This window comes from Paenibacillus daejeonensis DSM 15491 (assembly GCF_000378385.1).
Taxonomy (GTDB): domain Bacteria; phylum Bacillota; class Bacilli; order Paenibacillales; family Paenibacillaceae; genus Paenibacillus_D; species Paenibacillus_D daejeonensis.
In genome coordinates this window covers 1-57,671 of sequence record NZ_KB899677.1, presented here as the reverse complement: position 1 = coordinate 57,671, position 57,671 = coordinate 1, and the positions used below count along the sequence as shown (strand labels likewise).

The 57,671-nt window shown below is 53.1% G+C and carries 45 protein-coding genes (1 of these 45 running past the window's edge); 34 read left to right on the top strand and 11 right to left on the bottom strand.

Going from position 1 to position 57,671, the window contains the following annotated elements; translation table 11 throughout:
- The 6 genes from F556_RS0129785 to F556_RS0129760 all read left to right on the top strand — a co-directional run.
- Positions 1-47, top strand: partial view of a hypothetical protein gene (locus F556_RS0129785; protein ID WP_020620664.1) — the final stretch only. It extends 550 nt beyond the left edge of the window; only the last 47 of its 597 coding nucleotides appear in the window; its start codon lies beyond the left edge, outside the window; the stop codon is at positions 45-47.
- Between the two features lie 40 nt (positions 48-87).
- Positions 88-540 (top strand): DinB family protein, encoded by a 453-nt coding sequence (locus tag F556_RS0129780; protein ID WP_020620663.1) that lies wholly within the window; start codon positions 88-90, stop codon positions 538-540.
- A 78-nt stretch (positions 541-618) separates the two neighbouring features.
- Positions 619-855, top strand: coding sequence for a MerR family transcriptional regulator (locus F556_RS0129775; RefSeq protein ID WP_020620662.1), 237 nt, complete (start codon positions 619-621; stop codon positions 853-855).
- 177 nt (positions 856-1,032) lie between these two features.
- Complete coding sequence (locus F556_RS0129770; RefSeq protein ID WP_020620661.1) at positions 1,033-1,281, top strand: hypothetical protein; 249 nt, start codon at positions 1,033-1,035, stop codon at positions 1,279-1,281.
- A gap of 170 nt (positions 1,282-1,451) precedes the next feature.
- Entirely contained in the window at positions 1,452-3,200 is a 1,749-nt protein-coding gene (locus F556_RS0129765) for a cellulase family glycosylhydrolase (protein WP_020620660.1), read from the top strand.
- Positions 3,201-3,347: 147 nt separating this feature from the next.
- Positions 3,348-4,337: a cell wall hydrolase gene (locus F556_RS0129760; protein ID WP_020620659.1), complete on the top strand. Its 990-nt coding sequence runs from the start codon at positions 3,348-3,350 to the stop codon at positions 4,335-4,337.
- 166 nt (positions 4,338-4,503) lie between these two features.
- Here F556_RS0129760 and F556_RS0129755 read toward each other — a convergent pair whose 3' ends face one another.
- Both F556_RS0129755 and F556_RS0129750 read right to left on the bottom strand, forming a co-directional pair.
- Positions 4,504-4,977, bottom strand: coding sequence for a YfbM family protein (locus tag F556_RS0129755; RefSeq protein WP_245583162.1), 474 nt, complete (start codon positions 4,975-4,977; stop codon positions 4,504-4,506).
- Between the two features lie 18 nt (positions 4,978-4,995).
- Positions 4,996-6,258 (bottom strand): copper amine oxidase N-terminal domain-containing protein, encoded by a 1,263-nt coding sequence (locus F556_RS0129750; RefSeq protein ID WP_020620657.1) that lies wholly within the window; start codon positions 6,256-6,258, stop codon positions 4,996-4,998.
- Positions 6,259-6,561: 303 nt separating this feature from the next.
- On the opposite strand from F556_RS0129750, the gene F556_RS0129745 reads away from it, so the two are divergent.
- The 17 genes from F556_RS0129745 (at position 6,562) to F556_RS0129665 (ending at position 35,065) form a co-directional block, all read left to right on the top strand.
- On the top strand, positions 6,562-7,596 hold the full coding sequence (locus tag F556_RS0129745) for an ABC transporter substrate-binding protein (RefSeq protein WP_020620655.1): 1,035 nt from the start codon (positions 6,562-6,564) through the stop codon (positions 7,594-7,596).
- 25 nt (positions 7,597-7,621) lie between these two features.
- Positions 7,622-8,731 carry an ABC transporter ATP-binding protein gene (locus F556_RS0129740; RefSeq protein WP_026297576.1) on the top strand — a complete coding sequence of 370 codons (1,110 nt, stop codon included), beginning with the start codon at positions 7,622-7,624 and terminating at the stop codon, positions 8,729-8,731.
- Positions 8,728-10,380: an ABC transporter permease gene (locus F556_RS0129735; RefSeq protein ID WP_020620653.1), complete on the top strand. Its 1,653-nt coding sequence runs from the start codon at positions 8,728-8,730 to the stop codon at positions 10,378-10,380. The genes F556_RS0129740 and F556_RS0129735 overlap by 4 nt, the downstream gene beginning before the upstream one ends.
- A gap of 104 nt (positions 10,381-10,484) precedes the next feature.
- A complete protein-coding gene (locus F556_RS0129730; protein ID WP_020620652.1) occupies positions 10,485-12,167 on the top strand; it encodes a sensor histidine kinase in 1,683 nt (560 codons plus the stop codon).
- A 113-nt stretch (positions 12,168-12,280) separates the two neighbouring features.
- Entirely contained in the window at positions 12,281-13,090 is an 810-nt protein-coding gene (locus tag F556_RS0129725; RefSeq protein WP_020620651.1) for a response regulator transcription factor, read from the top strand.
- Between the two features lie 25 nt (positions 13,091-13,115).
- Entirely contained in the window at positions 13,116-13,718 is a 603-nt protein-coding gene (locus F556_RS0129720) for a DNA-3-methyladenine glycosylase (RefSeq protein ID WP_020620650.1), read from the top strand.
- 579 nt (positions 13,719-14,297) lie between these two features.
- Positions 14,298-16,619: a helix-turn-helix domain-containing protein gene (locus F556_RS0129715; protein ID WP_020620649.1), complete on the top strand. Its 2,322-nt coding sequence runs from the start codon at positions 14,298-14,300 to the stop codon at positions 16,617-16,619.
- Positions 16,620-16,869: 250 nt separating this feature from the next.
- Complete coding sequence (locus F556_RS0129710; RefSeq protein ID WP_020620648.1) at positions 16,870-17,844, top strand: ABC transporter permease; 975 nt, start codon at positions 16,870-16,872, stop codon at positions 17,842-17,844.
- 13 nt (positions 17,845-17,857) lie between these two features.
- Positions 17,858-18,757 (top strand): carbohydrate ABC transporter permease, encoded by a 900-nt coding sequence (locus F556_RS0129705; RefSeq protein WP_020620647.1) that lies wholly within the window; start codon positions 17,858-17,860, stop codon positions 18,755-18,757.
- Between the two features lie 20 nt (positions 18,758-18,777).
- Positions 18,778-20,460, top strand: coding sequence for an ABC transporter substrate-binding protein (locus tag F556_RS0129700; RefSeq protein ID WP_020620646.1), 1,683 nt, complete (start codon positions 18,778-18,780; stop codon positions 20,458-20,460).
- A gap of 51 nt (positions 20,461-20,511) precedes the next feature.
- On the top strand, positions 20,512-21,885 hold the full coding sequence (locus F556_RS0129695; protein WP_020620645.1) for an alpha-L-fucosidase: 1,374 nt from the start codon (positions 20,512-20,514) through the stop codon (positions 21,883-21,885).
- Between the two features lie 84 nt (positions 21,886-21,969).
- A complete protein-coding gene (locus F556_RS0129690; protein WP_020620644.1) occupies positions 21,970-22,431 on the top strand; it encodes a RidA family protein in 462 nt (153 codons plus the stop codon).
- Between the two features lie 3 nt (positions 22,432-22,434).
- On the top strand, positions 22,435-23,538 hold the full coding sequence (locus F556_RS0129685) for an alanine racemase (protein WP_020620643.1): 1,104 nt from the start codon (positions 22,435-22,437) through the stop codon (positions 23,536-23,538).
- 15 nt (positions 23,539-23,553) lie between these two features.
- Positions 23,554-24,717, top strand: coding sequence for a M20 family metallopeptidase (locus tag F556_RS0129680; protein ID WP_020620642.1), 1,164 nt, complete (start codon positions 23,554-23,556; stop codon positions 24,715-24,717).
- A gap of 216 nt (positions 24,718-24,933) precedes the next feature.
- Entirely contained in the window at positions 24,934-28,470 is a 3,537-nt protein-coding gene (locus tag F556_RS0129675; RefSeq protein WP_020620641.1) for a metallophosphoesterase, read from the top strand.
- 25 nt (positions 28,471-28,495) lie between these two features.
- The gene (locus tag F556_RS0129670) at positions 28,496-30,106 is read left to right on the top strand and encodes an S-layer homology domain-containing protein (protein WP_157273012.1); all 1,611 of its coding nucleotides are present in this window, start codon (positions 28,496-28,498) and stop codon (positions 30,104-30,106) included.
- Between the two features lie 27 nt (positions 30,107-30,133).
- Positions 30,134-35,065: a GH92 family glycosyl hydrolase gene (locus tag F556_RS0129665; protein ID WP_020620639.1), complete on the top strand. Its 4,932-nt coding sequence runs from the start codon at positions 30,134-30,136 to the stop codon at positions 35,063-35,065.
- A gap of 553 nt (positions 35,066-35,618) precedes the next feature.
- Here the strand turns inward: F556_RS0129665 and F556_RS0129655 are convergent.
- The 7 genes from F556_RS0129655 to F556_RS0129625 form a co-directional block, all read right to left on the bottom strand.
- Positions 35,619-36,266, bottom strand: a complete 648-nt coding sequence (locus F556_RS0129655; RefSeq protein ID WP_020620637.1) for a hypothetical protein — start codon at positions 36,264-36,266, stop codon at positions 35,619-35,621.
- 327 nt (positions 36,267-36,593) lie between these two features.
- The gene (locus tag F556_RS0129650) at positions 36,594-37,403 is read right to left on the bottom strand and encodes an alpha/beta fold hydrolase (protein WP_020620636.1); all 810 of its coding nucleotides are present in this window, start codon (positions 37,401-37,403) and stop codon (positions 36,594-36,596) included.
- Position 37,404: 1 nt separating this feature from the next.
- A complete protein-coding gene (locus F556_RS36765; protein ID WP_020620635.1) occupies positions 37,405-37,950 on the bottom strand; it encodes a PadR family transcriptional regulator in 546 nt (181 codons plus the stop codon).
- A gap of 118 nt (positions 37,951-38,068) precedes the next feature.
- Positions 38,069-38,602 carry a hypothetical protein gene (locus F556_RS0129640; protein ID WP_020620634.1) on the bottom strand — a complete coding sequence of 178 codons (534 nt, stop codon included), beginning with the start codon at positions 38,600-38,602 and terminating at the stop codon, positions 38,069-38,071.
- Positions 38,603-38,719: 117 nt separating this feature from the next.
- The gene (locus F556_RS0129635) at positions 38,720-39,913 is read right to left on the bottom strand and encodes a stalk domain-containing protein (RefSeq protein ID WP_020620633.1); all 1,194 of its coding nucleotides are present in this window, start codon (positions 39,911-39,913) and stop codon (positions 38,720-38,722) included.
- Positions 39,914-40,036: 123 nt separating this feature from the next.
- A complete protein-coding gene (locus F556_RS0129630; RefSeq protein WP_020620632.1) occupies positions 40,037-40,999 on the bottom strand; it encodes an ABC transporter substrate-binding protein in 963 nt (320 codons plus the stop codon).
- Between the two features lie 90 nt (positions 41,000-41,089).
- Positions 41,090-42,685 carry a helix-turn-helix domain-containing protein gene (locus tag F556_RS0129625; protein ID WP_020620631.1) on the bottom strand — a complete coding sequence of 532 codons (1,596 nt, stop codon included), beginning with the start codon at positions 42,683-42,685 and terminating at the stop codon, positions 41,090-41,092.
- A gap of 143 nt (positions 42,686-42,828) precedes the next feature.
- Here F556_RS0129625 and F556_RS0129620 point away from each other — a divergent pair, with 143 nt between their 5' ends.
- Complete coding sequence (locus F556_RS0129620) at positions 42,829-43,539, top strand: TVP38/TMEM64 family protein (RefSeq protein ID WP_020620630.1); 711 nt, start codon at positions 42,829-42,831, stop codon at positions 43,537-43,539.
- A 1-nt stretch (position 43,540) separates the two neighbouring features.
- Here F556_RS0129620 and shc read toward each other — a convergent pair whose 3' ends face one another.
- Positions 43,541-45,457, bottom strand: a complete 1,917-nt coding sequence (gene shc / locus F556_RS0129615; RefSeq protein WP_020620629.1) for a squalene--hopene cyclase — start codon at positions 45,455-45,457, stop codon at positions 43,541-43,543.
- A gap of 162 nt (positions 45,458-45,619) precedes the next feature.
- Between shc and F556_RS0129610 the strand changes: the two genes are divergently transcribed.
- Genes F556_RS0129610 through F556_RS0129600 form a run of 3 tightly spaced genes read left to right on the top strand, consistent with a single transcriptional unit; the run spans position 45,620 to position 49,431 of the window.
- Positions 45,620-47,464 carry a UbiD family decarboxylase gene (locus F556_RS0129610; protein WP_020620628.1) on the top strand — a complete coding sequence of 615 codons (1,845 nt, stop codon included), beginning with the start codon at positions 45,620-45,622 and terminating at the stop codon, positions 47,462-47,464.
- A 3-nt stretch (positions 47,465-47,467) separates the two neighbouring features.
- Complete coding sequence (locus F556_RS0129605; protein WP_020620627.1) at positions 47,468-48,322, top strand: amidohydrolase family protein; 855 nt, start codon at positions 47,468-47,470, stop codon at positions 48,320-48,322.
- Between the two features lie 29 nt (positions 48,323-48,351).
- A complete protein-coding gene (locus tag F556_RS0129600) occupies positions 48,352-49,431 on the top strand; it encodes an erythritol/L-threitol dehydrogenase (protein ID WP_020620626.1) in 1,080 nt (359 codons plus the stop codon).
- A gap of 79 nt (positions 49,432-49,510) precedes the next feature.
- Here F556_RS0129600 and F556_RS0129595 read toward each other — a convergent pair whose 3' ends face one another.
- On the bottom strand, positions 49,511-50,155 hold the full coding sequence (locus F556_RS0129595) for a GntR family transcriptional regulator (protein WP_020620625.1): 645 nt from the start codon (positions 50,153-50,155) through the stop codon (positions 49,511-49,513).
- 284 nt (positions 50,156-50,439) lie between these two features.
- Between F556_RS0129595 and F556_RS0129590 the strand changes: the two genes are divergently transcribed.
- From F556_RS0129590 to pruA, 7 genes are all read left to right on the top strand, one after another.
- The gene (locus F556_RS0129590) at positions 50,440-51,315 is read left to right on the top strand and encodes a transporter substrate-binding domain-containing protein (protein ID WP_245583159.1); all 876 of its coding nucleotides are present in this window, start codon (positions 50,440-50,442) and stop codon (positions 51,313-51,315) included.
- Between the two features lie 22 nt (positions 51,316-51,337).
- Entirely contained in the window at positions 51,338-51,982 is a 645-nt protein-coding gene (locus F556_RS0129585) for an amino acid ABC transporter permease (protein WP_020620623.1), read from the top strand.
- Entirely contained in the window at positions 51,979-52,701 is a 723-nt protein-coding gene (locus tag F556_RS0129580; protein ID WP_020620622.1) for an amino acid ABC transporter ATP-binding protein, read from the top strand. The genes F556_RS0129585 and F556_RS0129580 overlap by 4 nt, the downstream gene beginning before the upstream one ends.
- 108 nt (positions 52,702-52,809) lie before the next feature.
- Positions 52,810-54,018 (top strand): ornithine--oxo-acid transaminase, encoded by a 1,209-nt coding sequence (locus F556_RS0129575; RefSeq protein WP_020620621.1) that lies wholly within the window; start codon positions 52,810-52,812, stop codon positions 54,016-54,018.
- A 42-nt stretch (positions 54,019-54,060) separates the two neighbouring features.
- Complete coding sequence (gene rocF, locus F556_RS0129570; RefSeq protein ID WP_020620620.1) at positions 54,061-54,972, top strand: arginase; 912 nt, start codon at positions 54,061-54,063, stop codon at positions 54,970-54,972.
- A gap of 22 nt (positions 54,973-54,994) precedes the next feature.
- Positions 54,995-55,924, top strand: coding sequence for a proline dehydrogenase family protein (locus tag F556_RS0129565; protein ID WP_020620619.1), 930 nt, complete (start codon positions 54,995-54,997; stop codon positions 55,922-55,924).
- Positions 55,921-57,486, top strand: a complete 1,566-nt coding sequence (gene pruA, locus F556_RS0129560) for an L-glutamate gamma-semialdehyde dehydrogenase (protein ID WP_020620618.1) — start codon at positions 55,921-55,923, stop codon at positions 57,484-57,486. Before F556_RS0129565 ends, pruA begins: the two co-directional genes overlap by 4 nt.
- Positions 57,487-57,671: the final 185 nt, after the last annotated feature.

Genomic DNA, 57,671 nt, shown 5'->3' with positions numbered 1-57,671 from the left:
AAATCATCTACGGACATCTCGTCCGCGAGGAGCCTTATCGCAACTGAACAACGATAAGAAAGCAATTGACTAGAGGAGGAAGCAGACATGAAGACGATGCTGCGCATGATGGAGCATATGCATTGGGCCAACGCTGAAATTCTTGATGTCGTGGAGAAGAATGGGGTAGATGATCCCGACATCCTGCGGCTGTTGAGGCATATGGCGATCGCCGAGCAAGTCTGGCTCATCCGGCTAAACGGCGGGAGCAGCAGACACCTGCAGTTGTGGGAGGCGGGCGATGCGACTGAGGTAGCCGCCTTAATGCGGGCCAATGACCGTGGGTACAGGGACTATATGGCGCTCCTAACCGAAGCAGATCTTGATGGAACGATTGCCTACACCAACCAGCAGGGGACGCCGTTTGAAATGCCGGTTCGGGACATCCTCATCCATGTTACGCTGCATGGCCAGTATCACCGGGGGCAGGTTAACCGAATGCTGGTCTCCGGGAAGGTGCAGCCGGTTGTCTTCGATTTTATTGCCTTTGCGAGGTTATAACACTGAATTATCAAGAGAATGCTTGACTCTTCCCCTACGTAAGATGCTAAATTACAACCAGAACAGGGGGAACTCATCATGAAAATGAAAGACGTGTGCAAGAAAACCCAGCTGACGGAGCGTACGGTCAGGTACTACGTCGAGCGGGAACTCATCTCGCCGGCTTCTGAGGTGGCAGGGGGTAGGACCTATCTTTCCTTCACCGAGCAAGACGTGGAGCAGTTGCTCGCCATCGCTGAACTGCGAAAACTCGAATTCGGCATTGAAGAAATAATTCGCATGCAACATTCGCCGCCGAGATTGGAGCGATCGTAGAGCATCGCCGAAATGCACTTCTGGAAGAGTTAACGACCAAGCAGGAGATGCTACAGGCATTAGAAGCTGTACAGCACTTGTCATTTTCAAACACCAGAGAGCTGGCAGAGCATTTAACGGCAGTTCCCGGACAGCGGAGCCTGCCGGAGAGCGACATCTACCCGAACTTCTCGCGCTTTGATCCAGAAACTGGCTTATGCCGATTTGAAGGACGGGATGCCGACTATTCAGCAATTAGGCCCCGTCTTCCAAATGAATCGGATGCAGGAACTAGTCGTCCAGGTGTTTGAACCGCTCGATGGCGATCAAAAGACGTTCAACGATTTGATAATCGCCGGACCTGCAGAAACGAGAGAAGAGGCAACGGCGATCGTTGACAGTGTCAGCAGGAACAGCGAACGCGGGCTGTTGTACGGTATAAAATAAATGAATATACGAGCCCTCGTTTAGCAGATTAACTATCGAGGGCTCTTTCATGAAAACATGCAATTTTCCTATGATTTTCCCACTAATTTCCTAAGTAGTTTTCGGAAGGAAGAGAGCGGTATACTCTTGTGGTAACGCTTACAGAAAATCGATGAATGGAGGAAATAGTGATGAAAATCTCGATTAGGCGGAAAAGGTTTGTCCGAGTAACGGCGATCCTTGTATTGATTCTGTCGCTGTCGGCAACGGGAGCCTATGCAGAGAGCAACGGGACGCAAACCGGTTCGGCGAGCAAAGCCGCTGCCAAGCAGAATATCGCAGATTATGCTGCAGCTATGCAGCCTGGATGGAACCTGGGCAATACCTTTGATGCAGTGGGACTGGGTGGGAGTGCCGATCCTTCTGCAGAAGACGAGACGGCTTGGGGAAATCCGAATGTCACGGAAGAATTAATCCAGCACATCGCAGCGGAAGGCTTCAAGAGCATCCGAATTCCGGTCACCTGGGAGCACAAGATGGGACCCGCACCAGACTATTCCATCCAGCCTGCCTACATGGAGCGGGTTGAAGAAGTGGTGGACTGGTCACTGGATGCCGGACTGTACGTGATGCTGAATCTGCATCATGATTCCTGGCGCTGGATTAATGGCATGGGCGATAACCGTGCCGATGTCGTGAACCGGTACAATGCCGCTTGGACCCAGATCGCTGAACGCTTCAAGGATCATCCGCGCGAGCTGATGCTGGAGAGCATCAACGAACCGCAATTTAGCAGTCCGGGTGCCAGCGGCGAGCAGGAAATGCTCGATGCCCTGAATGCCTCTTTCTATGACATCGTTCGGAACTCGGGCGGTAACAATGATACGCGGCCATTGGTCCTGCCGACCATGCATACGTCCTCCGATCAGGAGCATGTCGATGCCCTGTATGATTTTATTGCCGATCTCGACGATCCGAACCTGATTGCGACCGTGCATTTTTATGGTTTCTGGCCGTTCAGTGTCAACATTGCAGGGTACACGACCTTTGAAGAGGATTCCAAGAACCATCTGATTGAGCAGTTCGACCGTGTCCATGACAAATATACAGCAGAGGGGATTCCCGTGGTTATCGGCGAGTTCGGACTGCTTGGCTTCGACCAGCATACCGGCACGGTACAGCAGGGCGAGAAGCTGAAGTTTTTTGAATACATGATCCATTACGCGCAGACCAAAGACCTGATCCACATGCTGTGGGACAATGGCCAGCACTACAACCGCCGTACGATGGAGTGGAATGATCCACAGCTGGCTGCCATGATGAAGGCATCGTGGGATGGACGCTCTGTAACGGGGGAGACGGATATGATCTTTGTCCGCGAGGGCAGTGAGCCGACTCGTGTCCGTATTCCAATGAACGTCCATGGTCAAACCCTGATTGACTTATCCATTGGTGACAGGGTCCTGATTGCAGGTCCAGAGTATACGTATTACAAAAACCGCCTCACGTTCCAGCCCGGCTTGCTGCAGGAGCTGACCGCAGACGGCGACTATGGCGTAAATGCCGAGATTACCGCCCGTTTTAGCTCTGGGGCCGACTGGACCTTCCAAGTCGTGTTGTTCGATGCACCTGAGCTAAGTGCTGCATCAGGCACGACGGAAGCCTTTGCGATTCCTGCAGTTTTCAACGGTGACCAGCTAGCGACGATGGAAGCCAAGTATGAAGACGGCAGCAACGCGGGTCCACAGAATTGGACATCCTTCAAAGAATTTTCTTACACCTTTGAGCCTGATTACGAAGAGGGTGAGATTGTTCTGAAGCCGAATTTCTTCAAGGAAACGAACGATGGAACCGTCCATCTGACGTTCCACTTCTGGAGCGGTGAAACCTTGGAATACACCTTGATTAAAGCGGGAGCTCAGGTGACCGGTACGCCGTAGGATTGCTGATCTGAGATGCCTGTCTGCGGAGAACTTGGTTAATTCTGTGAAAATGTTAATCTTATGGACAACTAGCGCTGTGCTATAATCGTTTCTATGAATAATGACATAGGCATATCGACCCAGAAGAAGTGTTGGGAGGTACATATGATCATAGGAACGATTAATCAGCGGGGCATGTTGCTTGCCCTTGCATGCTTGCTGTTGCTCAGCACGGTGACATTCGCAGGGATTGCACAAGAAGCGGCCGCTTCTACGCAGACACAGATTCGTGTGGATGGCGAGACGGTAAGGCTACCTAGCTCGGTCTTTTACAGGGAAGGTAGGATGTATGTCCCGGTTGCCCCGATTGCGGAGCAATTTGGTGCAGCAGTGAGCTGGGACAGCAAGGATGAGGAACTGACCGTTCAGACAGTCGTGAAGGAAAAGATTATTTTGGGTAACGGCGTTCCCGTTGTTTATCTGAATGATGAGCGGCTGGTCATGGAGGCGGCGCCCATCCTCTCGAGTGGTCGCTTGTATGCACCACTTCGGCAGTTGACGGAGCTGTTGCATGGGCAGATGCACTATGATGCTGAAGCGGATGTAGCTCTATTGACTCGGTTGAAGGCGGTTGAACTGAGTGAGGAAGATACCTTGGATGCGATCAGTAAGGCTTACGGGTTGACTCGTCAAGAACTGTTAAAGCGCAATGGATTGTCCGGCGCAAGTAACCCGGAACAGGGTACGATGTTGAAGGTGGTTGTTCCATCGTTCTGGGATCAGCGGGCAAAGCCTTACACGGAGACTGATTACCAGCTGCTCGCCAAGATTACGATGGTTGAAGCAGGCTACGAGTCCTATGAAGGACAGCTGGCGATTGCCAACGTGATCCTCAACCGGGTGGCGCACAAGCAATTCCCTGATACGATCCGTGGCGTCATCTATGCCGGCAAGCAGTTTCCGCCAGCGCATAACGGATTGCTGGACAAGAGCAAGCCGCATGCAAGCGCACTTAGAGCGGCGAAGGACGCACTTAATGGCAAGAATAATGTGCCGGGTGCTGTCTATTTTCACAATCCTGATGTGACGCGCGGTTCATTCTGGTCTGGTCTTACAACGGTAACAACAATCGGCAATCATCGCTTTGCCAAATAAATAGTAGAGAAGCGCGTGCTCGATGGTGGGTACGCGCTTCGTCGTGTCTGCTGGAGAATAAGAGCGGGGGTGCAGGCGACGGGCTCTAAGATTCGCAAAAACCAAATGTTGAAAAAGCGGCCCGCTCGTTGGAAGCAACGAAGCGGGCCGCGCGTCTTTTTTAAGGTCAGGCGATGTAAAATAGGATACCTTGCCGGTTCTCGGCAGCCTGACGGTAATAAGCAGTCAGTTGGGTGAAATAGTCATAGATATAGGAGAGAAACTCGTCCTCATCCTCATCATCCATGACAGGGTACACTTGCTCCTTCACAGGATTATTTAGCGCAAAGCGTTCCTGGAAGTCGTCCTTGGTCACCTGTGCCAGGGCGGCAGAGGCTTCCGCTACCTGCTCGGGAAGCAAATAAAAAGCCCCGTAATCCCCATAATCCAGTAGCCGTTCTCCGTGCATCGGAACAGCATACGAGATGGGACCCTCTCCTCCGCCAAGCTTCCCCGTCAATACATAGCCCAGGGCTTGCCAGGCTTTATCGATATCCAGTTGGTTCTCCCGTTCGTATAGCTCCATGTCATCCGGCAACAGCTGTCCGTCAGCCAACTGCTGTGACTCGTCTCTGCTGATGGCGGTGTAGATACCGATCATTCCCACGCTGTATTCCTCCTATTGGATAAGGAAATTACTGTCCCCAATTTGAATATCATCGAATGAACCGTTGCTTTGAACAAAGAAAAGCTCACGCTCTATCCGCCCATCGCGATAGGCGAACACAATCGTGTTGCCCGTGATGCGGTAGGAGCCTTTGGTCGATGCACCCGCAGCGCCAGTCGTTGGTGCGCCGCCCTGCACAGAGCCAATCATGATGCTGTCACTGCTGAAGGTGCCGTTGGCCTGGAGCTTAAGAGTTGTGCTCCAAGAGGTAGAGCCTGCTGATATGCCAACAAGACCAAAAAAGCCACGATTAATGTAACTGCCAGACAGCTTCAAATCATTGCTGACGGGTTTCACGCGTTCCATTTCCACATCGTTGATGAACAGCTTGCCGTTCTTGCGTTCGATGGTGTACGATGCGCCACCAGCAATCGTTAACTTGCCGCCGCTGATGGTATAGCTGCTGCATTTGTCTTTGGCACAGTCGATGGTTTCAGGTCCGCCGTTCGCTGGCGTGCCGACGACCACACGCTTGCCGGAGAGAAACGTGTACAGATCCCAGCACATGCCGCCGCACTCAGAGCCGTCATTGTCGGGACGGAATCCATAATACATGCCTTGCAAATTGTTCAGATCCACGCTGTCGGAGGTCGCTGGCTTATAGACACCACTGCCCTTGGGAGCAGCGGGTACCGGGATCGGAGGATTCTCGGCCGCTTGTGCATCATGGATGGCTTTAAATTCGGCAATCTGGTCGGCAATGACCTTGTTCGCCTGTTCCTTCGTGAGACCTTGCGTTGCGAGATACGCATCTGTATAGATCAGAATCTCCGGCGCATAGGGGTTCCAGGCGACCAGTGCCCCGGTGGACTCACCGACAAAGCGCAGGGGCACCAGCGTGCTGCCGCCCCTTACCTGAGGGGCGAGACTGAGCTGCAGCGGCTGCCCGTTCACGGTGGCTTGCTTGCTGCCCACGGTCAGAACAATCGTCAGACCTTCCTTCTTGCCGGTTACCACCTTCCGCTCGTTGTTCCAGTCGACGGACATGCCCATCGCCTCAAACAGCGGGCGGAAGGGGACCAGCGTCGTTCCGTTATCAATGATGGGATTAGGGCTGAATTGAAGCTGTTTATCATCATACTTCACCTTAATTGGGTTGGTGGCTGCCTCAGCCGAGGCGGAAGACAGGGCGGCAACAAGCGTGAGCAGCATTGCTGCAGCAGCCACATAGAAGAGGGTGCGCAGTTTTTCTTTTCCGAAATAAACCGTATGCATGGGGTTCCTCCCTTATTTAAAAATTAGTTGATCTATAGAAATATAAACGAATTTTGGTAATTCAAACAGGGACGAGAGGAACAATTTTCTAGAATTCATACCTTAGCCCTAATTAGTTGCGTGTAGGAATGGGAATAGCTATAGCTATTGATGATAATAAGAAAATATATGAAGGCGCATACATTAAGTTAGGTTATCTTACATTTAGTTTCGGATTGTGGATGATGTTGTCCGATTTTGGGATTTTAATGGCTGTGAAGCCTGATAAAATGAGGATATACCAGTGATGAGGGGGATTTCACAATGAAAAAACGATTAACGGTGTCACTATTAATTACATGTATGGTTGCAATGTTAGCCGCATGCGGCGGAGGCTCCGGCTCCGAGGGCAGCGGGTCAGGGAGCTCGAACAAATTGGTGGTGTACACGCCAAATAGCGAGGACATGATTAATGCACTGGTTCCTGTGTTCGAGAAAGAAACCGGCATTAGTGTGGAGCTGGTTTCCGCTGGCAGTGGCGAGCTGATCAAGCGTCTGCAATCCGAAACCAATAATCCTTATGGTGATGTGATGTTCGGCGGAGCGTATGCCCTGTACATGGCCAATGCCGAACTGTTCGAGGAATATGTGTCGCCCAACGATCAATATCTGCTGGAGGGTCATCGCAATACAACTGGCATTATGACCTCTTACGTGTCGGACGGTAGCGTCTTGCTCGTCAACACCAACCTGGCTGGCGACATTCCGATCGAAGGTTACGCCGATCTGCTCAATCCGGCACTGAAAGGCAAGATCGCCACTGCGGATCCAGCCAACTCCAGCTCGGCCTTCGCTCAACTGACGAATATGCTCCAAGCCATGGGCGGGGATTATACCTCTGATGCAGGATGGGATTATGTCGGTGACTTGATCGAGAACCTCGACGGCAAGATTGCCAGTGGCTCCAGTGCAGCACACAAGAGTGTCGCTGATGGAGAATATGTAGTGGCTCTGACTTATGAAGACCCGGCTGCAAGCTATGTCAGCAATGGTGCACCGGTGCGTGTCGTCTATCCCAAAGAAGGCGCTGTATTCCTGGATGCGGTAGCCGGTATTGTCAAAGGGGCGAAGAACCTCGATAATGCCAAGCTGTTCATTGACTTCATCATCTCCAAGGAAGCACAGGATGCGCTGGGAACACAAACGACCAACCGTCCGCTGCGGATGGATGCGCAATTGGCCGACTTCATGACGCCGATCAGCGATATTCATGTTATCGAGGAAGATGATGAATATGTCCGCGACCACAAGGCCGAAATCGTCGAGCGTTATACCGACCTGTTCACCAGCCGCTCCTAGTCCTACAGAAAGCAGGTAGATGTTCATGAGTGTTGCCATTCATTTTAAAGATATTGTGAAAAAATATGAAGATACAGTGGTCATCCCCGAACTGTCGCTGGATATCCGGGAGGGTGAATTCTTCACCCTGCTCGGCCCCTCCGGCTGCGGCAAAACAACGCTGCTGCGGATGATCGCGGGCTTCAACAGTATTGAGGGCGGGAGCATCGCTTTCAATGATAAAGTTATCAATAACGTGGCGCCGAGCAAACGGAATATCGGGATGGTGTTCCAAAATTATGCGATCTTTCCGCACCTGAGCGTAGCCGGCAATGTGGCGTTTGGTCTGCAGAATCGCAAAGTGCCAAAGCCGGAAATGAAACAGCGGATCGATGACATCCTCAATGTTGTCCAAATCAGCCAGTACCGCGAACGGATGCCCAAAAATCTTTCCGGCGGCCAGCAGCAGCGTGTCGCACTGGCAAGAGCGATAGTAATCCGACCGGATGTTCTGCTCATGGATGAGCCGCTCTCCAACCTGGATGCCCAGCTGCGCATCGAGATGCGTAACGCCATCAAGGAAATCCAGCAGGAAGTGGGCATCACCACCGTCTATGTAACTCATGACCAGGAGGAGGCAATGGCGGTATCCGACCGGATTGCTGTCATGAAGTCTGGGATTATCCAGCATGTGGGTACACCGCGGGATATCTACCAACGGCCAGCCAATTTATTCGTCGCTACCTTCATTGGCCGGACAAACATTATCAATGCAGAGCTATCAGGGGAGTCCGCTGCCCCGCTGCTGCGTATCGGATCCGGTTATGCGGAGCAGCTGCCGCCGATTCCAACGGGTATTCCACGCGTGTCGCAAGAACCCCTACCGGTGAAATTATCTGTACGTCCGGAGGAATTCATTCTCTCCGAGGATGGTACGGGACTGCCCGGACGCATCGTCAGCAGCATGTTCCTCGGGCTGCACACCCATGCCCATGTGGAGCTGGAGAGTGGCCAGCGGATCGAGATGATCGAGCAGTCGACGCATGGTCAGGAGCTGGCGCAGGGCGACCAGGTTCGCCTCAAGATCGATACGCGCAAGATCAATGTTTATGACGAAACGGGCGAAGTAAATCTCACGGCAGGAGCAAGACCATGAGCGGGGTCAGAAGGTGGGATATCTGGACGCTCATTACGACACTGATCTTCATCGGATATTTTGTGTTTTTGGCGCTGCCGCTCTTCATGCTGCTCATCAACAGCTTCTTCGATGGCACGACCGGTGAGTTTTCCCTCGCCTATTTCCAGAAGTTTTTCAGTCGCGCCTATTATATGAATGCCGTGTGGAACAGTATCAAAGTGACTGTCAGCGTTACGCTATTATCCGTTCTCATCGCAGGCCCACTTGCCTATATCATGTCAACCATCCGCATCAAAGGGAGCGGGACGATCCGTATTCTGATTCTGATCTCCTCGATGTCCGCGCCGTTCATTGGCGCGTACGCCTGGATTTTGCTGCTCGGCCGCAATGGTGTCATCACCGGTTTCTTCCGCGACGTCTTCGGTCTGCAGCTGCCGGATATCTACGGCTTCAGCGGCATTCTGCTGGTCCTTACGCTGCAGTTGTCGCCGCTTATCTTCATGTATGTGTCCGGAGCGCTCAAGAATGTCGACCACTCCTTGATGGAGGCGGCCGAGAGTATGAATTGCACCGGCATTCGGAAGATGTGGAAAGTACTAGTCCCGCTAATTACCCCAACCTTGCTGGCCGGTGGGCTGCTCGTGTTCATGCGCGCTTTTGCCGACTTCGGTACACCGATGCTGATCGGGGAAGGCTACCGTACAGTGCCGGTACTCATATTCAATGAGTTTATCAGCGAAGTGGGCGGGGACGACGGTTTTGCAGCTGCGATCAGTGTCATCGTCGTGCTGTTCGCGACAGCCGTCTTCCTGATTCAGAAGTATATAGCCAATCGCAAGTCCTTCAGTATGAGCGCACTCAATCCCATTGAGCCGCAACCGCGTAAAGGATGGGTTAACGTCCTGGCGCATACCGTTGTCTATGGATTCACAGCGATCGCCATGATGCCGCAGGTCTATGTAGCGTATACATCCTTCCTCAAGACGTCAGGCCGTATTTTCGTCGACGGGTACTCCCTGGATAGCTACCGTGATGCCTTCTCCAAAATCGGGGATTCGATCTTTAATACGTTCATGCTGGCGGGAATCTCCATTGTCATTATTATTCTGGCAGCTGTGCTGATTGCCTATGCGACGGTCAAAAGAAAAGGAGCGGTCGCTGGCGTGCTCGACACGTTCACCATGCTTCCTTATATTGTCCCGGGTTCGATCCTGGGCATCGCGCTGCTCGTTACCTTCAACAAACAGCCGCTCGTCCTGAGCGGTACAGCAGCCATTCTTATCATTGCTTTCGTTATTCGCCGCTTGCCGTATACGATTCGCTCCAGTGCTGCGGTCCTGCATCAGGTCAATGACAGCATTGAGGAGGCTGCGATCAGCCTGGGCGCCTCAACGATGAAGACCTTCTTCAAGGTGACTGTGCCGATGATGATATCCGGTGTCATTGCGGGCGCCATCCTGAGCTGGATCAGTATTATTACCGAGCTCAGTACGTCGATCATTCTCTATACTGGCCGTACCCGGACGATGACGGTTGCCGTCTATACGGAGGTCATCCGGGGCAATTATGGCGTCGCTGCGGCGTTGTCGACGATGCTGACGGTCATTACGGTCATTTCTTTACTCATCTTCTTCAAGCTCTCGGGCAAGAAGGAAGTTACCATGTAATTCCAGGCCGGCCTCCCGTGGGAGTGTCGGTTTTTTTCTATAGGCCATGCTATACTGTTTTGTATACAAATAGGATAGAGATTCAGCTGACGGGGGGCGGGACGATGGACAAGCGGAACAACTTCAAGGATTCCATCCGACGCATGGTGATGCGCTACACCCTGGTGCCGATCTCGCTGTTGTTCTTGTTGTTTCTTGTATTTACGATCATTAATGCGAGATTAATCCTCGTGAATCAAACCAAGGAAGCGGGCACGAATATCCGTATCTCGCTGGAATCGGTTTATGGGGCGTATTGGGAAGAGAGTGAACGAATGGCGAAGCTGCCGGAGGTGATCCGGTTCACGGAGTCGGGTGTGGACAGCTACCTGGTCTACGAAGCCTTCTATGCCTTCAATAATGCACAGGATGTACGCAGCATGATGCATATCATGAACCGTGACGGCGAGATGGTCGCCTCCTCCGCAGGTCAATTGCAGTCAGCGGCAGAGACTGCCCTGCAAGCGATTGTAACGAGAATGTCCCGCATGACTGCAGCGGAGCTGTCTGAAACCAATGTGGTCCGTTATGCGCATGACCGGTATACAGCCTATACGGTGGCGCGGGAGATTCGGAGCGGCGATACCCGTGTCGGCTACCTGATTTATCAGCTGTATGATGAAGACTTTCAGAAGCTGATTTTTCGTCAAAATAATGAAATTGCGATTGTCACCGATCGTTATAATACAGTGATCGCGACGACCAACAATATTGTGAAGGGATTGCTCGGCAAGTTCCGCCCCAGTTATGACGAGAGTGGTTACGTGCGCATTGGCGACGGACGCTATTATATGAATGAAGCCGCCATTTCAGGAGGGCAGTGGAAAATATACACGCTCAATGCGATCCAGACGAATGCGTATCGGTATCTATCGCTGGCCGTCTTTTTCGTTATCGCAAGCCTGTTGCTCTGGTTCTTGATTCGTTATCTCGCACGTGTCATCGCTTCACGTCAGAGCAGAGCTGTGGACAAGCTGATCCATGCAGTGCATCAGCTGCAGCGGGGCAATCTGCAGTCCTTTGTCTATATCGGTACAGGAGATGAGTTCGAGACCCTGGCCAACCAGTACAATATCATGCTGAAGCGTCTCAACGAGTTGATGCACAAAAATGAGGAGCTGTCGGAGCTCCGTCAAGTCATTGAGGTGAAGCATCTCCAATCCCAATTTCACCCGCATTTTATCTTCAACGTTCTTGAGACGCTTAAATATGCCATTGTGGTGGATAACCGGCAGGCGCAGGATATTGTGCTCATCCTCTCCCGGCTGCTCCGCTATAGCATCTGTACCGACGGGGCAACCGTGCCGCTGCAGGAGGATCTGAACTACGTGGCCGATTATCTGCGACTGCAGCAAATCCGCTTCAAGGAGCGGTTGACCTATACTCTGACCGTGAACGAGAATGCTGGTGAAGCGCTCGTACCGCGACTTTTGCTGCAGGCTGTCATTGAGAATTCCATTAAATACGGGTATCGGGCCAAGGAATGTCTGCATATCGAAGTGGAGGCGACTGTCGTCAATGGAGAGCTGGAGGTCACTATTCTAGATAATGGCGGCGGCATGAGCGTGGAACGGCTGAAGGAGGTGCAATCCATCCTGGCACAGGAGGACAACCGGTCACCGCATATCGGATTGTATAATCTCCATCGGCGACTTGTCTTGCTCTATGGAGAACCGTATGGAATAGCCATTGATCATGCACCGGCCGACGGTGTCAGCGTCGTTATCCGTATCCCTTATCATGTCTGACTCGCGTTGCAAATCCGGATAGCGAATGCTTCCGAAGTGAGTTTTCCTTCGGAAAACTTGAGCGTATGCTTCCGAAGTGAGTTTTCCTTCGGAAAACTTATAGGAGGTTCACGATGTACAAAGTTCTGCTGGTGGAAGACGAAGAAATGATTCGTACCGGTCTCCGCTACACCTATGACTGGATGCAGGCGGGGTGTCTGGTTATTGGAGAGGCAGCCAATGGACAGGAAGGGCTGCGTCAGATTCGTGAGTTCGCCCCGGACATTGTCATTGCCGATATCAATATGCCCATTCTGGGCGGAATCGAGATGATCGAGCAGGCGGGTGAGGAAGCGGATTGCAGCTATATTATCATCTCAGGCTACAATGAATTTCAGTTGGCTAAACAAGCCATTCACCTGGGGGTAACTGAGTATCTGCTTAAGCCGCTCGATCCGGATCAGCTGCGAGATGCACTGGAGAGAGCCAAGCATCAGGTCGAGATGAAGCGGAATTACGATGCCATGCGGCAAAAATCCGACGATCCGGCAGATGGGCTGAACCTGACGCCGATGCAGCTGCCAACCAAGGCTTCGCGGTATGTCGCGCGCATGATTGAATATGTACAGGAGCATTATGCGGAGAAGATCGGCATGGGCGACCTCGTCGAAGAGTTGGACATCAGCTCGACCTACTTGAATCGCAAGTTCAAGAGCGAAACCACGTATACCTTCAATGATTTCCTGAACCGGTATCGTGTGCAGCAGGCAATGGAACGCTTGAAGCGGGGCGAGGGGAAGGTCTATACGATTGCGACCGAGGTGGGGTTCCGGGACTATAAATACTTCATCTCCATCTTCAAGAAGTATGCCCGCTGCACACCGGGGCAGTTCCAGGAGCGGTTCGGCCATCCGCCGCAAGCTGTTGATGAATCGCACAAATAGGCCATGGGCAAGGAGGGATAGCGGAATGATGGATACGCAGATGACAAAACCGCAGCCGCTGCCACAGGCGTGGTTTGACCAACCGACACTCATGCTGGCGCAATCGTTAATTGGCAAGCAATTGGTGAAGGAGACGGAAGAGGGCATCACTGCTGGTTGGATCGTGGAGACTGAAGCCTACATCGGACCAGGCGACCGTGCTGCCCACAGTTTCAATAACCGCCGCACGGCCCGCACGGAGGTCATGTTCGGTCCTCCTGGCTATGCCTATACGTATGTCATGCATACCCATTGCCTCGTCAATGTCGTCAGCGGTCAGGAGGAGCACCCCGAGGCGGTGCTGATTCGGGCCGTTGAGCCTTCAATTGGCCTAGATCTGATGCACGCTAGACGGCCAGTGGCTAAACCGGAACAACTGACAAGCGGTCCGGGCAAGCTGACCAAGGCGTTGGGCATTACGCCGGCTGACTATGGCAGTCCGTTGTTCCTCCCTCCGCTCTATATCGCCGAGGGCCGGGAGCTCAGCGATATCACCAGCGGACCACGCATCGGCATCGAGGGCAGTGGCGAAGCGCGGGAGTACCCTTGGCGGTTTTGGGATGCGACCAGCCGGTATAAGTCGCGGTAGTGAAAGCATAGAGAGCACCTGCAAAACTTTACGTTTTGGCGGTAAGACACCTTTGTTCCTCTATTTGCTCATATCACCGACCTCAGCTCGCTGTAGCGCACTTTTGTTCCTCTATTTGCTCATATCACCGACCTCAGCTCGATGTAGCGCACCTTTGTTCCTTTATTTGCTCATATCACCGACCTCAGCCCGCTGTAGCGCACTTTTGTTCCTTTATTTGCTCGCATTCCCAGCACGCTCGCTCAGTAGCGCACCTTTCTTCCTCTATTTGCTCGGCGACCCGCTGGTTGTCCGCTGTAAGGCACCTTGGCGTCCGTCAGAATCAGGAAATAAACCAACGAATATGAAAAATCAAGTTTAGTTACAAGCTTTCACCATTTTTAAAGGCGCAATAAATTATAAAATTGAAACAATACTCGATTTTGTTAGCGCTTTCTAGTAGGATGTATACGACATCGTTCATTTTCTTACCGCTTCATTCTTATTAGGTGTTATAATTTATAACATATAAAATAAAATTATTTCCTTATAATTAACATATAAATAACATGTCTAGTGAGTGACTTGGGAGGGGAATGTGTGACAAGGCATCCATTCAAACGTCTACTTAGTCTGCGGCAGCACCGCTGGTTTATCCGATTCATCATCCCTTACGGTTTCTTTATGCTGCTTACGTTATTATTGGGCTATTTGCTCTATGACCGGACCTATGAGGTTGTTGAGAATGAAGTGACGGGAGCCAATCTGCAGCTGCTCGATCAGGTTCGGGATACTCTGGACCGGCGGATTTCGGAGATTGACAGTATTGCTTTTCAGATTATGAATGATCCGCAGATCAGCGGCTTTCAACGAATCGACAAACCGTTTGAGGGTGCCAATACGTATCGCGTGTTAGAGACACAGCAGCGGCTCTATTCCTACAACGTATCCAACAATTTTATTGTAGACTACTTCCTATTCTTCAAAAACAGCGGTCTTGTCCTCTCCTCGAAGACTACCTACGAGATGCCAAGATTTTATAATCAGTTGCTCAGTTACGACGGTACGGACTATGAGACATGGAGAGAGGAGCTATTCGACCGTTATTATAATCGCGAATTTCAGCCCGTGAGACAGGTGACCTATCAGAATAAGCCCCGGACGATGATGACATATATGCAGTCTATGGGCTACCCTAACCGGGTGAATGGCGCGATCGCGATTCTGGTGGATAACAGCCAGCTGCTGTCTTTGCTGCAGGGGGTGGATCTCTCACAGGGCGGGTGGGCATCCATCAGAGACAGAGAGGGGCGGGTGATTTCCTCAATAGGTCAGGATATGACTGGGCCCGAGGGGATAGCTGAGCTGCCGGCCAGACGTGGGATTCTCAAGCCATCGGAAGGAACGGACGGCATGATGATTTCTTATACGACATCCCCTGATACTGGATGGTCCTATGTGGTCGCCCAACCACCCCATGTGGTGCTCGAGAAGGTATTGTATATTAAGAAAATTACTTTTGCACTGGTTGGGCTGTTTTTGTTCATCGGCCTGCTGCTCGCAGGTTGGCTCGCCTATCGCAACAGCCGGCCGCTGCTCGGCATTGTCACAACCCTGAATGAACGGGTCAGCGGTCAGGCTCAGCGACCCGGCGATGTGTATGGCTTTATCCAGCAAGCAGTATCCGGGCTGATTGATAATAACCGGCAGCTGGAATTAGAGATGGAAAAACAGGCGCCTCTTGTGTGGGATACCTTTTTTGAGCGGCTGCTCAAAGGCGAATTTGTAACGATGCAGCAGATTAATACGCTGCTGAGCCATCAGCGAGTTGACCTGCATGGGAAGGGTTATGCCATCGGCATCATTCGCTTGCGGGGCGGCTGCCAGGAAGCAGGAGAAAATCGGCTTCGTCATCTGGATTTGGAGCGGGTGCTCGTCAAGGAGGCGCTCCGAGATCTCTTGGGGAACGAAGGCTATGTCCATGATATAGCCGAGGATCGGATAACACTGCTGCTTGTAGACCGGGGCGGTAGCGTCGATGATTTTCAATCGCGTATCGCCTCGCTTATCGAGCATCTGCATCAGCAGATGGAAGGTGTGTTGTCCGAGCGAATTGTCGTCGCTCTTGGTGGTACGTATCGTTCTCTTTTGGAAATGTCCAGCTCGTATGAGGAGGCCCGTCAAGCCCTGTTCCATACAGAAATGCACAGCAGCCGCAAAATCATCTGGTTTGAGGAACTGCCCAATGAGTCAAGCGGCTACTACTTCCCTGGTGAAATTGAAGTGCGGTTAATGAACTATACCAAGGCCGGTGAAAGCGACGAGCTAGCCAGACTGCTCGAAGGGATCCGCGAAGAGAATTTCATCCGGCGGCATCTGCCGCTGTCCATGCAGCAGCTGTTCCTGTGCGAGGTTGCAGGCTGTCTCGTCAAGGTTCATGATCAGCTGCAAGCCGAACAGCCCGAAGCCGTTCGCACTTTGTTCCAACAATTGACGAGTACCACAGATCCGCATGAGCTGTATAAGGCATTGGCGGATCGATTTGCCCAGATGTGTCATACGCTTGATCAACGCAAGAAAAGCCGTAATCACGAATTGGTGGACATGATGGTTGAATCGCTCAACAAGAGGTACAAGGAGCCGGATCTCAACCTCGACAAGCTGGCCGATGAGCTGGGCATGTCCAAGGTCTATCTGTCCCAATTCTTCAAAGAACAGACCGGTACGAATTTCTCGGACTATCTGATACAGCTGCGAATGCGACGGGCCAAGGAACTGCTCGTGGGCACATCACAGCCGATTAACCGGATTGCCGAGTTAGCGGGCTATTATTCTTCCAATACCTTCTGCCGGGCGTTCAAGAGAGAGACCGGATTAAGTGCTACAGCATACCGCAGCCTGGAGACCGGCAACCAACTCTGATGGGTCCAAACCCTTGTCCCGTAAGGGGTGAGAGGACTCATTCTTAAGAATTGCACAGCATTAATCAGCGGTTAATTCCTCATTCTTAACAATTGCCAACACCTCATCCATCTTCCCATTTACGCTGCTCACTCTGCCTCGTTATGCTATGACCAGACGTTCCCGCCGCTGTCTTGCGAAGCGGGAGCGACCCTGGAGAAGAGGAGGGGCGGACAAGCAGCTTGCGAAGAAAGGGTGAGGTGATTTGAGTATGCCGGCAAACCATCAAACGGCTGTCCCTGCCGATGAGAGAAGTATTGCGCAGCCGGCCAGAAGACATCCCGTGATCCATAAACTGGTGAGGAGCTGGCAACTATATGTCTTTATGGCGCTCCCATTTCTCTACTTGGTGATTTTCAAGTACTACCCGATGTACGGCGCCCAGATTGCCTTCAAGGATTACAGTGTCGTCAAAGGCATTGCCGGAAGTGACTGGGTGGGCTGGAAGCATTTTATCCGGTTCGTGAATTCCTATGACTTTATGCGGATCCTCAAGAACACGCTGCTGCTGAGCTTTTATAATCTGGCGGCTGGCTTTCCGTTTCCAATCCTGCTTGCGCTCTCGCTGAATTACCTCCGGGAAGGACTCTACAAGAAGGGCATTCAGATGGTTACTTATGCGCCGCACTTCATTTCCATCGTCGTTATGGTCGGTATTGTGAAGGAGCTGCTGGACCCACGGACCGGCCTCATTAACAAGGTGCTGCAGGCATTTGGTTTTCAGGCGATCAACTTTCTCGGCGATGCTTCGATGTTCAAGTCCATCTATGTCTGGTCGGATGTGTGGCAGCATGTCGGGTTCAATTGCATCATCTTCATCGCTGCACTTGCCGGTATCGATCCGGCTCAGCACGAGGCTGCAGTTGTCGACGGCGCCAGCAAGCTGAGGCGGATGTGGCATATCGATCTGCCAGGCATCATGCCCATTGCCATCATCCTGCTTATTCTCAACACTGGACAAATGCTTGATGTAGGCTTCGAAAAAGTGCTATTACTTCAAAATCCGATCAATCTGACCGCTTCGGAGGTCATAGATACGTATGTGTATAAAGTCGGTTTGTCCGCATCCGTAGCCAACTATTCATATTCCACCGCGATCGGACTATTCAAGTCCATCATCAACCTGATTCTGCTCTTGATCGTGAACAAGGCTGCACAAAAAACGAATCAGGCTAGCCTGTGGTAGAGGGGGAGAGGCGATGAACACCAGCTTTCGCAACGAGTCCTGGCAGGACCGGACATTCACCATCGTCAATTATGTTCTCGTAACCCTGTTGTTTCTCAGTGTGCTATACCCGCTCGTTTATGTCGTGAGTGCTTCCTTCAGCGATTCGTCGGCTGTGATCTCTGGTGAGGTATGGCTCTGGCCGGTACGCCCTACGCTAGAGGGTTATATCGCGGTTTTCCAGTACAGTCAAGTATGGACAGGACTCAAGAACTCGTTCATTTATACGGTCCTTGGCACGCTGGTCAATATTGTACTGACGATCGCTGCGGCTTACCCGCTCTCGCGCAAAGACTTCTTTGGCCGCAATCTGTTTATGATCTTGTTTATCTTCACTACCATGTTTACTGGCGGACTGATCCCGACTTATCTTGTCGTCAAGGATCTGGGGATGCTCAATACGGTATGGTCGATGATTATTCCGAGCGCCATCACCGTGTGGAATGTCATTATCGCCAGAACGTACTTCCAGATGACCATCCCGGATGAGATGCTGGAGGCCGCACAAATTGATGGCTGCAGTGACTTCAAATTCGTCTGGCAAATCGTGATCCGGTTGTCCGGACCGATCATTGCCGTCATCACCCTGTACTATGCAGCGGCGAATTGGAACCAGTACTTCAATGCCATGATCTATCTCAAGGATCAGTCGCTCTATCCTCTTCAGCTGGTACTGAAGGATATCCTTATCAGTAATGATATGGACAACACGATGTTCGGCGGCGATCCGCAGGATGCGGCGCGTCGGGAAGCCATGCGGGTGCTGCTCAAGTATTCCTTGATCGTTGTGGCGTCGGTACCGCTGCTCATACTCTATCCGTTTGTCCAGAAGTACTTTGTCAAAGGCGTCATGATTGGTTCATTAAAAGGATAAATCCGGGGGAGGAATTCAAGATGAAGAAGAAATCTGTATGGGCCTTGATGCTCTGTCTGGCCATGTCTGCGGGGCTGCTGGCGGCTTGCAGCAACAACGGCAATAACGACAATGAAGCTGCTAGTGGTCAAGGGGAGGGTGTCCAGACGGTCAGCGCAGCTGGCGAGTTCCCGATTACCGAAGAAAAGACGACGATCCGTGTGATGACAAGTGCCAATGCAGCGGTCGAGGACTTCCGCACCAATGAATTCACCGCCTATCTGGAGGAATTAACGAATGTGCATATTGAATGGGAGGTCGTGCCCGCCAGCTCGGTAGCGGAGAAGCTCAATCTGACGCTCGCCGGCGGCGATCTGCCCGATGTCATCATGAGCATGAACGTCAGTCCGGAGCAGCAGGTGCTCTATGGTCAGCAAGGGGTCTTCCTGCCGCTCAATGATTATATCGAGCAGTACGGCATCCATACGAAAAAGATGTTCGAAGAAAGCCCGCTCGTCGAAGCGGCGATTACGACGACTGATGGCAACATCTACGCGCTGCCTGCCCCGAACGAGTGCTATCACTGCTCGATGCGTCAGAAAATGTGGATTTATGAGCCGTGGCTGGATGAGCTGGGACTGGACATGCCAACTACAACCGAAGAGTTCCGGGAAGTGCTGATGGCCTTCAAAACCCAGGATCCCAACGGGAACGGACAGGCAGATGAAATTCCATTCTCCGGAGCGCCAATGGCCGACGCCTCTTCTACGTTGACGACGAGCGTTGAGAATTTCCTGATGAATTCTTTTACCTATGCGCCGTATACCCGGGTGTATATCAATGAGGAAGGGCAAGTCGATGTCCCCTACAACAAAGACGGCTGGAAGGAAGGGCTGAAATACCTGCATGGTCTATATGCGGACGGCCTAATGGATCCGCAGGCGCTGACTCAGGATGCCAACCAGCTCGTACAGTTGGGTGAGAACCCGGGCACGCCGATTCTTGGCGCAGCCACTGGCCCGAATATGAGCGCGGTCTCGCAGCTTAACGGCAGCAGTGGTCGCTGGCTGGAATATGTCGCTGTGCCGCCCCTTGCAGGACCGGATGGTGTACAACTGACTCAGTATGATCCGTATCAGGTGGCTGGCGGCCAATTCGTTATTACGTCGGCGGCATCTAACCCGGAAGCGGCATTCCGTCTGGCCGACGCCTTGTATGAGCGTGAGATGACGTTGCGTCTTAACTTCGGCGAGCCGGGCGTGGATTGGGAGTATGCGGAGGATGGCGTGCTCGGACTGAATGGGGAGCAGGCGGTGTACAAGGACAACTCCGGCTTCGGTGTTACACAGAACAAGCATTGGTCCCAGACCGGGCCCAACTACCGTCCGAACTCGCTGCGTCTGGGCGAAGCGGCCGATCCCGACAATCCGCTGGGCACAATGCTCTACAACGAAACCAAGGATAAATACGAACCGTACCGGGTCGATGCGAGCATGGTCATGCCGCCGCTCTTCTTCACGACGGAGCAGACCGAAGAAATCGCCGACCTGCAGAAGACGATTTATGACTACGTGAGCGAGATGAATGCTCGTTTCATTACAGGCAATGCGAATATTGATGCCGAGTGGGACAACTACCTGTCTACCCTGGCCAATATGAATCTGGAGCGCTATCTGCAGGTGTATCAGGAAGCGTACGATGCCAATATGGATGCTACTTCCTAGGTCCGCTGCCCATCACGAAGTAACATCTAACTCAAGAAGGGACTGGATACGATGACTGATACGAAACAGAAGATTCCTGACTACTGGCAATGGTTCACGGACAGCCGCTATGGCCTGTTCATCCATTGGGGACCTTATGCCGTCTACGGCCGAGGGGAGCAGGTGCTGTTCCGGGAGCATCTCGATCATCAGGAATATGCCGAGATGGCTTGTAACTGGAATCCTGAGCACTTCGATGCCCGTCTGTGGGCACGGACGGCCAAGGCCGCAGGCTTCAAATATGCCTGCTTCACCACCCGCCATCATGATGGCTTCTGTATGTGGGACAGCGCCTATACGGATTATTCCAGCGCCCGCCAAGCGGCGGGACGGGATTTTGTCCGTGAGTACGTCGAGGCTTTCCGCGCAGAAGGGCTGCGGGTGGGCCTGTACTACTCTTGGATTGACTGGCGGCTGCCGGCTTACTTTGACGGGCCTCAGAAGGATCCGCAAGGCTGGGAATCGGTGCGCAATTACCTGCATAATCAGGTCAAAGAGCTGCTGACAAACTATGGCCGTATTGACCACTTCTTCTTCGATGGGGTCTGGCCCCGCAATGCCGATGAGCTCGGAAGTGTCGAATTGCTGGAAGAAATGCGGCGGTTGCAGCCCCATATTCTGGTCAACAACCGGCTCGGGTATTCGGAGCAGCATGACGGGTTCCGTGCAGATGGTGGCGTTGGTGCCGGTGATTCGGACACCTTGGGTGACTTCGGTACGCCAGAGCATGTCATCGTGCCAGATGACCGCCGCTTGTGGGAGTCGTGCCAGGTGACGACCTGGCGCCTCTGGAGCCATTCAATCGGCGAGCGGTGGCGTCCTGCGGATGTACTGCTGGATATGCTCGTCGACTGTGTGCAGAAGGGCGGCGGTCCTACAGGAGGCGGCGGCAACCTGCTACTCAATGTGGGGCCGATGGCTGACGGGCAGCTGCCGCCAGAATTCGTGGAGCGGGCGATGCAGATTGGCCGGTGGCTCGAAGTGCACGGCGAGGCGGTCTACGGGACGGACGGTGGATCGGTCACAGAATTCATCACTCGGGGCTGGCAGACGACGAGAGAAAACCACTTGTATCTGATCATCCGGTTCTGGGACGGCCGTCCGCAGCTGAGGCTGGCCGATCTGGTGACACCGGTCGAAGCCGTCACGCTGCTGACCACAGGCCAGGAGCTGTCATTCCGCCAGGATGGGGAAGTGCTATACATCGATGGACTGCCGGTGGAATCGCCGACGTCGCTGTTCCCGGTCATCCGGATTACGTGCAAAGATCGGCCGGCGGCCAATCAGTGGGGACGGGAGCGGCTGTGGGAAGGCGATCCGTCGCGGATTGCACAGTGGGCGAAAGTACGGGGAAATTCGGTTTATGCGAATGGTGAGGAGCGCTAAGCAGGTAGCTTGCTAGGGTGTGTCTACAACCTCGGCGGGTTGCAGACACGCTCTAGAACAAGGATTTAAAAAGGAGCGGTGAATATGGGAGCAGTAGAGCAAAGATTGGCGGAGCTTGGGATTGTCCTGGGGGAGGTTCCTCCGGCCGCCGCTAATTACGTACCGGCCAAGCAGGTGGGTTCGCTTGTGTATACCTCGGGCAATGATTGCCGGATTGATGGTGTCCTGATGATGACGGGCAAGGTGGGCAGTGACTTGTCGGTAGAGGAGGGCTATGCAGCAGCCAGGCAGGTGGCGATCAATCTGCTGACGGTGCTGAAGGCGCATCTGGGTGAGCTGGATCGGATCAAGCAGGTGGTTAAGATGCTCGCTTTTGTCAACAGTGCGGATGGTTTTGTGGAACAGCCGTATGTCATTAATGGCGCTTCTGACCTGCTGGTTGACGTGCTCGGGGAAAAAGGACGTCATGCGCGCTCGGCGATTTCGGCCAATGAGCTGCCTTTTGATACGCCCGTCGAAATTGAGCTGATTGTAGAAGTGGAGTAGCAGATGGCTAGGGAGGCTTATGCCGATCTGAGTACCCCAGCTGTCATCATCGATCTGGATATCATGGAAGCCAATATTGCCGCGATGGCACAGCGCTTGCGCAGCAGCGGCATTCAGCACCGGCCACATAGTAAATCGCACAAGTCGGCCGCCGTAGCCCGGCGGCAGTTGGCTGCAGGCGCAGTGGGCATCACGACAGCCAAGTTGTCGGAGGCCGAGGCGTTAGCGGCAGCTGGCATCCACAAGCTGTTGATTGCTTATCCTATAGTGGGCGAGGACAAGCTAAGACGGCTCGCAGCATTGCATCAACAAGCGGAACTCATCGTGACGGTTGACAGCCTCATTGCTGCTGAAGGGCTGGCACGTGTTGGCAGAGAGAGTGGTCGGCCGCTCCGGGTGCTGGTCGAGATTGACGGGGGCTTGCACCGAGGTGGACGCCAGCCGGGAGATGACACCGTCAGCTTCGCGCGTCTGGTGTCCGACATGCAGGGATTGGAGCTGTGCGGATTGATGGGGTATTTTGGCGCCATCTACCGCGAGTCCTCCGAGCAGGGGTTTCGCTCCGCTGTCCAGCGCGAAGCCCAATGTATGCGTGAGATGGCCGCGAGTCTCCGGGCGGCGGGATTGCCGGCGGAGATTATCAGTACCGGCTCCTCGCCATCTGGATTGTACTGCGAGGAGCTGACCGGCGTCACAGAGGTGCGCGCAGGCAACTACGTTTTCTTTGATGCATCAGGCGTTGCTATGGGGCTGGCCCGGGAAGAGGACTGTGCGCTGCGGGTGATTGCCACAGTCGTGAGCACGCCAATGCCAGGCTATGCCACCATCGATGCCGGAACGAAGACGCTGACCAGTGACAAGGCGCATCATCGGGAAGGCTTCGGCATGATCGTCGGACAGCCGGACCTCCGCATCGAATCGCTCAATGAAGAGCATGGCTTCGTCCGCTACCCGCCGAATCAGGCGGAGCTCAAGGTTGGAGACCGGATGGAGATCATTCCTAACCATGCCTGTGTGCTGCCGAATCTGTGCGATCGGGTAGCCGGCGTACGGCAAGGCAAGCTGGAAGAATGGATTGTCATAGATGCACGGGGCTGCGTCGATTAATTGGGGAGGAATATCATGCAGGAACGACGGGTCATTCAACTGCTGCAGGAGCTAGTCCGGATTCCAAGTATTAACCCGGCACTGCCGGGAGGCACGGGTGAGGCGGGCATCAGTCGGTATGTTCAGACGTTTTGTGAACGGCTCGGCTTGCCCTTCGAGGTCCAGGAAGCTGCGGCTGGACGGGATAATGTAATCGTGCGGCTCCATCAGGGAGATCATCTGCCTACACTGCTGCTGGAGGCGCATATGGATACCGTGCAGACGGAGGGCATGACCATCCCGCCCTATGCTGGCGAATGCAGAGATGGCCGATTGTATGGCCGGGGGGCTTGTGACACCAAAGGCTCGCTCGCGGCGATGCTCGCCGTTGTGGAGAAGCTGCATATAAGTGGGGAGCCACTGCCAGTCAATGTTCATGTCGCTACCGTTGTGGATGAGGAGGTTCATTATCGAGGCGTCGCCGAGCTTGCCCGGCGGATTGAGCAGGGTGAGTTGTCCTATGCCGCAGCGATTGTTGGTGAGCCCACGGAATTGCAGATTGTGACGGCGCACAAAGGCGTGATTCGTTTCTTCGTCGAGGTCGAAGGTGTGGCGGGTCATAGCTCGGAGCCGGAGCATGCCATTAATGCGATTGAACAGATGACGGCTGTCATTCGATATGTAAGAGAAGAGGCTGTTCGTCTTCGATCAGAGCTTGTCCATCCTATGGTCGGATCGCCTGTGTGCTCAGTAACTCAAATTCACGGCGGTCGTTCACCCAATGTCATCCCAGACCGCTGCCAGATTACAATCGATCGCCGGACGGTTCCGGGGGAAGAACCGATGGAAGTATGGGCGTCGATCCGAGATGATTTGCTGGCGCTCTCGGCACGTACGCCGGGGCTGCGGGTTGGGGTTAGCGAACCGTTCATCCTGGACTATGCCATGGAAACGGCCTCTGATCACCCGCTAGTGCGTCGGCTCGCTGCCAGTGCGACTTCGCATATGGGGAGCGTGCAGCTGCTAGGCGCCCCCTATTGCAGCGATGCCAGCAAGCTGGTCCGGGTAGGCGTGCCGACCGTCGTCTTCGGTCCCGGGAGTATTGCTCAGGCTCACACATCCGACGAGTGGGTGGAGCTCAGTCAGGTTGAGCAGGCAGAAGATATCCTGCTCGATCTGATTCGGAATTGGCAAGCGTAACAAATTGAATGTAAGCCGAAGAAGCCGTTCTCTTCCAAAAGGAGGAGAGCGGTTTCTTTGTGCTGGGCAGCATTAAAGTTATGTAAATTGTGCTACAGACCTTATCAATATCTTTATATTTTCATAACACAAATCGATAGATGGGTAATCTTGCTAGCTAGTATAATAACCCATGTTGTAAAAAAGATAGAATCAAAGGTATAGGAGGAAAATGCTGTGATACCGATTCAAAGCAAGACAAAAGTTCAGCGCATCTCAGGGATTTTGCTCAGTGTCATTCTGGCTGTAACCCTGGTTGTGACGGGCTTTTTGCCGCATGTAGCGGCCAATATGGGCCTGCGAGCGGCGGCAGATGGTGTGCTGGTGGAGAAGAATAGCACATGGAAGTATCTGGAGGATGGCTCTAACCAAAGGACGGCCTGGCGCCTGGATGCCTTTGATGATGCAGCCTGGAAGAGTGGACAAGCTCCGCTCGGCTATGCCAGCGCTGGCAAAGGACAAGATATCCAGACAACAATCAGCTATGGCACCAATGCCAATAACAAGCCGATGACCGTCTACTTCCGTCAAACGTTCGATGTGACGGATGTCGAGGAAATCAGGCAATTGAATGGTTCATTGATTCGCGATGACGGCGCGGTGATCTATCTGAACGGCGAGGAAGTGTTCCGCACCAATCTGCCGGCAGGCGAGATTACACACACGACCCCTGCAACGGTAGTTGGGGACGAGCGCGACCCGGTGCCTTTCACCATAGAGCCTTCCAAACTGCGTGAAGGTACGAACTTAATTACAGCCGAGGTGCATCAAAATGCTCCTACCAGCTCCGACCTCTTCTTCTCGCTTGAGTTGAAAGCACAGCGGGGCGACGAGCCCAAAGACCGCGGGCTATTAGCTGAGCACTATACCAATACAGGTGCGAGCGGCAATTTTGCTTTTGACGAGTTGAAATCCACCGCAATCTACCCCAATATCAACTTCCCTAATCTCGAACCGATCCATGCTGCCATGGCCGGACGTGCCGATGAAGCGAGCATTCGTTTTACCGGTCAGATTATGCCAGAGCAGACAGCTGATTATACCTTCCATTTGATTGGTGATAACGGCTTCCGTCTGTGGATCGAAGATATGGACACGTCGATCATCGACTTCTGGGTCAATGATTGGGACAAAGAGCAGACCAGTGAACCAATCCGTCTGGAGGCAGGTCGAAAATACAACTTCAAGATCGATTACTTCGAAAATAACGGCGGCTCCAATCTGTTCTTGCGCTGGTCCGCACCAGGACTGGACAAGCAGATTGTACCAGCCAATGTCTTCTACCAGCCGGCAGATTACAGCGGATTGGTAAGCGGCAAGCTGCTTGTTGCAGGGAATCGGGCAGAGCTGACGTTCTCCCGCGAGCTCGGACAGCTGCCGCAAGATGCGGCTCGTCACTTCAAGGTCGAAGCGGGCAACAAAACCTACACCGTACGCTCGGTTGCACGGGATGCCAACGACCCATCGCAGTTGTTGATGGAACTGGATCGCGGCATTGAAGCCGGACACACGCTGATGGTCAGCTATGACGGCGGCGGTGGCCTTAATATGGGGGGAAATGCGACTGAAGGCTTCCGCTTCGGGCTCACCAATCAATCCCAATATGTGAGCTACGAGCCCATTGCGATCGCGATGTCGCTGCATGGCAGCGCCAAGACTAATCGCGGTTTTGCCTGGTACACCAACTACACGAATCCGGCAGGGGCTCCTGCCAATGTCATGGATAGCATCGTTGAAGTTGTTGAAGTTGGTCAATCTTTTGACTCTGCAGATGTCCAACGCTTCTCAGGCGAATCGAAGATTCTGCCAGCGAAGCTGGACAACTCGCGCAATGCCACGTTTATCAGCCATAAAGCGTTGGTAGAAGGCCTCACCCCAGGCACGAATTATCAATACCGTCTTGGTAGCGCAGGTAACTGGAGTGAGACAGGCTACTTCACGACGGAAGCCGAGAATGTTACGGATTATGAGTTTTTGTACATGACGGACTCGCAGGGCGGCAACACCAATGATTACATCGTGTGGGCCAATACCCTACGGGAAGGGATGGCAAAATTCCCGAACTCCCAATTCCTGATGATGACAGGCGACCAGGTCGATAGAGGCGACTGGGAAAGCCAATGGCTGGATTTCTTCGCTCAGCCACAGGACATTCTAATGGATCTGCCGATTCAGGCAGCAGTGGGTAACCACGAAGGACCTTTTATCCGGGAGAACAGCTTCTTCCATCATTTCAACTATCCGCTTGGCGAGATTGCAAATCCGCTTCCGGATGGTGCGACGTATGCCTTCGATTACGGCGATGCGCGCATCATGGTCCTCAACACGATGGACATGGGCTGGAATGCTGCTCAACGTAGCGCATTTGATGAGCAAATTGAATGGCTGCGCAAGGAAGTGGCCCAGACCGACAAGAAGTGGAAGATCGTTGCGGCACACAAAGGCATCTATTCGCTCGGGGGTCACTCCGACGAGCAGGAGATTTATGATCTGCGTGCACAATTGTTCCCGGTCTTCGACGAACTCGGGATTGATATGGTGCTGCAAGGTCATGACCACTCATATGTCCGCTCCTACCAGATGTACCGTGATCAAGCAATCAAGGATGTTGAGACCAACGAGCAAGGCCATGCCCTTAATCCTGATGGCACAGTCTATATGATCAACAACGCATCAGGTACCAAATTTTACGATATCAACAACAACGTTAACAACTACTATGGTGCAGTATTCGGCCAGCCGCGCAAGCAGGTATTCTCGGGTATCCGCATGACGGCGGACAGCCTGACGATTGATTCGTATCATGCCGGCGAAGACGAGCCGTTCGATACCTACACGATCGTACGTGACGATATCGCACCGGATGTGGTGGAGGATTTGACATCCACGCTTAACAATGATGGCGATACGGTGATGTCTTGGAGCAAACCGGATAGTGAGGATGTACGAGGCTTCCGTATTTACGAGAAAGACGGCAAGATGAGTGGGAATAAAAACTGGAGTGTTTATATTCCAGTTGAATCCGACAAGCAGGAGTATACTTACACCCTGAGAGGACTGCTTGATCATGAAGACTATACTTTTGTAGTCAAAGCAGTCAACAAGCGGAACAACTCCGAGGGCATTGCCATTCGGCCGGAACGCAAACGAATCGCAGCGCCGACAGAAGGAGTGGTTAATGATCGTTTTAATACGTTTGCTTGGGCTAATACGCCAGGCTTTGATAGCACTGATGATTATGAGTACAGCGTCGATGGCGGCAAAACATGGCTTGACGTGACCAACAACCCTCAACCGGTAGGCAATGAGGGCTATGCAGCAGGACATGTGCAAGTCCGCGTCAAGGCAAACGCTGACCTTGGCAGAGAGGCGGGATTGGCATTGTCCTCCGACGAACCATTCACCGAAAAAACGATCCATCACACGTATCATATCTCCGGATCACTGACAGAAGGAAAGAGATTGAAAGTTGATATCGATGTCAGCCGTGTAGCGAATTACGAAGAAGGGGCATATCTCGTCTTCCAACTCATGAATGGCAAGCAGCCCGAGCTGATTAATGCAGTTCCGCTGACGGAAGATCGATTGAAGATGAGCCAGTATTTCAAAACCAACAGTGGTGGCGACTACTCCGTGAAGGTGTTTGTCTTCGACAGCTTCAATGGCGATCTTGAGACGCCGAAACATTTGGCTCAGCCGTTAGTGCTGAAGTAAGGAGAAGAAAGTGAGGAATGCCAAGGTGAAACATCTTATAGCAGCGATCCTGGTTATCGCCATGTTGATTTCCCCGGCGGCCGCTTTTGCAGCGCCGGATATGAGTCTGCAAGTTAGCGCTGCACAAGTTCAGCGCGGAAGCGAAGTTACGCTCTCGGGTACGATTCCCAGTGCTACAGGTGAAGTTGTTATCAAAGTCGTTCGTCCAGACAGTACTGTATTGTTCCTGGACGTTGCACTTGCTGCAGAGGGCCGTTACAGTTCCGTGTTGGCTATTCCTGCTCGTGCGGAGCTGGCTCCAAGCGGCATGTACACTGCGGTTGCGGGCTATGGTTCAGAGCAGGCAAGTGTGAAATTTAGTGTCGTATCCGCACCCGACGGCCCAGGCCCCGGCCCCGGACCAGGTCCGGGAACCCCGCCGACGGTGCCGCCAGTGAATGAAGAAGAGGAAGAGCAAGAGCAAGAACCGGGTCCAGACAATGGAGATGTGACGGGCGCTACGGTTAAACCAGCGCAGAATGCTACAGGTGTTTATACCGTGACTCCAGAAGCTCTTGCCCAAGCGATTAGCCAAAGCAGTGGCACGGTCACGATCGAACTGCCTAGTGCTGCAACAAATGCAGTTCAAGTCGAGCTGAGTGCAGCTTCCTGGCGTGAGCTTGCTTCTTCCCGGCAATCCCTCGTGCTCCAAGCAGGCGGACTGATGATGCGTTTCCCTGCAGGCGCGATGCCGACGTCTAACGGATCCGAGGAGCAAATCCGGATTACGCTGAATACCGCTTGGGACGGTGCAGCTCGTGCGGCGGTTGAGCAAGCAGCGGGCACGGACTACAAGCCGACAGGTGTTGTTCTCTCGGTCGTTATCGAACGGATTTCAGGAGGCGCACGTTCGGTAGTCTCCGCGATGAACCATCCGGTTACCATAGTGCTGGAGTTGAATGCTGAGCAGCGTCGTCAGCTGCAAGCGGAGCTGGCAGGCATTTATTATGTGAATGGTCAGCAGTTGGATTATATCAAGGCGGATCTGACGGGTGGCAAAGCGTCCTTTGTCACGGATCATTTCTCTACTTATGCTCTCCTGGAATATAACAAACAGTTTTCGGACATGAACGGCCATTGGGCGAATTCTGCTGTGAGGGCTCTTGCGGCTAAGGGAATAATCACAGGCGTCGATGCCGATCATTATCGTCCAAGTGTCAGCATTACTCGTGCCGACTTCGTCACGCTGATCATGCGTGCGATGACTTGGGAGAACGAAACAATCGCACAATCTGGTGAGCATGGCTTCCAAGATGTGCCTGCAGGACGTTACTATACAGAGCACGTAGCAGCTGCTGAGTCGCTGGGTATTGTTAATGGCTACAACGGTATGTTCCGTCCACAGGATCAGATTACTCGCGAAGAAGCCGCAGCGGCGTTGGTTCGCGCTTCTGAGCATTTCGATGTAAGTACGGTAATTGGTGGATCCATGCCATTCACAGACAGGGCTGAGATTGCAGCCTGGGCGACCCCGCTTGTTGAGCAAGCATGGAGCATGGGTCTGATCGAGGGGGACGGCGGCGCATTCATGCCGAAGCAATCGCTCACTCGTGCGCAAGTGGCTGTAATGATCGAGCGTCTTTTGACCAACGGTTAACTTAATCAGGAATTACGGGAGGACGTCATGAGAAAGAAATGGATCGCTTTGACTATCGCCATGGTGCTGCTGATTTCCTTGGTACAGCCGATGGCTATGCAGGCGGAAAACGCGGCTTCGGTAGTGGCTGTAGAAGACATAGGAGCCCAGACCCGCAATCTGGCAACCGAGGCTGTGTCGGTGCTAGCTTCTGGTGCTTGTAACAACAATGAACGGGCGGTATTTGCTGTGGACGGCAAAACCAAGTCCAAGTGGTGTGACGCTACGAACACCACAGCAGGCAAATGGCTGATGCTGGACCTTGGCGAAGTGTATACGATCAACCAATGGGTTGTTCAGAATAACTGTATGGCTGAGAGCAATCAGTGTCCCAACTGGAATACAAAGAACTTCCGTCTTCAAAAAAGTGATGACGGCGAGCAATGGGTCGATGTCGATGTCGTACAAGACAATGTCCAGACGATCGTAGACCGTTTTGTTCCAGCCTTCGATGCGCAGTATGTGCGTCTGTATATCACAAAAGGCGCTGCGAACAATCATACCGTGCGGATCGCTGAGTTTGAAGTCTACGGTGTCGAGCAAGGACAAGTTCCTGCTTATCCAGGGACGAATCTGAATCCGGTAGATTACGTAGATCCGTTTATCAATACGCTTGGTGATAACGGCCAAACCAACCCAGGTCCGCGGACTCCGTTCGGCCTTGCAGCGCCTGGTCCAGATGGCGATGGCGGTGCGTTCAGTGGGTACTACTATGAGGATCAGGCACTTAAGGGTTTCTCCCACTTGCGTTTTAGCGGCGTTGGCTGTAGTGGTGCGGGTGGCAATATCCTGTTGATGCCGACGACCAAACCGTTTACGACTAACAGCAGTGTATACAAAGATGGCTATGACAAAACAAGCGAAGTAGCATCGGCAGGCTACTATGGCGTCACATTTAACTCCGGTGTACAGGCTGAGCTAACGGCTTCCGACAATGTAGGCTATCACCGATATACATTCCCTGCGGATGCAGAGACGGGTTCGGTGCTCATCGATTTGTCGCACTCTTATGCTGGAATGAATAATGCTACATTAAGCGTGGACGGAAATGAAATTTCCGGTATGATTGAATCGCGCAATGTGTGCGGTCACGGGTTTTACAAAATTTATTATTCTATCGCTTTTGACCAGGATGTGAAGTCTTATACTTCATGGACAGGTGGCAGCAATGGACAAGTGGCAGAGCGGACGGGTTCAAACAGCGGCGTCTGGTTGAACTTCGACACGTCTACTGCCAAAACGGTCCAAGCACAAGTGGGCTTGTCCACCATAAGCACCGATCAAGCCAAGATTGAGCGTGAGGTTGAGGGACACGGCTGGAACTTTGATGCGCAGCATCAGGCGACTCGCCAGCTCTGGAGTGACACATTGAGCAAGGTCGAGGTAACGGATGCGGATGAGGAGAACAAAAAGATCTTCTATACGCAGCTGTATAACGCTATGCAGCATCCGAACAACGTAACCAGCTCGGACGGCAAGTTCCGAGCAGCCCGCGATGAAGAGACGATTCGCCATACCTCGGAGATTGGCGAGAACTTCGAGTATTACAACGGCTGGTCGACGTGGGATGACTTCCGGAAGTATCCGCTGTACTCTATCCTGGAGCCGCAGCGATTCGAGAACATGGCTCTATCCATGATTGATGTTTACAAAACAAGAGGCTCTTATCAGCAATGGGGCGCTGGCTATTGGCCAAGTCCTACAGTCCGTAATGAGTTCAACGGTGCGGTGATCCTTGATGCAATCGCCAAGGGACTGGAGCTCAGCGACGCGGAGCTGCGCCTTGTCATGGAAGGCATGGCTACCGATACGGATCACTTTGTTGTTGAGGAAGGCAATGTATCAGGCAAACTTGAGAAAGCTTATAGCGCCTACTATCCCATGCGTTTGGCAGAAATGTTGGATGATGAGACAACGTTCAATAAGTATCGTCAGATCGCTATGAGCTATAAGCAACTGTGGAACGGAAGCCAAGTGGATGAAACAGGCGTGGAGCGCGGCTTCTTCACACCTAACGGCAATCCGGTCAATCCGCAGGACATTAAGACCGTTAACCGGTTCGCTTATCAAGGCAACCTCTGGACCTACCGTTGGACGGCTCCGCATGACGTGCTCGGCATGGCCGATTTAATGGGCGGGCAGCGAGGCATGGCTGAGGACCTGCAGCATTTCTTTGCCATCGACGAGTATGTTGCGATTAATGAACCGGATTTGCATGTACCGTTCCTGTTCAATTATGTGGGTATGCCGTACCTGACCCAGTATTATGCGCGTGAATTCACGACAGAGGTCGTTACGCAGAAATATCATAATCATGGGCTCTATGCGCACCCAATGATTTCCCGCGTCTATCGGGCGGATCCGGAAGGGTACTTGCAATCCGCAGATGATGATGCTGGCGCGCTGTCTTCGTGGTTCGTCTTCAGTGCGATGGGCCTGTTCCCGAGCAACCCTGGAGATCCATACTACAATATCGGCTCTCCGATCTTCTCCGAGGTCAAACTGAACCTCGATAACGGCCAGAGCTTCACGATCAAGGCAAACAACGTCTCCAGTACTAATCGGTTCATCCAGTCCGCTACCTTGAACGGTCAGACGTTCGACCAGGCGTGGATCAATCATGCCGACATTATGGCTGGCGGTAGCTTGGTCTTCGAGATGGGCGCTGAGCCGAACTATGCATGGGGTGCATCTCGAGAAGCTGCGCCACCCACTTATGCATTTGAAAAGCTTACTGTTCCGGCTGCTCCGACTGGACCGGTCGTAGATAACGAGAAGAAGACGTATGGCTGGTCGTATGTGCCTGGTTACGCAACGCCTGAGTTGTATGAATACAGTACCGATAGTGGTACACAATGGCGGCAGGTAACCAGTAATCCGCAGCCATTGGGTACAGGTAACTATCCCGCAGGTAGCGTGCAGGTACGACTCAAAGCCAATGCAGAGAAAAATGAGGCAGCTGGACTGCCATTGCTTTCTACTCAGGATTATGAAAATTGGCTGAAGGAACTATATCAGCTCGAAGTTGAAACTTCACGCACTGGACAACTGCAAGTCAAAGCTTCAGGAACTTTGACTGGAGATTATAAAGAGGATCCCTATGTCGTATTCCAACTGATGGATGGCGGCGAGGAAGCCTGGATGACTAGTGCAATTCCGGTCGAGAACGGTGATTTCGAGGTTTCCCAGCTGTTCAATGTGAATAGCAATCGCTTTGAAGTGAATGTCTATCTCGTTGAAAGCTTTAATGGAAACATCTATGATTCCCTGTGGCTAGCTGCGCCTGTAGCTCCGCAGCCTGAAAAGCATACCGAAGGACAAGCCCCGGGAAATCCGGTGCTGCAGCCTCTGCCGATTCCAGAGAAGCTGGAACGTCCGATCGATTCTTTTGATCCAGGTGCTACCTCTCCACCATTTGGCGAACCAGAAGCTCCGGTTCAACCTGGGATTCCAGGCCAGCCGGGAGAACAGCCGGAGACGGAACAGTTGAAGATCGAGTTTGAGAGTCGCAGCACTTGGTCGGATGCACGGAATACTTTTAACAACAATCCGCTAAAAACGGAACCGAATAACGGTGGTACGGTTGTAGGCAACACGTTCACTGGCGCATGGTTGGCTTACAAAGACATTAACTTTGGCGAAAAAGGCAAAAACAAAGTGGCAATCGTCTATGATTCGCCGACAGGCCGAGCCCCGGCAGATATTGCTCTCGAATTCCGCATCGGAGGTGTAGATGGGCCGTTGGTGGGTACTGTCGCATTGCCGCGTACCGGCAGCGGATGGGGACAGTACAGAACGCAAGAAGCGATGTTAGATACAACGATTACGGGAGTGCAAGATCTGTATATCGTCATGAAAGGAAGTACCACGAGTAATCTGCTCTACATCGGTAACTTCGACAGCTTCACGATGAGTCATGTTCCGGTTCGTGCCGATTATGCGATGCTGGAGCTGGAGAGTTATGATGAGTGGTCGACAGCACTGAATCCCGGCAACAACGATCCGCTTAAAACGGAGAATGGCAAGAGTGGAAGACAAGTCGCCAATATGTTTGACGGCGCATGGCTTGCCTATAAGAACATGAATTTTGGTCAATCAGGCGTTAATCAAGTAGCTATCGAGTATTCGGGAAACCGGGGAAGAGTTGCGTCTGATGCACGGGTTGAGGTGAGAATGGGCGGCGTGAATGGTACGCTTCTGGCAACAGTCAATACTCCACCTACTGGTGATAATTGGAGCAACTATGCCACGGTAACTGCAGATCTATCGCAGCCACTCACAGGCGTACAAGATGTATATTTTGTCCTTCGTGGTACGACAAATAGCACGTTCTTGTACATCGGCAACTTCGACAACGCACGTTTTACAAAGGTAGAGGCGCCTGAAGTACCGGAAGTACCGGAAGTACCGGAAGTACCGGAAGTACCGGAAGTACCTGAAACACCTGAAACACCGGAAGAACCTCCGGTGGAACAGCCTTCGGAGGATCCGGTAAGGTTGGAATTTGAACAAGCGGCTAGGTCGCAAGAAAACAACACGTTTAATAATCAGCCAATGAAGGTAGAGACCTCGGGCTACCGTACCAATATTGGCAACACCTTCACAGGTGCATGGTTTACATTTGCGGATGCTGATTTTGGCGCAACAGGTAAAACCCGCGTTGCCATTTCGTACGCGACCAGACCAGAGGTCGTTCCAACGGACGTGAAAGCGCAGATCCGCTTGGGCGGTCCTGACGGTGCGGTAATTGGAGAGGTTGCCATGCCGCGTACTACCGGCTGGGGGGACTACCGCACAGTTGAAGCTACATTAACGCAGCCGCTGAGCGGGACGCAAACAGTCCACGTCGTATTCACAGGCTCCACCACACAAAATTTACTGTACATCGGTAACCTGGACTTTATCAGCTTTGCAGAGTAACTGTAAGTGGAGGGCCGCCAACTGGCGGTCCTTTTGTGTGCGCGGATGCACACACTCGTTTCCCCGTCGGTAAACGACCTCAGATCGCACGCTGACTTACGTCGAACATACGACCTCAGATCGCACCCTGTCCTTTGTTGGCACAGCCCCAGATCGCACACGCACCCCGCACCCCACACCCCACACCCCGCACCCCGCACGCCGCCCCCCGCACCCCGCACCCCGCACCCCGCACCCCGCACCCCGCACCCCGCACATTCAAGCTACATGCTCGCCAACTAGCTGCTTCGCCAAATGTTATGGCGCATTTATTCCGTTATTAATCGATTATCGCTTAATTTAGAGATTTTGTGACGCATATTTTCCGCTATAGCTGAGGAAAAGCTAAATCACAGCCCTCCAATTCTGAAATAACGGAAAATATGCTCCGCAATATTGCGAATCGCTTAGAAATCAGCGTAATAACGGAAAATAGAAGCCGTTTCTTGTGCTGACCGTCGTGAAGTCGCATTCGCAGATCCTCCCGAAACCATCTAGCAACCGAAGCCATAAGTTAATGAGGCAACCGATAAAACCTAGCCCGCTCCCGACCACTGGCAACGGCAAGCAGTTGCTTGCTAGTCATGGTGCGCAACACTTTGCGGGCGTGTTTGTCGCTGACACGCAGGTGGGCAGCTAGCTCCAGTGGAGAGAAGGGACGAAGCAGTCGGTGGGCGAGTCGGATCGTCTCCGCTTCGACATAAGATAACTCCGAGGTGGCGGACTGGGCCACAAACCGCCCGATAAAGGAAAGTATGATATGCCGACATTCCTCAGGCTCCTCAATCATAGAGGGATAAGCAATCGGCAGCAGCAGCCAACCATCCAATGCTAACAAGCAGTGGCGGCGGCACAAATCCTTGAAGCGTCTTACATCCAGGTCCCGGGCATGCGGCCCGTAGCCTTGTATTTCAATGGCTCCCTTGGCTTTGCCAGGGATGTAGGCCAGATCGATATACCGGTACCCCTTATGAAAGTCACGGACTTCCCACTCCGGATAGAGATGATCGAAATTGCCAACCGCGGGAAACCACAAATCGCGCAAAAAAGTCATCGTCCCGTGCCCCAGCCCTTTCTCCAAACGCTCGCGCCGCCTTGGGTTTTTCTCTTCTCGAATCATCTTCGTCATCCACGCGTCAAATTGCTCGTCAAAGTTGCTCATCTGAAATACGCTCCCTCCCAAGGTACAAAAAAACGCCGCCCATGGCAGCTGTCCCTCGTTGAACGGGGGAGGCTGCTAAAAGGCGGCGTGTGCTTCACGACCGATATAGGCTGATTATACCGCGGTAGTTTAAGTTTGGCAATGACGTGGAGAGCAGAAGCAGTACCCTGTTCGACATTGACCATGGTTCCCGAAGAACGGGGATGCTCATTTCGTACAACTGCTGTTATGTGGGACAATGCCGCTAACGCTACTGGTGTCTCCTAACCCGAACCCTAACACAGTAGATACCTAAGTTCCATCCTGAGCCTCATAGGCTGAACAGTGCTATTGCTCATATTCACTTACAAACCTCTCCAATTCCCGGTTAAAGGCCTCAGGGCTGTCTGCGTTGGCGCAATGGCCGGCTCCTGCCAACTCAACGAGCTGTGAAGCGGGTTCTGCCCGGTGCAGAGCTTGCATGGCATCCTGGATGACAGGCAGATCCTCCGAGCCATAGACAAGCAGCAGGGGATAGGGTAATGGCCGAGCGTCTGGGACGAAAAACTGCTGCATGCCTTCCATGGCGAGGAATGAGCGCCTGCGAAACGCAGCGATACCACGAGCGAACAGTTCTTGGGCATGAGGCGTAGAGCAACACTGTCGCGCCACCTGTCCCTTGAACCGTTGGAATCCGATTACCACCCGCAGCATCCAGCGCGTCATTTCTTTCTGCTGGGCCTGCAAGACCTGTTTGTTTTCCTTGTGAATCGAATACCCGCCAACGATGCAAAGGCTGCGTACACGTGCAGGATGATGATAGGCAAAGGCTTGCGCTACCAGCGACCCCATGGAGACGCCAACGAGATGACACGCTGCGATGTCATGCTGATCCAGCAGGGCCTCAACAATGGCAGGCATATCCTTCATGGCCACTCGGCTGCCTTGGACCTGAGTCTGACCGTGACCGGGCATGTCGATAGCGATCACACGCCGCGTTTTCGCGAAGAAATCCACCTGATCCTGAAACATCTGCCGGTCAGCAAAAGCGGGATGCAGCAGCAAGAGGGGTTCAGTTTCACTTCTCCCATGCATAGAATAGGCGATCCTTGCACCTTGGTAGTTAAGTGTACGTGAGCTCTCTAAGCTAGCCTGCATATCAGCGTTCCTCCTGTTCTGCTTGCAGCTCATGCTGCACCTGCCGAAATCCGTCCAGCATAGCCTGGTAGTGCAGCAGGCCAAGCTTAAGCGTATGCAGCTGGTAGCGGGCAATCGACCCGACATCTGCCGAAATCTGGCGTCTGGATTCAATAGCTGCGGCAGTCTCATAGTCAGACATGGTCTGCTCCAATTGCCTCACAATATCCGTAACGACGGTCAGGCACTGCTGAGGCTCCAAGTGTCCTAGAAAAAACAACTTGGTTGCGGCATCCTGCTCCATGCGCTGTGGAGGAATAGGTTCGAGCATCCACGTTAGCATGGTTTGCTTGCCGGTATCTGTGTTGGTGTAGATCTTTTTTCTGCGCCGTCCGTCCAGGGTCTCACTTACTGTAACCCACCCCAGTTCCTCCAGCTTGCGCAGGGCAGATTGAATGCTGCCCAGACTAGCGCTGTAGAAGGGGGATATTTTGCGTTCAAGCGCCCGTTTCAGCTCATATTGGGTTAGAGGTCGTATCATCAGAAAGCCTAAAATGACATAAATCATGTCTACACCCTCCTCAGTTTTACCTTATTTAAATATACCTAATAGGTATATTTATGTAAAGAAAAAAAGAGCCTCCCGCGGGAAGCTCTCATGCGTAGCAGTCAGTATTCTATTGAAGTTATGAAGCCGCAAAAAAACGAATCAGGCCCAGGACAGCGAATGCGAGCAGCGTCATGCCCGACAAAGCTCCCGTGACGGCACTATTTGCCACGCCCAGCCGCTTTGACAATGGGATGGAAGCCAACGAAATGACGATCAGCAAAGCGGCCAGCACATAGAGTGAGGCATCCTGGAAGACATCCTTGAGCCAGATGAAATGAACGCCCACCACGAGTGCAACCCATGGGGCGATCCAATTCGTACGCTTGAATCGGATCAGCAGAATACCGCCAATGCCCGCCAGCGCCACTTCAATGTAGAAGAAAATTAAATAATTGCGAAAGGCTCCCGTTTCAGAAAGGGCAGTTGCGGCGGACCAGTTGGTTACACTCAAATAGACCCCGAGGAGACCAACCAAGAGTCCCAATCCCGAACATATTCCCAGGTATACACGCCAGCTTTTTCGCGGATTCTCCTGCGCCCAACCGAACCAGCAAAAGCTGAACCAGCCGAAGATGGCCGCATACATCGCATAATCACGAATATAGTCCATTCTCGCCTCCCATGACCATGGTACGGCTAAGATCACACCGTCTACAAACAGTATAGTATGTTAGGGTTATAGCTTATATCGGTCGATGGAATCAATTGGAACCTCTTAGCTCATTCGTTACTTGCGCTTCCAAGTCGTTCCGTCGGAATAAGCCACTTGTGTAATCCGGACGTTACGGATGCTATAGGCCCGGTCGAACCAGAACAAATCCCAGGTGTACGTATACGATTCGCCAGAAGCATGATTGGTTGAGGAGACCATCCCGTCGAAGCGGTGGGATTGGGTCAAGCTACCCTTGGCTGGTTTGCCATAAGCATCATACAGCTCGAAGGTCAGATCAAACGCAACGATGCGTTTCTCGGTCAGATTGGCAAAGGAAATGTTCGCCTCGGGCTGATCCAGGATGCCATAGCTGATATAAGAGTTCTGCACCCGGAGCGGGACATTGTTATTGGCGGCCAGTTGCTTCTTCAGCTCCTGGCGGTAAGCCTGCCATTGCTTTTCCCATTGCTTGTACAGGGCATCCTCCAGCTGATTCGCATAGGTACCGTTATCATGGCGTTTCTTGATCGCTGCATAGCTCTTGCTCTGCACTGGATCACTGCCGTCATTCGCGGCGCTGACGATATTCCGGCCGAGGAACATGTAGTCGCTGTAATCCTCCCGGAAGGACTGTCCGGGCATAAGCGAAGAGAGCTTGAAGACACCCTTCTGGCCGGGCTCGACGCGAAGTGTACGAGTGAAGGTGTAGAAGTGCGTATCGTTGGAAGCATATTCCTCATAAGCGATTGTCAGCGGCAACTGGCTGCGATTGCGGACGTACGTATTCGTGATTTCCAGCGGCAGTCCGGTGTAGTAAGCGCCTTTGCTCGGCTGGTTGGTAGTCAGCTTGATCTGCTGGCCGGATACAGCTAGCGTGGCTCCCAGACTATCGCTGATAAACCGCAAGGGAACCATGATGCGTCCGTTGACCTCCTGGGCCGGTACACCCAGCATCAGGGAGATACCATTAATGGTTGCTGTCAGCTCGCCGACCACAATGGCAACCGTGGTCTCGCCAGTTTTACTGATGCCAAGAATGCGACGGTTGGCTTGGTCCCAGCTAAAAGCCAGGCCCATCGCTTCTAACGTCTCACGGGCAGATACCAGCGTTGCGCCTTCACGGACAACGGGGGCTTGCGCATACTTCACTCGTACGCCGTTCACAAAAACGGCGGTCTCGGTTTTGGCCGCGACCGCCGGAGGGGGAGCTGCCACACTGAACAGAATCACAAGGGCAAGCAGCAAGGCTAGCGGTGTTACACGTTTCATTTGTTGATCTCCACTCTCTTCCAATGGTGAATTTTGTCATTCCATGCTTAATTATAGGATAGAAGTCATGGTTTGGGAAGGGTGGAATTGGAAAATCAAGGTCTTTTGACATAGGAAAATAGATTAAGATAACCAGGACAAGATGTCATCGATGATGGCTTCACGGCCGATAGCACCCCAACCTTTGAAGAGCCAGAAAGAATCGGTCTCATATAGGCCTTCTTCAGCAACAGCAGGCACTTGCGCCCACAAGGCGCTCTCCCGCATGCTTGCGAGGTTATCCAAACCGTTTGGATCCACCTCCAGGAAGATGATGGAAGCATCCAGGTCAGATACAACCTCAAGAGATAGATCTTCCCGCTGCTCCTCAGGTGTCAAAGAGGCTGGCTCGAAACCCAAATCATGATACAGCAATGTGTTCATCGGATGACCTTTGGCGGCATAAATCTGAATCGTCTTCTCGCGGACACGCAGATATGCCATCCGTTTGTCGTCCAATGCTTCGATCGTCAGGCGGGCCTCGGCTGTTTTGAGCTCAAGTTGCTCGATTTTCTCCCGGGCGAGGTCTTCTTTACCATAGAGCTCCGCTATTTTCAACAAATCCAGCGTCCAAGCCGTAGGGTCGTCCTCATACGCCAGCCATTCGTGACCGAGCACGAGGGTCGGAGCGATTTTGCTCAACTCGTCATAAGTCGACTCGGCCGTCCGGCTTTCGATTAAAATAACATCGGGATCGAGCTCGAGTATGGCTTCCAGATTCGGCTCGTCGGCGGAGCCTACCAAGGCTGTGCCAGCAAGCTGTTCTTCCAGGTACGGCGGATAATCGCCACCGTAACGGGCTTCAACGTTAATCCCATAGGGTTTCTCTCCAATGGTCAGCAAATGGTCCGCATAAGCAGCGGAGAGAACGACGGGACGCTCAATCTTCGCAGGCACCTCGGTATCACCCATCATATGTGAGATCGTTCGCACCTCCGAGTCTGCAGGTGCCTCGGGTGAAGCAGCATTGTTGCCCGACTGACCGCCACCGCATGCCGCGAGCAGGAGGACTAGGAGGAGTACATAGACAATACCAAGTTGACGCATGAACTAAATTTCCCCTTTACTATTTAATAATGAAAATCATTATCAATAATAGTAAGTCGAGACACAAGCTGGTGCAATGGAGAATCTCCCTCAGTTCTCTTGGAGAATCTCCTTCACGTCGACGCCAAGCTGCATGCAGGCATGTTGGATGACAGCGATCCTGCTACGGGTGCCCAGCAAGGCATAGAGATAATTACTGGCAGGGTAGAGCCGTTGCAGGCGGAACGGCTCCATAGTGAGCCAATCCTCGCGGTCCTGTATCGTTCGCAGCAGCTGCAACGCCTCTCGTGTTGGATCCGTCATGAGGAACAGATGCGCAGGCCGCATCGCAGCAAGCTCGTCCACGGTCAACTCTCTGGCCCAGAGTTGTTCACTTAATGGTTCGGGAGGTGTCAGGCCAAGGTCACCATAGAGCAACACCCCAGTCTGGCTACGTGGGCCATATAGACGCATTCCACTGCTGGAGACGCGGACGAAACAGGCGGTTGGGGAGCCCAAACGTTCCGCTATTCGTGCCCTGACCTGCTCGCGCTGACGGGAGAATTGGTCCAGCCACTGCTCGGATTCCTGCTCCCGGCACAGCAGCCGACCGAGAAGCCTGATGGTAACCGTGCAGTCGTAGGAATGTTGAAGCATAGCCAGTGGAGCAATCTCCCGGAGCCGGTCGGCTTCGTCAGACAACTGTTCATTGGTGACTATCAGCTCGGGCTTGGCACGTAGAAGCGCTTCATAATCAATTCCGATACTATCAAGCGGCAGCGTATGGCTGCGCGGTTCCACCACTGGGAAGCCCTCAGGCTCCACTACGCGTCTAGCATAGGAGAGAGAGGCTACAGGCTCTATCCCAAGGGTGTGAAGACAGTCGTCCATGCCATAATAGAGGGCGGCGACCCGGCGGTAGCGGGTCTTGACGTAGCGCGTGGGGGCGACGCCCGAGGACTGCTTGAACACGCGGCTAAAATAGTGCTCGTCCCGGTAGCCAACCTGGCGGGCAACTTCCTTCATAGAGAGCGGCGTGAGAAGAAGCTGCTTGGCCCGTTCCATCCTCTGCCCGGTTAAGTAGGCTGCCGGCGTAAGGTGAGTCGCAGATTTGAACAGCTTGGAAAAATGATTCACACTATAGCCGGCCATAGCAGCCAACTGCTCCAGTTGTAGCTGCTGGTCAAAATGTCTTTCCATATAATCGATCGCTCGCTGCAAGCCACCCGGAGCAGATGGGACCTCATTCACGGTTGCCTGCCAGCGCTGCAGCATTAGAGCCAGCTCCTGTCCAAGCGTTGCCTGGCGATGGGATTCAAATGAATGAATGATGTCGCCAGTGAGGATGGCGAGGTCTGTATCCATGGCCAAGGGTAGCTTAGCTGGCTGAGCGTTCCATAGTCCGGATTGTCGTGCGACCTGCAGGCAGGTAAAGAGAAGCACATGACAGGTCATTACAGCGCCATCTGTGATTCGGCCTTGAATCGGAGTGCCGGGTGGCAGCAAGAAGGCCTGACGCTGCCGGAGCAGATAGGTCTTGCTATCCACGGTTGCCTCGGCCCTGCCATGTGTAATCATAATCAGGACATATCTGCGGCGGGTGCTCCACTGCACATATTGACCGGCCTTGAAAGTCAGACGGATGCTGCGTACGGAGGGGATGAACAATCGAAGTTTTGTAGATGCCAGTTGCTTGTGTTCTTCCATGATACGAAAGCCTCCTGAAGCGGTAGGGTGTGTACATCTACTGTACCACATTGTAAATGTGCAGATGACAAAAGCTGCAGGACTGGCCCCGGGGCGAGGAGTTGGCTACAATAAAGAGATAGACTTCCGGGAAGGAGACATACATGAAACGTTCCACACCGTCCAACCCATCCGGTGAGCAGTCCCCGCCTGAGCATGTGAGGCTGCCGATGCCTCCCGCTAAACCGCTGTATCAGCGTCTCCTGTCTCTGGCGCTGTATGGCGCTGCGATTTTGGGGATTCTGCTCTACCGGACAGAGATTACCGGCTGGCTGGAGCAGGCCGGCGATGTCCATCCACTGCTCATTGTCTGCGTAGCTACATTGCTGGCTTTATTTCCTGTCATTCCTTACCCGCTAATTGGCGGCATCCTGGGCGCAACCTTCGGGTTGCAGCTTGGAGCGGTGTATACCTGGATCGGGTCCTCGGCCGCTTCTATTCTGATGTTCGTGCTGGTGCGCTGGCTGCTCTACGATTGGGGTCAACGACTGCTGGCGCGGGTGTCGTGGATGAGCCGCATCACGGCATGGTTTGAGAAGAGTGCCTTTATGTTCATCCTGGCTGTTCGGCTAATTCCCTTCATCCCTTCCGTCATTGTTAATGTCTATTGCGCCGTGAGCAAGGTGGGGTTCTGGCCCTATGCCATTGCGTCGTCCCTGGGCAAAATCCCATCCATGCTGATGTTCGCGATTCTGGGGAACCAACTGCTTGCCAATCCGCGAAGCATCCTCGTTACGCTAGCCGTTTATGGCGTATTTATTGGACTTGTATATATTGGGTACTTCAAGGTATATCTGCGTAGACAGACCAATTAGGTTACTTGGGTAACTGACCGTACTTGCTGCGGTAGTGCGCCAGCGCAAGCAGCGGCCAGATATGGTTATAGCTGTGATAATGGATGTAGAAGCTGCCCGGCAGCGCAGCGCCGGTCGGGTATTTCCCTGGCGCGGGGTCATCCCCTTCAAGCAATGTGATCAGGCGCCGCACACCTCGCATGATGGATTCCGTTGGCTCTTCGTGAACGGCAATGAGGGCATCGACGGCCCAGGCGGTCTGGGAAGGCGTGCTGATCCCGAGTGGCACATAGCGTTTGCGCTGATCGCTCAAGCAGGATTCGCCCCAGCCACCGTCCTTGTGCTGGATGGATGCGAGCCACCTGATGCCCCGCTCGATGGTATCGTGATCGTCCGGCAAACCAGCAGCTGCAAGTCCAGTCAGTGCGGCCCACGTCCCATAGATGTAACAGATACCCCATCGGCCATACCACGAGCCATCCTTCTCCTGATGCTGAATAAGCCAGTCTGCCCCCCGTTTGACGACCGGATGATCAATCTCCAGTCCTGCCCAATTGCCCAAATATTCCAAGGTCCGTCCGGTCAAGTCCGCCTCTGACGGATCGATGGCCGCTGCGGCGGCACCCTCGATAGCCAGCCACGTCAGCATACGCTTGTCGGTGTGCTTCTCGAAGGCGGGCCAGCCGCCATCCTTGTTTTGCATGGAGATCACCCAGCTCAAACCGCGATTCCAGGCGTTCAATGTGCTCTCCTCCATACGGGAGCGTGCTTGAATCGCCCGGAGGGCAGCGGTGGAATCATCGACATCCGGGTTGATGGTATTGCTCTCGGAGAATCCCCAGCCCCCAGGCGCTGCCCCGGGATTGTGAATCCGCCAGTCGCCGGGTTTGGTGTGCTGATGCCGCAGGACATAATCGGATGCCGCCCGCACCGTTGGGTGGCTTGCGGACAGTCCCGCCTCCTGGAGCGCGTAGGCCAAGAGCGCCGTGTCCCAGATCTCGGAAGGGGAGTTCTGGATCATCAGGCCCTCGTCCAGCTCATAGGCCATGCCCTTCAACCCCTCCACAGCCCGGACAATCACCGGGTCGTCACGATCATACTCCAGTGCCAGCAGGGCAAAAATCATTAGAATGGTGCTGCTGGCGTAGCTGTACAGCGTGCCGTCGGCTTCAATTCGCTCCAGCATATACTGCTCTGCACGCGAGGATGCCGATTCGTGAAGAGAGGTCCGGCTGCCAATTAACCGGTTCAACCCGCTGTCCATCAGCTGATGAACGGAGTGCTCAGTAACTGTCAAGCGGGGCTCCATGGCGGCCTTGCCATCCTTGCGCTCCCCGCCTACCAGCTGGTGAAGATCCGGCCAGTCGTCGCCTTGCACCGCAAATTGATGGTCAGCCATGAGCAGCAGCGGCGCCAGATGGACCCGTGCATAGCCGGAGAAGTCAAAGAATTGCACAGGAAACGACAGCGGCAGCAGCAGCATCTCCAGCGGAATCGAAGTAATGGAACGAGGCCATTTGATCTGTCCAGTTGCAGCGAGCAGAGCTTGCGTCATCAGCCCCTCGACCCGGCGCAATCCGCCCCGCTTGGTAATGTAACGCTGTGCCCGCTGCATATGCTTGTCGTCTGGCTGGCTATAGCCTGAATATAGGAGTGCATAGTAGGCTTCAATGGTAGCGGAAAGATGACCCTCGTCATCGTCGGGATACAACCGCCAGCAGCCCTCCCGCTGCTGGCGAGCCCGGATGCGTGCATGGAGGCGGCGGATCAGGGGTTCTTCGTCCGAGCCCAGGGAACGCAGCAGAATAATGACATAGGCATCCACGTTGGTGCCGGTATCAAAGCAGAATCGCCAGGAGCCATCCGGCTGCTGAAGATCTGTAAGTTCATGGATGAAGCGTTGGATTGCTTGGTCGATCGGATCGCCGGTTTTGCTCACGCGCGAGTCCTCCTCTCAGGTCCATATCCATTCATATGAGCGCTGAGGGTCGAACATGCGGCTGCGAATCGCAGAGCGCCCGGGCTATGTTGACCTGGCCAGAACGCTGGTTGATAATAGAAGGACAAACCAAATGGGCTCTCGAACAGAAGGAGTGGCAGGATGATCTATCGCAATATGGAAGAATGTGTGAATGACCTGGAGAAGGCCGGGCACCTGATCCGGATTCAGGAGGAGGTTGATCCCTATCTGGAGATGGCAGCGATCCATTTGAAAGTCTATGAGGCCGGCGGCCCTGCGTTGTTATTTGAACGGGTAAAAGGTAGCCGCTTCCGCGCGGTCTCCAACTTGTTCGGCACTATCGAGCGCAGCAAGTACATATTCCGGGATACCTGGGATGCGGCTCAACGCGTGATCAACCTGCGCAACGATCCGATGGGCGGCTTCAAAACACCTGTACAGTCGCTCGGAACTGCCCTATCGGCCCGCAAGGCGCTCCCTGTGAAGACGTCAGGGGACAAGCCGCCCGGGTTCGAGGAAATTTCGATTTCCGATCTGCCTCTGATTCAGCATTGGCCGGAGGATGGCGGTGCTTTTGTTACCCTGCCGCAGGTTTATTCCGAAGACCCGGACAAGCCGGGCGTGATGAATGCCAATCTCGGGATGTACCGCATTCAGCTCACTGGCAATGATTACGAGCTGAACAAGGAGATTGGCCTTCATTATCAGATTCATCGGGGCATTGGCATTCACCAAGAGAAGGCCAACCGGCTGGGGCAACCGCTCAAGGTAAGCTGCTTCATTGGCGGTCCACCGGCGCATACGCTGTCGGCTGTCATGCCGCTGCCGGAGGGGATGAGCGAACTGACTTTTGCCGGATTATTGGCGGGACGTCACTTCCGGTACAGCTATTGTGAGGGACATTGTGTCAGCCTGGATGCCGATTTTGTGATTACCGGTGAAATCTACCCCGAAGATACCAAGCTGGAGGGTCCGTTCGGAGATCATCTGGGGTACTATAGTCTCGTTCATCCGTTTCCGGTAATGAAGGTGCACAAGGTATTTGCCCGGTCCGGCGCGATCTTCCCGTTTACGGTTGTGGGGCGGCCACCGCAGGAAGACACCTCGTTCGGGGAGCTGATTCATGAGCTGACTGGGGGGGCTATCAGCAAGGAGATTCGCGGGGTCAAGGAAGTCCACGCTGTGGATGCGGCTGGCGTCCATCCGCTGTTGCTCGCAATCGGCAGCGAACGGTATACACCGTATGAGCAAGTGCAGCGGCCTGCCGAAATTCTGACGATTGCCAATCGAATTCTCGGGACGGGCCAACTGAGCCTGGCGAAGTATCTGTTCATTGCTGCAGAGCAGGAACAGCCGATCAGCACGCACGATATGGAGGCCTTCTTCGCCTACATGCTGGAGCGGATGGATCTGCAGCGCGATTTGCATTTTCAGACCAAGACGACGATTGATACGCTGGACTATTCCGGTGAGGGGCTCAATATGGGCAGCAAAGTGATCTTCGCTGCCGCCGGTCCGAAACGCAGAGAGCTGTGCCGTGAGGTGCCGCAACTGTTGCGGGAGCTGTCAGGGGTCAAAGAGGCGCATGTTGTGCTGCCTGGCGTCGTGGCCATCGATGGCCCGGCATACCGGGATGAAGCGGCCACAATGGAGCAAATCGAAGACTGGTCAGCCTTCATCCAATCGCGTGGCGGCTTGCCGGACTGTCCGATGATTATTTTGTGCGATGACAGCGCCTTTGTGGGTGCTGAGCTGAATAATTTTTTGTGGGTGACGTTTACACGCAGCAATCCGTCGCATGATATCCATGGCGTAGGCAGCACCTACCGTCACAAGCACTGGGGATGCGATAATGTCATTATTGATGCGCGTACCAAGCCGCACCAGGCGCCCCCGCTGATTCCTGATCCACAGACTGAGGCAGGGATTCGTCGTTTCTTTGAAGATGGAGGCGTGCTAGGCGGGATAACCAAACCGAGGAGGTAGACCATGTCAGAGAACAAACCGCGCGTCATTGACGCGCACCAGCATTTTTATAATTTTGATCGTGTGCCTTATTACTGGCCCACGCCCAATGAACCCGAGCTTTTCCGCAATTTTCACCCCGAAGAGCTGGAGCCCATGCTGCGGGAGCACGGGATCGATCAGACGGTTATCGTCCAGGCCGATCATAGCGACAACGAAACGGATTATTTGCTGGAGGTTGCGGAATCGAACGCTTGGGTGGCGGGGATCGTTGGCTGGATTGATCTTCTTGATCCCGAGGCCTCCGCTGCGCGGCTCGCAGCACTGCGAAACCGGCCCAAGTTCAAGGGAATCCGTCATCTCATTCATGACGAGAGTGACCCGGACTGGATTCTGCAGCCAGCTGTGCTGGAGAGCCTGAGCCTGTTGGCTGATCATGGCTACACGTATGATGTCGTTGCTGTACTGCCGCGTCATCTAGAGCATGTCTCGACGTTGGCAGAACGGTTCCCGAAGCTGCGTCTGGTCATTGATCATTTGGCGAAACCGCAGATTCGCGAGCGTCATCTGGAGCCTTGGGCGACCCTGCTGCGAGAAACGGCTCAGTATCCCAATGTCTACGCCAAGCTCTCGGGTCTCAATACGGCTGCCGATCCGCACACATGGTCTGCAGAAGATCTCAAGCCCTATATCGAGCATGCGATGATCTGCTTTGGGGCAGACAGACTGATGTTTGGCAGTGACTGGCCCGTAGCCAATCTGGCAGGGGATTATGCGAAGGTATGGAAGGAAACCAACCGTGCGCTTGCAGGCTACTCCGAAGCAGAGCGGCGGGCGATTCTGGGCGAAACGGCCATTCGATTCTATCAGCTGTCCTAAGGGGCAAGCAGTGGGAGGAAAGCCAGACGATGGAGACGATTCCAACCAAGATGAAAGCGGTTGTATGCCACGGGCCAGGTGACTATCGTTACGAAACGGTGGCAACACCTGAGCCGGGGCCAAGGGAAGTGCTGATTCGTGTGGAAGGCTGCGGCATCTGTGCAGGTGACGTGAAAGCGTGGGATGGCGCGCCTATGTTCTGGGGAGGTGACGGGCAGCCCCGTTATGTCAAAACGCCCGTCATCCCTGGGCATGAATTTGTCGGTCTTGTCGTAGCGGTTGGGGGAGACGTCTCCGATTACCAGGTGGGCGACCGCTTGATCTCCGAGCAGATTGTCCCCTGCACGGAATGTCGCTTCTGCCGCCGGGGACAGTATTGGATGTGCCACAAGCATGATATCTATGGTTTCCAATCCAATGTGAATGGGGCTATGGCCGAGTACATGATTTTTCCGGAGCATGCGATTAATCATCGTGTACCTCATGACCTCCCGCTGGAGCAGGCCATTCTGATCGAGCCCTATGCTTGTTCCATGCACGCCGTGAACCGGGCAGGCATCGAGCTTGGTGATTTTACGGTCATCTCGGGGGCGGGGACGCTGGGACTGGGGATGGTGGCTGCTGCCCGATTGCGCGGTCCGGGTACGCTTGCGGTGATCGATTTGCAGGATGATCGGCTGGAGCTGGCCAAGCAATTTGGCGCGGACCTGGTGCTCAACCCCTCTCGGGACAATGTGGTGGAGGCGATCCTCGAGCGGACCGAAGGCTACGGATGCGACGTGTACATCGAGGCAAGTGGTGCGCCGGCCAGCGTCATCCAGGGGCTGCACGCGATCCGCAAATTGGGGAGGTTCGTTGAATTCAGCGTCTTTGGCAGTCCCGTTACGGTGGATTGGAGCATCATCGGCGACCGCAAGGAGCTTGACATTCTTGGCGCCCACCTTGGGCCTTATTGCTATCCGCATGTCATCCGTGGTATTGCGGACGGTCGGCTCCCAACGAAGGGGGTTGTTACCCACCAGCTGCCGCTTTCGGAGTTCGAGACAGGATTTCAGATGGTCAAGAAGAGCAGCGGCTGTCTGAAGGTGATCTTGCTGCCGGACCGGTAATAATAAAACGCCAATAAGCACCTTCATCCGTAATAAGGAGTTGGAGGTGCTTGTCAGGTGGTTGTTATGAAAGGAGTGGCTAGAGCATCTCGTTGTCAATAATGCGCCAATGATATTTCAATGTTTCTTCGAGGCCTTGTTTGTCTTTGGCATGGAATAGATCCAGAATCTTGCGGTGCTCGCCGTTGACGATATGCAGCACCCGCATTAGCCGGTCGGGATCCTCACTGCCATAGGATTGGCGGATGAAGCTATTCTTAAGTGAGTTTAGCGTTTCGATTAGAACGTCATTGTTGGATTTGTCGATATACATCTTATGAAAGACGACTTGATCCTTGTAATAGTCCGTAAAGTTATGATTCGAAATATCATTGTCCATTTTATCCACGAGAGCCTTCATTGCGCCAAGCTCCTTGTCACCCAGATGCTCCACGGCCAGGGCGGCAGCGAGACCTTCCAATGTCCCGATGATAAGGGAAAGGTCAAGCTTCTTTTTCGGATCAAAGGCTTTGACTGTAAAGCCGCGACGCGGCAAGTAATCCAGTAGATTATCGGATGTCAACTGAAACAGGGCTTCCCTTGTAGGTGTCCGGCTAATCTCCAGTTTTTTGCAAATTTCAGCTTCATTAATTTTCTGATTCGGCAGCAACGTTTGATCTTGAATACGCTGCGCGATATAATCATATACGTGGTCTTTCAGAGATTGATATTTTGGAGCCTGCAACGGCGATTCCCCCTTGTGCATTTGAACAAAAATCAAGTCATCGCAAGGTCATTCTCTACTATTGAAGTTGTTTAGGTTATTATAACCAAATAATTGCGAGTTGTCAGGTCTTTTCACACTGAATTTGTTAACGTAAATACTGGTGAAAAAATGATTGTGCGCAATAGAAGAGAGTGTTATAATTGCTTACATGTTGAGGCTCGTATATTGTGTGAAGTATTCTGTATACAATATACATCGCTCTCGAGGCCGTGTTAGGTTTATGTGATTGTATCGCGTGGTTAATGAGTGTTAAAATGATGAAAACGGGGGAAAAAAGAATGAACAAAAAGTGGATGGCAACAGGCAGTATTGCAGCAATGGCAATGATGGTAGCAGCATGTGGAGGCGGCACCACCAACACGCCGGACAACGCACCAAACAATACGAATACTGGTAGTAATGGCGGTAACGAGCCTACTGAACAAGCAAGCAAAATTATTTTGGGAACAAGTGCAGACTACGCGCCATTTGAGTTTCACAAAACGATTGATGGCGTAGATACCATTGTTGGTATTGATATTGAATTGGCTAAAGAAATTGCCAAAGATATGAATGCAGAGCTTGAAATTCAAGACATTGATTTTGACGGACTTTTAATGGCTCTTAATTCAAACAAGGTAGATATGGTTATCTCTGCTTTGTCTGCAACTGATGAGCGTCGAGAAAACTTCCTGCTCTCAGATGTTTACTACAAAGCAACTCAAGCTGTTCTTGTAAGTGCTGACCAGGCAGAACAGTTTACATCGGTCGAAGACCTCGAAGGCAAGCGAATTGGCATTCAAATGGGATCTATCCAAGAAGGGATTGCCCAAGAGATCGAAGGCGCGAATCTGACTGCCCTAGGTAAGATTCCTGAACTGATTTTGGAATTGTCTAGTGGACGTGTCGATGCAGTTATTTTGGAGACGCCAGTAGCGGAGCAATATGAAATTGCTCAAGAAGGCCTGGTAATCTCAAATGTTGAAATCGCACCTGAAGACGATGATGGTTTTTCCGTTGCTGTGAAACTTGGTGAAGACGAGTTGATGAATAGTATTAATGCTACTATTGAGCGTCTGATCGAAGCAGGGGAGATTGACCGTTTTGTAGTCGAGGCCAACGAACTGCTGGGAGAATAATAACGGACGGAGTTAGCTAACTATGAACTTCTCTTTCTTACACGAACAATGGCCTACATTTCTAAGTGCCGCTTGGACAACACTACAGCTTTCAGCTGTAGGCGTTGTCCTCGGCACATTATTAGGCGTACTGTTCGCACTGATGCGAATTTCAACGTTTAAACCGTTTAAATTCTTTGCATCAGCGTACATTGAAGTAATCCGGGGCACCCCGTTATTGGTTCAAATCTTACTTATTCATTACGGATTGGCAGAATTTATTAATTTGCCGGCATTTGCTTCCGGGGTTGTCGCATTAACCATGAACTGCGCTGCTTACATGGCAGAAGTTTTTCGTGCAGGAATTCAAGCGATTGATAAAGGTCAGCTTGAAGCTGCACGTTCTCTTGGCATGACTCGCACGATGGCGATGAGACACGTTGTATTGCCGCAGGCTTTTCGCAACATGCTTCCAGCCATAGGTAATGAATTCATAATTATCATCAAGGATTCTTCTCTTGTATCGGTTATTGGTATTGGCGAGTTGCTTTATCGGGCACGTATTTTACAAGGGTCTTTATTCTTGCCATTGGAGCCGTTAATTGTAGTGGCCGTTATTTACTTTGTTTTAACCTTTACCCTCTCAAACCTGCTGCAAGCGCTGGAAAGGAAGTTGAATAAATCATGATTAAGGTTGAAGAACTTCACAAGTCGTTTGGCAGTAATCAGGTGCTCAAGGGGATCAACACGACTATTAATAAGGGAGAAGTCGTCGCTGTAATCGGTCCCAGTGGATCGGGCAAGAGCACGTTTCTCCGTTGTTTGAATAGACTGGAAGAACCAACCAGTGGACGAATTTATTTCGAAGAACGTGAGGTTACGGGCAGCCAGTCGGAGTTAAATCAGATTCGTCAGAGGATGGGAATGGTGTTTCAGCATTTTAATTTATTCCCGCATATGACTGTCATGGAAAATCTCTTGCTGGCACCAACCTTGCTCAAGAAGAATAATAAAGCATCTGGTCAAGAATTTGCATTGGAACTACTTCGCTCAGTAGGTCTCGAGGATAAGCAGTCGGCCTATCCAGCCAAGCTCTCGGGCGGACAAAAGCAGCGGATCGCGATTGCTCGCGCGCTGGCGATGCAGCCGACAGTAATGTTGTTCGATGAGCCTACCTCGGCGCTGGACCCGGAGATGGTCGGCGAGGTACTGGATGTTATGAAGAAGCTGGCCAAGGACGGGATGACGATGATTATCGTCACCCATGAAATGGGCTTTGCCCGTGAGGTTGGCGACCGGCTGATCTTCATGGACGGCGGCAATATTGTAGAAGAAGGGAATCCGCGCGAGATTATGGCCAATCCCCAGCATCCGCGCACGCAGGATTTCTTATCTAAAGTTTTGTAGCAAGTAAGGACAGGGCAACTGAGAGCTTTGTCCGATTTTTTTAACCATCGAAGTATATTATATATTGTATACAAAATACAAAATACAAATTTGAAAGAGGTGGATAAAATGAGTCAAACGCTATCCCAGACTGCCATTGACCAATCCAACCGCTATGGCGCGCATAATTATCACCCGCTGCCTATCGTTATCGATCGTGCGGAGGGCGTATGGGTGGAGGATCCAGAAGGCAATCGTTTTATGGATATGCTAAGTGCGTACTCGGCTTTGAACCAAGGACATCGGCATCCTGACATTATCCGGGCACTCAAGGAGCAGGCGGATAAAGTGACGCTGACCTCGCGTGCCTTCCATAGTCCATCTCCTGGCATCTTCTATGAAAAGCTCTCCAAGTATACGGGTAAATCCCGCGTACTGGCGATGAATAGTGGTGCAGAAGCGGTAGAAACGGCGATCAAGGCCGTACGACGGTGGGCGTACCGGGTCAAAGGCGTTCCTGCAGACCAAGCCGAGATTATTGTGTGCAGCGGTAATTTCCACGGACGTACACTGACGATTACCTCGTTTTCCTCTTCCGAAGAGTACCGCGAGGATTTCGGGCCTTTTACACCGGGCTTTAAAATCATTCCTTACGGTGATCTGGCAGCACTCGAGCAGGCCATTACGCCCCGTACAGCAGCGCTGCTGATTGAACCGATTCAGGGTGAGGCAGGCATTGTAATCCCGCCACAAGGCTATCTGAAGGCGGCTTATGAGCTTTGTCAGAGCAACCGGGTGATCTTCGTTGCCGATGAGATCCAGACTGGCTTTGGCCGTACGGGACGCCGCTTCGCTTGTGACTGGGAGGATGTGACCCCGGACGTGTATATCATGGGCAAGGCACTAGGCGGCGGTGTGCTGCCGGTATCCGCAGTTGCAGCTGACGATGAGATCCTGGGTGTCTTCGAGCCCGGGTCGCACGGTTCGACCTTTGGTGGCAATCCCCTTGCTTGCAGTGTAGCGATTGCCGCACTTGACGTGGTGGAGCGCGAATCGCTGGCAGAGCGTTCAGATCGGCTGGGCAACTATTTCCGCAGCCGCCTGGAAGCCATCAACAGCCCCTATATCCGCGAGATCCGCGGGCGTGGACTATTCATCGGTGTGGAGCTGGATCGCAAGGCGCGGCCATTCTGTGAGCAGCTGATGGAACAAGGCCTGCTCTGCAAAGAAACACATGAGACGACGATTCGTTTTGCCCCGCCGCTTATTATTGAACAGTCCGATCTGGACTGGGCGCTCGACCGAATTGAAAAAGTATTGACCGCTCCGACCTCATAAAAACGAACGTTTTGAATATCAACGATAAGGAAGGTGACCATTATGCCAACACCAATACAAGTCATCAAAGTCCCATTCTCCCTGGGCGGTAGACATCCTGGCGCTGAGCTCGGACCCGACGCAGTCATCCAGGCAGGACTGATCAGGCAGCTCGGTCAATTGGACCTGACACTGGAAGAAACGGTGGAGATCGCTTGCCCTTCCGCAGCCTTGCGCGGTGAGGAAAGCTGGAGCCGCGGCGGCCCTCCCAAGCATATGCAGCAGGTGAAAGAGGTTAACGCGAAGCTAGGTGAGGCGGTATCAGAAGCGATTGGCGCCGGTCATATGCCACTGGTTGTCGGTGGTGATCACAGCGTTGCAATCGGCACATTGGCTGGCTTGACCAAGCATTACAAGAAGCTGGGCGTGATCTGGTTTGATGCGCATGCGGATCTGAACAGTGAAGCCAGCAGTCTAAGCGGCAATATGCATGGCATGCCGCTCGGTATCGCAACCGGAAACGCGCAGCTGAAGCTAAGCGATATTCTGGCAGGCGCTGGTGAAATTGATATGAGCAAACTGGTCATTATTGGTGCTCGTGAGCTGGACCAAGCGGAACGTGACCTCATCAAGGCCAAAGGCATTGCCTGCTACACCATGCACGAAGTAGACCGCAAAGGTATTCAGAAAATTGTGGAAGAAGCCATTCAAATTGCTAGCGATGGCACGGACGGCGTCCACGTCAGCTTTGATCTGGATGTGCTCGATCCCATGGAAGCAGCCGGTGTCGGTACGCCAGTGCCTGGCGGCTTGAACTATCGTGAAGCCCATTTCGCTTGTGAATTGCTGGCGGAGTCGGAGAAAGTCACTTCGGTAGAAATCGTGGAGGTAAACGCCCAACTGGATCATGACCGCCGGACGGCCCGTTTGGCCGTGGAACTGGTCGCGTCTTTGCTCGGCAAGCGAATTCTGTAGCATTCTCTGAGGAGGGAGCCGGATGTTCGAGTCGATCATGCGTCATATGTTGCTTGGCATCGGCAAGAGCCCCGCTGCGGGCCGCCTTGCCAAGCGGTATGGCTTGAAGCTGGGAGCAGCTCGGTTTGTTGCAGGACGTACGATTGAAGAGGCTATAACGGCAGTTCAAGGCTTGAATGCTGCAGGCAAGCTGGCAACTCTGGATCATCTGGGGGAGTATGTGGCTCATGCAGAGGATGCTGCGGCATCGGCGGAGATGTGTATCCGAACACTTGATGAAATCGCAGCATCCGGTGTACAGTCCAATCTTTCATTGAAGCTGACCAGCTTGGGGCTCGATCTGGAGGAAGGCTTGTGCCTGGGCCATATGCAGAGGATTGTCTCCCACGCCGGGAAGACGGGCAACTTTGTCCGCATCGACATGGAGGATTATGCGCATTGTGAGCCGACGCTAGATCTGTATAGGGAACTGAGAAAAACTCATGACAACGTGGGCGTAGTCATCCAGGCCTACCTGCGCCGTGCCCCGGATGACATCCGAGAGCTGGGCAGCCTGCGAGCCAACATGCGATTGGTCAAGGGGGCTTATAAGGAGCCGGAAACGGTCGCTTATCCCCGCAAGTCTGATGTCGACAAGCAGTTTTTGGAGCTTATTCAATTACAGTTAACCCAAGGCTACACGGCCATTGCGACCCATGATCGGTCAATTATCGAAGCGTCTCTGGCTTTCATTGAGGAGCAACGGATTTCCAAGGATTGTTATGAATTTCAAATGTTATATGGCATCGGTGAGGATCTTCAGGATGCTTTGGTGCGGGACGGCCATCGCGTTAGAGTCTACGTTCCTTTCGGTGAGGACTGGTTTGGTTATTTTATGCGGCGTTTGGCGGAGAGGCCGGCGAATGTAGGGTTCATTCTTAAAAATATGCGAAGAGCGAGGGGATCACGATGACGGTACATGCATTTGCACCATTTCAAAACGAACCCATGACAAATTTCACAACGGAGGGGAACCGCAAGGAGATGCAGGAGGCGCTTGAGCTGGTCAAGTCCCGCCTGGGTGCAGATTACCCGCTCCATATTGGCGGACAGCCTGTGATGACCGAGGATAAAATCGTCTCGATTAATCCTGCGAGCAAAGAGCAAGTCATTGGACGTGTGAGCAAGGCCAGTCGTGAGCAGGCTGAGCAAGCGATGGCATCGGCATTGGCAGCATTTGAGCGTTGGAAGCAGGTGGCTCCAGTGGAACGTGCAGAGATTCTGGTTCGTGCAGCTTCTCTGATGCGCGAGCGCAAGCATGAGTTCTCGGCGTGGATGATTCTGGAGTCCGGCAAAAACTGGCCTGAAGCCGATGCGGATACAGCAGAAGCGATCGACTTCCTGGAGTATTACGCCCGCGAAATGGTAAGACTCTCCCGCACGAATGAGCTGCAGCCGCTACAGCCGCTCCCGGGTGAAGACAACCAGTTGACCTATATACCACTAGGTGTGGGCATCATCATCCCACCTTGGAACTTCCCGCTGGCGATCTGTGCTGGCATGGCATCCGCGGCAGTGGTTAGCGGCAACACCATCATCCTTAAGCCAGCCTCGCCGACAACGGTCATTGCTTACAAATTCTATGAAGTGATGGTCGAGGCGGGCATGCCGGCTGACGTCATCCAATTCCTGCCGGGCAGCGGGGCCGAGATTGGCGACTATCTGACCAGCCATCCGAAGACGCGCTTTATTAGCTTCACGGGCTCCAAGGAGACGGGTCTGCACATTCAAAAGCTTGCAGCCCAAACCGCAGAGGGACAAATCTGGATGAAGCGTCTGGTCGCCGAGATGGGTGGCAAGGACGGCGTGGTCGTCGATGAAACAGCGGATCTCGAAGCGGCTTCAGCTGCTATCGTTGCCTCGGCCTTTGGGTTCCAGGGACAAAAATGCTCCGCTGGATCACGCGCGATTATCGTCGATAGCGTCTACGATGAGGTAGTGGACCGTGTTCAGAAGCTGACGGAGCAGCTGGTAAGCGGTCTGCCTGAGGACAATGCACCTGTTGGCCCGGTCATCGATGAGAGCTCGTATAATCGCATCTTGAACTACATCGAGACAGGCAAAAGCGAAGGACGTCTGCTTGTGGGTGGCAAGCCAGGCGCACCGGAGGGCTATTTCATTGAGCCGACTGTGATTGCAGATCTGGATCCTAAAGCAGTTGTGATGCAGGAAGAAATCTTCGGGCCTGTGCTTGGGCTCAGCCGTGCAGCGGACTGGGAAGATGCGATCCGCATTTACAACGATACGGAGTTTGGCCTGACCGGGGCATTCTTCTCCGCAGATGAGAGCCGAATCGAGCAAGCCCTGCAGACCATGCACTGCGGCAACCTCTACATCAACCGCAAATGCACAGGCGCCTTGGTTGGCGTTCACCCATTCGGCGGCTTCAACATGTCCGGTACAGATTCCAAAGCGGGCGGTCACGACTACCTGCTGCACTTCACCCAAGCGAAGCTGACTTCGCGGAAGGTTTAATTCGAGCGCTGTCCCGCGCGCTGGGAGCTGCGCGGGGGAGGCTTCGTCGGGGCTTCGCTTCGGCAGCGGCGGACCAGCAGCGACACTGAAGTCCAAAGTCGCTCCAAAGAACAGCAGGCGGCAGGGGGGGATCCCTGTTGACCTGCTGTTTCTTGCATTGGGCTCCTACGCACCCTCGCACCCCC

Excerpts from the sequence above, each read along its gene's own strand:
- F556_RS0129780 (WP_020620663.1), top strand. The coding sequence starts at position 88 with ATGAAGACGATGCTGCGCATGATGGAGCATATGCATTGGGCCAACGCT.
- F556_RS0129775 (WP_020620662.1), top strand. The coding sequence starts at position 619 with ATGAAAATGAAAGACGTGTGCAAGAAAACCCAGCTGACGGAGCGTACG.
- F556_RS0129765 (WP_020620660.1), top strand. The coding sequence starts at position 1,452 with ATGAAAATCTCGATTAGGCGGAAAAGGTTTGTCCGAGTAACGGCGATC.
- F556_RS0129760 (WP_020620659.1), top strand. The coding sequence starts at position 3,348 with ATGATCATAGGAACGATTAATCAGCGGGGCATGTTGCTTGCCCTTGCA.
- F556_RS0129755 (WP_245583162.1), bottom strand. The coding sequence starts at position 4,977 with ATGATCGGTATCTACACCGCCATCAGCAGAGACGAGTCACAGCAGTTG.
- F556_RS0129750 (WP_020620657.1), bottom strand. The coding sequence starts at position 6,258 with ATGCATACGGTTTATTTCGGAAAAGAAAAACTGCGCACCCTCTTCTAT.
- F556_RS0129745 (WP_020620655.1), top strand. The coding sequence starts at position 6,562 with ATGAAAAAACGATTAACGGTGTCACTATTAATTACATGTATGGTTGCA.
- F556_RS0129740 (WP_026297576.1), top strand. The coding sequence starts at position 7,622 with ATGAGTGTTGCCATTCATTTTAAAGATATTGTGAAAAAATATGAAGAT.
- F556_RS0129735 (WP_020620653.1), top strand. The coding sequence starts at position 8,728 with ATGAGCGGGGTCAGAAGGTGGGATATCTGGACGCTCATTACGACACTG.
- F556_RS0129730 (WP_020620652.1), top strand. The coding sequence starts at position 10,485 with ATGGACAAGCGGAACAACTTCAAGGATTCCATCCGACGCATGGTGATG.
- F556_RS0129725 (WP_020620651.1), top strand. The coding sequence starts at position 12,281 with ATGTACAAAGTTCTGCTGGTGGAAGACGAAGAAATGATTCGTACCGGT.
- F556_RS0129720 (WP_020620650.1), top strand. The coding sequence starts at position 13,116 with ATGATGGATACGCAGATGACAAAACCGCAGCCGCTGCCACAGGCGTGG.
- F556_RS0129710 (WP_020620648.1), top strand. The coding sequence starts at position 16,870 with ATGCCGGCAAACCATCAAACGGCTGTCCCTGCCGATGAGAGAAGTATT.
- F556_RS0129705 (WP_020620647.1), top strand. The coding sequence starts at position 17,858 with ATGAACACCAGCTTTCGCAACGAGTCCTGGCAGGACCGGACATTCACC.
- F556_RS0129700 (WP_020620646.1), top strand. The coding sequence starts at position 18,778 with ATGAAGAAGAAATCTGTATGGGCCTTGATGCTCTGTCTGGCCATGTCT.
- F556_RS0129695 (WP_020620645.1), top strand. The coding sequence starts at position 20,512 with ATGACTGATACGAAACAGAAGATTCCTGACTACTGGCAATGGTTCACG.
- F556_RS0129690 (WP_020620644.1), top strand. The coding sequence starts at position 21,970 with ATGGGAGCAGTAGAGCAAAGATTGGCGGAGCTTGGGATTGTCCTGGGG.
- F556_RS0129685 (WP_020620643.1), top strand. The coding sequence starts at position 22,435 with ATGGCTAGGGAGGCTTATGCCGATCTGAGTACCCCAGCTGTCATCATC.
- F556_RS0129680 (WP_020620642.1), top strand. The coding sequence starts at position 23,554 with ATGCAGGAACGACGGGTCATTCAACTGCTGCAGGAGCTAGTCCGGATT.
- F556_RS0129665 (WP_020620639.1), top strand. The coding sequence starts at position 30,134 with ATGAGAAAGAAATGGATCGCTTTGACTATCGCCATGGTGCTGCTGATT.
- F556_RS0129655 (WP_020620637.1), bottom strand. The coding sequence starts at position 36,266 with ATGAGCAACTTTGACGAGCAATTTGACGCGTGGATGACGAAGATGATT.
- F556_RS0129650 (WP_020620636.1), bottom strand. The coding sequence starts at position 37,403 with ATGCAGGCTAGCTTAGAGAGCTCACGTACACTTAACTACCAAGGTGCA.
- F556_RS36765 (WP_020620635.1), bottom strand. The coding sequence starts at position 37,950 with ATGATTTATGTCATTTTAGGCTTTCTGATGATACGACCTCTAACCCAA.
- F556_RS0129640 (WP_020620634.1), bottom strand. The coding sequence starts at position 38,602 with ATGGACTATATTCGTGATTATGCGATGTATGCGGCCATCTTCGGCTGG.
- F556_RS0129635 (WP_020620633.1), bottom strand. The coding sequence starts at position 39,913 with ATGAAACGTGTAACACCGCTAGCCTTGCTGCTTGCCCTTGTGATTCTG.
- F556_RS0129630 (WP_020620632.1), bottom strand. The coding sequence starts at position 40,999 with ATGCGTCAACTTGGTATTGTCTATGTACTCCTCCTAGTCCTCCTGCTC.
- F556_RS0129625 (WP_020620631.1), bottom strand. The coding sequence starts at position 42,685 with ATGGAAGAACACAAGCAACTGGCATCTACAAAACTTCGATTGTTCATC.
- F556_RS0129620 (WP_020620630.1), top strand. The coding sequence starts at position 42,829 with ATGAAACGTTCCACACCGTCCAACCCATCCGGTGAGCAGTCCCCGCCT.
- F556_RS0129610 (WP_020620628.1), top strand. The coding sequence starts at position 45,620 with ATGATCTATCGCAATATGGAAGAATGTGTGAATGACCTGGAGAAGGCC.
- F556_RS0129605 (WP_020620627.1), top strand. The coding sequence starts at position 47,468 with ATGTCAGAGAACAAACCGCGCGTCATTGACGCGCACCAGCATTTTTAT.
- F556_RS0129600 (WP_020620626.1), top strand. The coding sequence starts at position 48,352 with ATGGAGACGATTCCAACCAAGATGAAAGCGGTTGTATGCCACGGGCCA.
- F556_RS0129590 (WP_245583159.1), top strand. The coding sequence starts at position 50,440 with ATGAGTGTTAAAATGATGAAAACGGGGGAAAAAAGAATGAACAAAAAG.
- F556_RS0129585 (WP_020620623.1), top strand. The coding sequence starts at position 51,338 with ATGAACTTCTCTTTCTTACACGAACAATGGCCTACATTTCTAAGTGCC.
- F556_RS0129580 (WP_020620622.1), top strand. The coding sequence starts at position 51,979 with ATGATTAAGGTTGAAGAACTTCACAAGTCGTTTGGCAGTAATCAGGTG.
- F556_RS0129575 (WP_020620621.1), top strand. The coding sequence starts at position 52,810 with ATGAGTCAAACGCTATCCCAGACTGCCATTGACCAATCCAACCGCTAT.
- rocF (WP_020620620.1), top strand. The coding sequence starts at position 54,061 with ATGCCAACACCAATACAAGTCATCAAAGTCCCATTCTCCCTGGGCGGT.
- F556_RS0129565 (WP_020620619.1), top strand. The coding sequence starts at position 54,995 with ATGTTCGAGTCGATCATGCGTCATATGTTGCTTGGCATCGGCAAGAGC.
- pruA (WP_020620618.1), top strand. The coding sequence starts at position 55,921 with ATGACGGTACATGCATTTGCACCATTTCAAAACGAACCCATGACAAAT.